This window comes from Actimicrobium sp. GrIS 1.19 (genome assembly GCF_035984655.1).
Taxonomy (GTDB): domain Bacteria; phylum Pseudomonadota; class Gammaproteobacteria; order Burkholderiales; family Burkholderiaceae_D; genus Actimicrobium.
Window position 1 is genome coordinate 57,672 of record NZ_JAXCHT010000007.1, and the last position, 56,485, is coordinate 114,156.

The following is a 56,485-nucleotide window of genomic DNA, read 5'->3' on the forward strand; positions in this document are numbered from 1 at the left end:
GCACGCCGAACACTAACTTCGGTTCGATTTTCACGTTCGGCCAGCAGGCTGCGTTCGTAGCCAATCATCGATGCCGCCTGCTCGCGGATGCGCTGCATGGCGCCATCGCCGCCGCCCCGCTCGACAAATGCCTTCGCCTCATCGGCGCTTCCCGTGTGGCGAATTTCCAGCAGGCGCGCGTTAAATGCCAGCGCTTCGCGCGCATGCGTCTGCAACGCGATGATGGAACGCTGCTGCACCGGATTGTCGGCGACCAGTGTGTCGAGGGCGGCAAATCGCTCCGGCAGGAGGCGGCGGGCCTCGTCGTAGGGGCGCAGAAATCCCGGGCGCTCGGTAATCACAAAGCCGCGCGCGGCACTCTGCGCATCCTTGAGCAGTGAGCCAACCTCTTCGATTCGGCTGATCACCTCGTTGGTATGCACCACCCACGCGGCGCGGCGCGCCAGATCGCTGATGCTGGCGAGAGAAACGGCGGCGATCAGAGCGAGCGCCAGCAATGCCGCGGCAATGCCGACAGCAGGAAGCGGCGAAGTGGAAGCGGGTTGCTTATTGGGTGACATCGAAGGAAGGTACTCCCGCTTTGAATGACGCTGAATATCTTGCAAGCAAGAATAATGTAACAGCTATCCACAGGGCGGGTTGTTACTCTCGGTAGCCCGCCAATACCTACCGATGACGCTCAGACAATGACCGGCTCCGCCTCCAGCGTCACGCCGAAACGTTGCCGCACATGCGACTCAATTTTTTGCGCCAGCGCCATGACGTCGGCGCCGCGCGCACCGCCGCGATTGACCAGTACCAGCGCCTGTTTTTCATAGACGCCGGCGGCGCCTAGGGTCTTGCCTTTCCAGCCGCACTGCTCGATGAGCCAGCCGGCGGCAAGCTTGCTGCTGCCATCCGGTTGATCGTGACTGACCAGGCCGGGATACGACGCCAGCAAGTCATCGCGCAGCGCACGCGACACCAGCGGGTTCTTGAAAAAACTGCCGGCATTGCCGATGACGGCGGGATCGGGCAACTTGCGTCGGCGGATCGCACTAACTGCCGCGCTGACCTGCTGCATGCTTGGCGCGGGCAAATGCGCCAGCTCGGCGGCCAGCTCGGCATAGCGCAGATTCGGGGTCCAGCGTCGTGGCAGCGCAAAGGTCACGTCGAGGATCATGGCGCGGCCGCGCAGTGCGCGCTTGAAGACACTGTCGCGGTAGCCGAACTCGCAGGCAGCCCGGTCCAGCGTGAACAGCGTGCCGTCGGTCAGATCAAACGCGGTCAGCGAATGAAAACAGGCACTCATCTCCACGCCATACGCGCCAATGTTCTGAATCGGCGCTGCGCCGACACTGCCCGGAATCAGCGACAGATTTTCGAGTCCGCCCAGACCATGCTGCAGCGTCCATTCCACCAGCGCCTGCCACCCGACCCCGGCGGCGGCACGCACCAGCGTCGTATTGTCATCCGCGTCGACAATCTCGATGCCACTGCTGCAGCTATGCAGCACCAATCCATGGAAGTCGCCCGTGAGCACGATATTGCTGCCGCCGCCCAGCATCAGCTGGGGCAGGCGCGACAACTGCGGGTCGTCCAGCATGGCCTGCAAATCGGCCGCCGATCGCACCGGAAGGTACGAATCGGCATGACTTTCAATCCCGAACGTATTGTGCAGGCGCAGGGAAAAATCGCGGGAAATTACGGAGGACAAAGGCATGCGCGCCAGTTTATCGCATCAAAGGTAGGCAACCATTTTTTTGTCCGTTAAAATCAGCCTCAGTTTAAAGAAATCCTGCACCCCCGCTGCACCCCCTTAAGGAATCGATCATGCCGTCGTTTGACGTAGTTTCAGAAGCAAACAGTGTCGAGGTCAAGAATGCCGTCGAACAGGCCAACAAGGAAATCTCGACGCGCTTTGATTTCAAGGGCAGCGACGCCCGGATAGAACAAAAGGAATTCGAACTCACCGCGTATGCCGATGCCGATTTCCAGCTCAGCCAGGTGCGTGACGTCCTGAACAACAAGCTCTCCAAGCGCAACGTCGACTTGCGTTTTCTTGATGTCGGCGAGATCAAGAAAATCGGCGGCGACAAGGTCAAGCAGGTCATCAAGATCAAGAACGGCATCGAAACCGAAGCCGCCAAAAAGATCGTCCGCGTGATCAAGGACAGCAAGATGAAAGTGCAGGCCAGCATCCAGGGCGACGCCGTGCGCATCACTGGCGCCAAGCGCGACGACCTGCAGGCAGCGATGGCCACGCTGCGCAAGGACATTGCCGACCTGCCGCTCGAATTCAACAACTTCCGCGACTAACGCCCGCTGTAGCTGCCCAGATGCCGCGCTACTCATTTCCAGCCCTGATCACGGCTGCGCCAGTCGTGCGTGCGGAAACGCGCAGCCGCGCATCACCGGCAACGCCTCACCAAGGCGATCAGACGCCGCTGGAAAAGCTGTTCCCACAGATTCTCAGCGCGATCCAGGCAATGTGGGGCTACCCCGAGCTGAACCTGTACTTCACCAAACTGACCATCGATGATCGCGGCGACCGCGCCGGGTTTCCGGCGGAAGTCTGGGAGGAACTGTATCTGCTGATGGCCTTGCATGTGGCAGCGTTCCCGGAGCAGCGCAAATGAAGGTCGCGCTGATCCTGCTGTGTGGCCTGAACGGTGTCGCGGCCCATGCCGGCAGCATCGGCGTGGTCGGCCTGTTTCCGGGCAAGGCAGTGCTGCTGGTCGATGCCGCTGCGCCCAAGACGTATGCGATTGGCGCAACGATTTCCGACGGCGTGAAACTGATCGGCGTCACCGAGACCGCAGCGCAGATCGACGATCACGGCAAGCGCCAGACGCTCGCCATCGGCACCCATTTCAGCCGTTCCGAGTCGGGCGGCGCCGCGAGCGTCACCTTGCAGGCCGACAGTCGCGGACACTTCATCACGGCAGGTCAGATCAACGGCGTCGGCGTGACCATGCTGGTCGACACCGGCGCCAGCATGATTTCGATGTCGACCCAGGAGGCGCGCCGGCTGGGCATCGATTTCAAGGGTGGCCAGCGCGGGTTTTCCAGCACCGCCAACGGTGTGGTGCCGGTGTATCAAGTCCGTCTCAACAGCGTACGGATCGGCGACATCGAGCTCAGCCAGGTCGACGCCATGGTCCATGAAAGCAACCTGCCCTTCCTGTTGTTGGGCATGTCGTTCCTGAACCGCACGCAGATGCAGCGCGATGGCGAGCGCATGGTGCTCACCAAGCGCTTCTGAATCCCGCCGTCAGGCGTCGGGATCTTTCAGGCGGCGTTGCTTGACCGCCTGCGCCAGGCCTTCCAGCACACCGATACTCTCTGCCCAACTGATACAGCCATCGGTCACCGATTGCCCATACACCAGCTCCTTGCCCGGAATCAGATCCTGGCGTCCCGCCACCAGATGCGATTCGATCATCAAGCCGACGATGCGGGTGTCGCCGCCAGCAATCTGGCGTGCAATGTCGGCGCACACCGGAATCTGGTTTTGTGGGTTTTTACTGCTGTTGGCATGCGAGGCATCAATCATCAGCCGTGCCGCCAGACCGGCGGCGGCGATGTCCTTGCAGGCGACATCGACGCTGGCAGCATCGTAGTTCGGCGTCTTGCCGCCGCGCAGAATGATGTGGCAGTCTTCATTGCCGTTGGTCGAGACGATGGCCGAATGGCCGCCTTTGGTCACCGACAGGAAATGATGCGGCTGCGACGCCGCCTTGATGGCATCGACGGCGATCTTGATATTGCCATCGGTGCCATTCTTGAATCCGACCGGGCACGACAGGCCGGATGCCAATTCGCGATGCACCTGCGATTCCGTGGTGCGCGCACCAATGGCGCCCCAGCTGATCAGGTCGGCGATGTACTGCGGGCTGATGACGTCGAGGAATTCGGTACCGGCCGGCAGGCCCATTTCGTTGATCTTCAACAGCAGTTCACGCGCCATGCGCAGGCCGTCGTTGATACGAAAGCTGTTGTCCATGTACGGGTCATTGATCATGCCCTTCCAGCCGACCGTGGTGCGCGGCTTCTCGAAGTACACCCGCATGACGATTTCCAGTTCCCCGGCAAACAGCGCGCGAGCATCCGCCAGCAATGCGGCGTATTCCAGCGCGGCCTTCGGGTCATGGATGGAGCACGGTCCGATGACGACCATCACACGATCATCCTGCCCGTGCAGGATGCGATGCAGGGCATTGCGCGAATCGGCGGCCACGGTCGCGGCATTGTCCGAGCAGGCGAACTCGCGGATCAGATGCGAGGGCGGCGTCAGTTCTTTCATTTCCCGGATGCGCAAATCATCGGTGCGGGGCATGGTGTTCTCCAGTCAAGATAATCAAGTAAAAGCGGAAATAAAAAAAACCGCCATTTCTGGCGGTTTTCAAGGAATCTGGTCGGGCTACGCTGATCTTGCTTTTACGTGAACCTGCCGCATTTCCACCGCCGTTGGGCTGGAATCGCTAAAGTAAAAGTAAAAGTAATCGTGGCGCTGTGGCATCGGAGGTCGAAGTCAGTGGTTCGTATTCAGTGGAAACGATAGTGCAGCATAACGCCGGCTTTGGCAAGCCTCGCCGGCGTATCCGTTGGCATTCCGACGAATCAGGCGGTTCCGCCCACCGTCACGCCATCGATGCGCAGGGTTGGCTGGCCGACGCCGACCGGAACGCTCTGCCCTTCCTTGCCACACACGCCGACGCCGGAATCGAGCCGCATGTCATTGCCAATCATCGAAACCCGGTTCAGGACTTCAGGACCGTTGCCGATCAGCGTCGCGCCCTTGACCGGGTACGTGACCTTGCCATCCTCGATCATGTAGGCTTCGCTGGCCGAGAACACGAACTTGCCGTTGGTGATGTCGACCTGACCACCGCCGAAATTGACCGCGTACAAACCATTCTTGACCGAGCCGATGATTTCGGCCGGATCACGGTCGCCGCCCAGCATGTAGGTATTGGTCATGCGCGGCATCGGCAGATGCGCAAACGACTCGCGCCGGGCATTGCCGGTGACCGGCATCTTCATCAGCCGGGCGTTCATGGTGTCCTGGATGTAGCCCTTCAGGATGCCGTCTTCGATCAGCGTGGTGCATTGCGAGGCGTTGCCTTCATCGTCCATGTTCATCGAGCCGCGCCGGTTGGCAATGGTGCCATCGTCAACCACAGTGACGCCCTTGGCCGCAACCCGTTCGCCGATCATGCCGGCAAAGGTGCTGGAACCCTTGCGATTGAAGTCGCCTTCCAGCCCGTGACCGATGGCCTCGTGCAGCAGGATGCCCGGCCAGCCCGGCCCGAGCACGACCGTCATCGGCCCGGCCGGGGCCGGGCGCGCTTCCAGATTGACCAGCGCACCTGCGACGGCATCGCTGGCATATTGCTCGATCAGCGCATCGGTGAAGTAGCCGTAACTGTAACGTCCACCGCCGCCCGACGAACCCGACTCACGCCGTCCGTTTTGTTCAGCGATCACCGTGATGGACATGCGCACCAGTGGCCGGATGTCGGCGGCCAGCACACCGTCGCTGCGCAGCACCAGCACCACATCGTATTCGGCCGCCAGGCTGGCGCGGACCTGCACGATGCGCGGGTCCTTGGCGCGCGCGATGCGTTCGACGCGTTCGAGCAGCTTGATCTTGTCGGTCGCGTCCATCGAAGTCAGCGGGTCATTCGGCAGGTACAGCGCGCGACCACCCGCGTGCTGGGTGTTGCCGGCGACTTTTACCTTGCCGGCCCCTTGCCGGCCGATGGTGCGGGTCGCGGCGGCGGCTTCGAGCAGGGCGCGTTCCGAGATTTCATCGGAATACGCAAACGCGGTCTTGTCACCGGAGACGGCGCGCACACCGACACCCTGGTCGATCGAGAAACTGCCGGTCTTGACGACGCCTTCTTCCAGGCTCCAGCTTTCGCTGCGGGTCAGCTGAAAATACAGATCGGCGTAGTCGACCTTGTGCGTGAACATCGTGCCGATGGCCTTGATTGCCTTGGCCTCATCGAGGCCGAATGGTGTCAACAGCACATCGCGGGCGACGGCGAGATTGGAAAAATCGGGTTCGAACAGTTTCATGATTGGGGTGCTTTGCAATGAGGTCCTGGGCGGGATTGTAGATCAGAGGCGGCGGTGGTGCAGTGCCGGCAGACTATCGCGGACGTTTTCAAGATGATGGGGTTCAGTGTGCCCGATTACAAGGCCCTCGCCTTCCGGCAACACATCGAGAATCTCGCCCCACGGATCGATCAGCATGCTGTGGCCCCAAGTGCGGCGTCCGTTCTGGTGCTGCCCGCCCTGCGCCGCAGCCAGCACGTAGCACTGGTTTTCGATGGCGCGTGCACGCAACAGGATCTCCCAGTGCGCGCGCCCGGTGGTCCAGGTGAATGCGGCCGGCACCACGATCAGCGCGCAATGGCCCATGGCGCGGTACAACTCCGGGAAGCGCAAGTCGTAGCAGACCGATAACCCGACACGGCCAAACGGCGCCTCGAAGGTCTTGATCTCGGCGCCGTGCGCAATGGTGCGCGCCTCATCGTAGGATTCATCGCCCTTGGTAAAACTGAACAAATGGATCTTGTCGTAGCGCGCCACGCGTTCACCGGCCGGATTGTAGACCAGCGTGGTGTTGCGGATCTTGCCGGTTTCGGTGGTTGCCATCGGCAGCGTGCCGCCGATGAGCCAGATGCCGTGCTGGCGTGCCATCGACGCCATGCAACTCTGGATGGGTCCGTCGTCGGATTGCTCGGCCAGCCCGACCTTGTCGCTTTCGTGCATGCCCATTACCGGCCAGTACTCGGGCAACAACACCAGCTGCGCGCCGCGCCCGGCGGCTTCGGCGACCAGGCGTTGCGCGCTGGCGCAGTTCTGTTCGACCGAGGCGGTCGACACCATTTGAATCGCTGCTACCGAAAAAGAAGTTGTCGTCATCGCATCATCCTGAAATGTCGGCCGCACCGGTCTGTGAGGCAGGCGGCTTGGGCGGCGTCGATGCCCGCGCCTTCTGGTCCAGCTTTTGCACCACCGGGTCTTTCCAGGGCCCGCTGATGTCGTATTCAAAGGTGAAGGCACGCATCAACGGGTCACGCAGGAATAACTGCGCCAGGAACGAACCCAGCCCGATCACCGGGTTGATTGCCAGCGCGTACACCACCGATGCTGTTCCGACATTGACCTCGGGCAGCACCACGACATGCAGCGCCTGGGTCTCGGCGGCGATGTCGACCGAGCCATCCAGCAGCACCGTGGCATTCACACTGCGCATCTTGAAATTGCTGGTCCTGGCGACGCCCTTGGCGATCATCGCGTTGGCGGTAATGCCATCAAACGCGAAGCCCTGCGAAAATACGTCCCGGAAGTCCAGTGTCAACCGGCGCGGCAACGATTGCAAGCTCAACACACCAAGTAATTTCGCCGCGCCCGGATCGACTTTCAGGAACTGCCCCGAGGCCAGGTCAAGTTGAATCCGCCCGGTCAGGCTGGGAATATCCAGCGAGAACGGCAAGCCGGCCCAGGTCAGGTCGCCATCCATCTTGCCTTTTCCGCCGCGCAGGACATTGGCAAAGCCGAAGCGCTCGAGCAACTTGCCGGCATCGGAAATATCCAGCGAATAGATCAGATTGGTGACGCTGTTGCCCTCCTTGCTGGAGAACTTCCCGGACGCCTTGAGCTCCACATCCGAATTGATGATCGACAATTTGCTGATGCGCCATTCGTTGCCGCCGCCGTTGACGCTGTTATTGGCCAGCAGCTCGACCCGGCCAAAGTTCTTGCCCTGCAGCTGGAAATTTTCGGCTACCAGGTCCAGCTCGGGAATCTGCGATGTGGCTTCCTTGGCTTCCAGCAAATCACTGACTTCGGCGGTCGCGGTGCGCGGGATTGTCAGTGCCGAGAGTCGTGCCGTCACCTTGCCCAGCCCCCGTCCTGGCGCTGCTTCCGCCCACGACAGGTAACCTGAGGCCTGTGTGGCATCAATGTTGGCTTGCCACAGGTCCTTCTGACGCGAGACCCCGACGACCACGTTATCGAGCTTCTTGCCGCCGATGATCAATTCGGTGGCACGTGCCGCCATGATGTCGGGCTCGATGAACTGGGTCAGGTCGACGCCGTCATCGAGCAATACCGCCGCACTGTCCCGGGTCTTTTCCGGTCCGGCCACGAAGGCTGTCAGCGAGCGCCATGCATCCAGATTGAGCGAACGCAGGCTGGCATTGATATGCACGCCGCTATCCGGTTCCGGGGCCGGCGCATTGACGCCAATGCCACCGCGCAGCAAGCGCCAGCGTGCGCCTTTGTCGGCCGCCTTGACCCGCAGATACTTGGCCGATACCGCGGTGCCCAGCGCCAGCCGGATGTCGTCGCGCAGCGAGGCATCGTCGGCAATCACGCTGTTGAGCTCAAAGCGCAACGGCAGGACATCGGTCGTCGCCTTGCGCAACGGCACGGGCAGGTCTAGCCCGAAGCCCTGCATGGTCGATTCGATCACCACGTCAGTGTGATGTTTGCGCACATTGATCGTGGTATTGAAGCGCGTCGCCCCCGACGCCCGCTGCAGAAAGCGCTGCATGGTGGCGGTCGGATACGTTTTGCGCAGTCCGTCCACCGACACACCGCCGTCAGCCTTGACGACGATGTTGCCGTCACGCTGCGAGCCACCCGACAAGGTTGCCGGGGCGCCGATGAAATTGGCCTTGATGGCATTGAGCGTGAATCCGCGTTCATTGAATTCGAGCTTGCCGGTGGTTTGGGTCAGCGGTGGAATCACGGCCAGCATCGTCACGTCGTTGTTCAGAAATTGCAGCACCCCGACCACTTTGGCGTCGATGATGTGCGCCAGCGGCAACTTGAGCTTCAAGCCGAGCCGGGCCGGACCACTGGCGCGGGTGTCCTCGGTAAAGTGCCCGATCCAGTCGAAAACAGGACTGACGTTGACATAGCGCACCATGTCTTGCAGCGTGCCGCTGGCTTCGCCGTCGATATCGAGTTGCGCGTCGTTCGACAGCAAATCGCCGATCACTGCCTTGACGTTGGTGAGCGCAACGTTCTGCGTCACGGCACTGTCGGCCCGCACTTCCAGGCGGGTGCGGTCGATCAGCAGCTGGCCCTTGATTTTCTCGGCCAGTGGCCACAATGGCAATTTGCTGTCCTTGGCGCTGAGCTCGGGCACATAGTTCAGCGTGCCGTTGTCGATCTTGCCCTTGACGGTAAATTCGCCCTTGGGCTTGTCGCCGGGCTTGTCGACCCGGAACGGGAAGTGCGCCAGGTCGCCCTTCAAATGCACCACCACGTCCTGCAATTGCCCCTGCAACAGCGCCCCGCTCAGCCAGTTGCGGGTATGGTCCGGCGTCTGCAACGGCAGCAATTGCGCGATGCGGTTGAGGTCCAGTCGCGCCACCCTGGCCGTCAGGTCGGTGTCGCCAGGTTGCTTGCCATCGCTGCCAAGCGACATGCCGTGATGACCGCTGAGTGTCAGCTGAACGCCCTCCTGCACGACATCGAGCCGGTCCAGTTGCAGCAGCACCTGGTCCTTCTTGGGGAAGCTCCAGCGCGAACGCATCGACAAGGCATCGAACGCCATCACCGGCTCGCTGAACAGACCCGGCACGCGCAGCTTGAGCGCAGTCGAGGCCAGATCGAGACTACCACCATGTTCGGAGGCGTCGATCGCACCGCTGAGGTTGTCAAAGCCCGGGATGGCCGGCACCGCCGCCTGCGCCGGCAAGGTCGCCGATTGGGGCGCCGCGGCGCGTTCGGCTTGTGGATTGAGGCTCAGGCCGACGAACTGCCCCTTGACCCGGTACGCTGAAATCGCCGGGTAGTCGCCCTGCCAGCTGGCGCTGAAATCCTTGAGCTGGCCGCGTGGTGCGAAGTCGGCCAGCAACTGCCGCTGCGATGCCGGCACCGGCAGCCGCTCGACCAGGCCGGCCAGTGCTTCGAGATCCAGCAGGCGCGCGCTGACCAGATACTTGCCGGGCGCGCTGCGCGTGGCTGCGGTGTAGGTCTCGCTGATCGTAGTCAGTGGCAGGTACAGGCCGTCACTGGAGCGCATCGAAAAATTGGTCAAGGCGATGGTGTGCCCGCGCGCGCCGAAGGTCGGCTTGCCATCGGTGACACGCGCGTCCAGCACTTCGCGCACCGACATGCGGCCGGTGACCGCGGTCAGGCTCAACGGCTGCAGATCCTTGGCCAGGCGGGTTTCCACCTGCGCCAGATTCAGGTCAGCGGTGAAATCGGCGACGCGGGCGCGATCGACGCTGAGCCACGCGCGCAGCGAGCCGGAGCCTTGCTGTACTTCGAACGGGTAATCGACCCAGGCCTTCCAGACCGCCAGGTCCGTATTGCGCAAATCGGCGTAGATCTCACCGGTCCACTGCGCCGGATCCGAGATGCGGCGGGCAAAGTGGGGATGATCGAAGGCGGCGCGCACATCGATCGGCCCGGCCAGTTCGACCGGTGGCAGCGCCTTGAGCGCGGCCTGGTGATGGTGCCAATCGTTGCGCAGCGTGAAGTCGACTGCCTGCAGGACCAGCTCCGGCGCACCGCGTTGCTGGTCGATCCAGTGCACCTGGCCGCCGCGAATGACGATCTCGCGCTGCGCCAGCACCCAGTCGGCACCCTTGCCGTCTTCGGGCCGGCCCGATTGCAGCGCGATCCCGCCAATCCGGATTTTCCCCTCCGGGTCGCGCACGATGTCGATGTCAGGCCGATCCAGCTCCAGGCGGCGCAGCCGCAGTTCGGCTGCCGGTACACTCCACCAGGAAAGCGTCGCATTGACCATCGGCAGGGTCAGCGCCGCGCCGCCACGCTGGTCATGAATGATGACATTGCCCAGCGAGAGCGTCGGGTACAGCCCCTGCCATACCGCGCCAATGGCACCGATCGTGACCGGCTGGCCCAGTGCACGGCTGGTGAGCTGTTCGACATTGCTCTTGTAGTGGTCGATATTGGGCAGCACCACGTAGCGCAGCAGCAGGAACGCCAGACAAAACAGAAAGTACACGGCCAACAGCAGCTTCCACAGCGCACCCAGCGTATGGAAGGTGGCCCGATTCAGGTAGCGATACCCGCCTCGCAACAGGTGCCGGCACAACGCCAGCCGGCGACCCACTGGCGCACCTGGCGCCTGATCGACCGCCATCAGAGTGCGAACCAGCGCGAACGCATCAGCCAGCTTCGCATAGAATGAATAACCCGGTCATCGAACATCTCACGTTGCCACATCATTAATAATTTTCCAGAAAAACGATTGCGCCAGGATGACGAACCCCGCTTTGACCACCCCATGTGCTTCCCGGTTCGCCTCGCGCTGGCGTGCCGCCAACGCCGATCGTGCCGCGCAACTGGCTGCATTGGACGGATTATCCCTCTGCCCCGCGCTGTTTGCGCGCTTATTGCAAAAAGAAACTGCACAAGGTTTGCCGTTGCCCCGCGCGATGCGCTGGTTGCGCAACCTGATCGTGGTGACGCTGGTCGAGCGCGATCTGGCCGGCAAGACCGATCTTGCCGGCGTCGTCGATACCATGAGCGCGTTTGCCGAATTCGCCATCTGCACCCATGTGCGCGCACTGACGGACGAACTGCAAGCCCTGCATGGGACACCAACAGGTGACGAAAGCGGCTTGCCGCAGCAGCTGATCGTCCTCGGGATGGGCAAGCTGGGCGGTGGCGAACTCAATGTCTCGTCGGACATCGACCTGATCTTCGTCTACCCGGAAGATGGCGATACCCGCACTGCCGGCCCCGGCCAGCGCAGCCTGTCGAATCATGAATTCTTTATCCGGCTGGGCCGTCGCCTGATCGGCGATCTGTCCGAGATCACGCAGGATGGCTTTACCTTCAGGGTTGACATGGCACTGCGGCCCAACGGCAATTCCGGTCCGCTGGCGGCCAGTCTCGGCATGGTCGAGGAATACCTGATGGTGCAGGGGCGTGACTGGGAACGCTATGCCTGGGTCAAGGCACGCGCAATCTGCGGCGACGCCGACGACATCGCGGCGCTCGACAAGATCGTCCTGCCGTTCGTGTATCGACGCTATCTGGACTACGGGTCGATCGATGCGTTGCGCAGCATGCATGGCCAGATCCGCGCGGAAGTCACGCGCCTTGAAGTGCGTCATCCCGAGCGCAGCAATAACGTCAAGCTGGGACGCGGCGGCATTCGCGAGATCGAATTTCTGGCGCAGGTATTTCAACTCATCCGCGGTGGCCGTGAGGCGGCATTGCGCGCCCGCTCGACGCGCGCCGTATTGCGCACGCTGGCAGAGAAGGAACTGCTGGAGCCGGCCATCGTGACGCAGCTGCTGGAGGCCTATACGTTCCTGCGCAATCTCGAACACCGGCTGCAGTATCTCGACGATGCGCAAACCCATACCCTGCCGGCCAATGCACCGGATTGCCTGCTGGTGGCGCAGATGATGGGGTTTGGCGATACCGGCAGTTTCATGCTGGCGCTGGCGCAGCAACGCGCGCTGGTCTCGGCGCAGTTCGATGCGATCTTCGCCGAACGCATCGGCGTCGGCGAATCTGGCACCGACCAGGCTGTCAATGCCGGCATCCACGATGTACTCGCCAGCGGCGACCGCGAGGACACCATCGCTCCGCATCTCGCGGCGCTCGGCTTTACCGATGCAAAGCACGCCGCACAACGTTTGCTGGCGAGCTGGCAATCAGCGCGACTGCAGGCGCTGCCTGAAATCAGCCGCAACCGCCTGATCAATTTGATCACGGCGGCATTGCCGCTGATCGTCGAGTGCGGTAGCACGCAACTGCCGACCCTGGAGCGCCTGCTCGATTTTCTGGAAACCGTGGCGCGGCGCGCCGCCTATCTGGCCCTGCTGACCGAGTTTCCGCACACCCTGCAGCGCGTCATCCGCATGATGAGCGCCAGCGATTGGGCCGCCAAATACCTGACCCGCCATCCGATCCTGCTCGATGAACTGCTCGACGACCGGAGCTTGCGCGCGCCACCGGACTGGCCGGCTTTCGCGCTGGAGTTGCAGCAGCAACTTGACGCCAGCGCCGGCGACACCGAACGGCAGATGGATGCGCTGCGCGAGATGCATCATGCGCAAACACTGCATCTGCTGGCACAGGATCTGGAAGGCGACCTGAGCGTCGAGCGGCTGGCCGATCATTTATCGACGCTGGCCGATATTCTGGTCGATGCGACCGTGCGTGCAGTCTGGCAGACGCTGCCCAATCGCCATCGCGAGACACCCCGTTTCGCCGTCATCGCGTATGGCAAGCTGGGCAGCAAGGAACTCGGTTATTCGTCCGATCTGGACGTCATTTTCCTGTATGACGATGACGACTCCGAGGCGCCGGCGCAGTACGCCAAGCTGGCGCAGCGCTTCATCACCTGGATGACCAGTCATACCTCGGCCGGCATCCTGTTCGACATTGACACGGCGTTGCGGCCGGACGGCGCCAGCGGCTTGCTGGTGTCGCCGATCGCCGCATTTGAAAAATACCAGACGCATTCGGCCTGGGTATGGGAGCACCAGGCCCTCACGCGCGCCCGATTCTGCGCCGGCGACAGCGCCATTGGCCAGCGCTTTGAAGCGCTGCGCGAACAGGTATTGCGCACGCCCCGCATCGCCCGCGAGTTACAGCACGATGTGCTGGCGATGCGCCAGAAGATGATCGCCGCGCAGCACGGCAAGGATGCGCTGTTCGATCTCAAGCAGCACAGTGGCGGCATGATCGACATCGAGTTCATCGTCCAGTATCTGATCCTGCTGCACGCGGCGGCGTATCCGCAGCTGACGGCCGATATCGGCAATATCTCGCTGCTGCGGCTGGCTGGCGAACTTGGCCTGATCGATCCGGCGTCCGCCGCCGCAGTGGCTGATGCCTACCGCCTGTATCGCAAGCTGCAGCACAGCGCACGACTGCGTGGCGACGAGCGGGCGCTGGTGCCGTTCGAACGGATTGCGGCCGAACATGCCGCCGTGCAGCACCTGTGGACCGAGGTGTTTGGCTAGCAGTGCCAGCCGCAAGGGGCAGCGCACCGGGACCGTTATTTGAAAATCAGATTGTTGACATAGCCATTGGTGTTGAATTGACCCTGGCTGACCAGCTTGACGCCGCCAATCGTCACATTGTCAAAGGTGATGTTGGTGAACGCGCTACCCGCCGCGCCCCACAATATCTCCGGCTCGCCCAGTACGCTGGGCGCCGCAATGGCGATATTCTGAAACAGCACGCCGGTCATGTCGCCGGCGCCCCGGGCCTGGCCACTGGCGTCGTACGGTGCGGCGCCCTTCATTGCGATGAAAAAGCTCTGCAATGTCGGTCGCTTGTCCTCGACACGGATATTGCGAAAGATCACACCATTGCCCGTTTGTCCGGAGCCCTCGCCACGCATGTTGAAGAGCCGGCCGTAGGCCGGACAATCTGAGGCGGCTCAGGTCGACCCGAGCCGCGTTCCGTTGCGCCGGAGCTTAATTGATCAGCGATGCGCCGAAGCGCTCGAAGCGCGGCTTGAAATAGCGCTCGGTGTCGAGTGAAAAGGCCACCCGCCCAACCCGCCCCGTGATCAGTTCGCGTTTGACGAAGCCGATGTAACGCGAATCGCGACTGTTGTCGCGGCTGTCGCCCAGCATCAGATATTGGCCCTGCGGCACCTGGATCGGCCCGAACGTGCGCAGCGTATCGCCGCGTTCCGGCATCAACATGATCGGCCGCTGACTGCCAAGGATCTGTTCGTTGAGCACCACTTGCCTGCCTGCATAGTCCGGGGTGACATGATGGCGGATTTCACCGTTGGCATCGGCGTAAGTAGCCGGCTGACCGTTGATGTATAGCACTTCGTCGCGCATTTCCACCGTATCACCGGGCAAACCGATCAGCCGCTTGACCAGTCGCAGTCCATCTTCCGGCGACGAGAAGGTGACGATGTCGCCGCGCTTCGGGTCCGCGATGCGGGTGACGATGATATCGGTGAACGGCACCTTCAGATCGTAGGCGATGCGGTCGGCGACGATGCGATCACCAATCATCAGGTTCGGATACATCGAGCCCGACGGGACGGTGTACCAGTCGGCAATCGCGCTACGCACCAGGATCATGCCGACCATGAAGACGACGAATCCCTTGTTTCCGGCAATGAGTTTCTTGATGAAGGCCATGATGTTGTCGAAATGGATAATGAACAGGCAGTCTATCTGTTCGGCAGACCGGCGCGGTAATAAAAACGACATCGCCTTTTGAAATTAATTCGACTATTATCGAACAATGGAAACCAAATCTGCTCTTGCGGCACTGTCCGCCCTCGCCCACGATTCCCGTCTCGCCGTGTTCCGCCTGCTGGTGCAGGCCGGTCCGGCCGGGCTGGCTGCCAACCGGATTGCCGAGAGCCTGGCCATTGCGCCATCATCCCTCTCCTTTCATCTGAAGGAATTAAGCCACGCGAATATGGTGAGCGCCACTCAGAACGGCCGCTCGATCATCTACGCGGCGCAATTTGCAACGATGAATCAGTTGCTGGCCTATCTGACAGAAAACTGCTGCGGCGGCAATGCCTGCGCACCGGTGCAATCGGTCCGGTGCGGCGACGCTGCATGACGCTGCGCCGAAAACTGGCGGCGGAGTTTCTCGGCACCGCGCTGCTGCTGGCAATCGTGGTCGGCTCCGGCATCATGGCCGAGCGCCTGGCGGGCGGCAACGTCGCCATTGCCCTGCTGGCCAATGCGCTGGCTACCGGCGCCGGATTATTCGCGTTGATCCTGCTGTTCGGGCCCGTCTCCGGCGCCCATTTCAATCCGGTCGTCACACTGGCGGCGCTGTTTTTCGGACAACTCGACCGGCGCACCGCGTTGCTGTTTGTCGGCGTACAAATCGCCGGCGCGTTTGCCGGCGTGGCGGCCGCGCACGGGATGTTTGACATGACCCTGTTCTCAGCCTCGCAACACATTCGCACCGGCTTGCCGCAGTGGTGGAGCGAAGCGGTTGCGACGTTTGGCCTGCTCGGCGTCATCATCGGCTGTTCCCGCATCCAACCCGAGCGCACGCCGGCGGCAGTCGCCTGCTACATCACGGCGGCCTACTGGTTCACCGCCTCGACCTCGTTCGCCAACCCGGCGGTGACGCTGGCGCGCGCCGCATCGGACAGTTTTGCCGGAATTCGTCCGCAAGACATCCCAGGTTTCATCGTCGCACAGCTGCTTGGCGCAGCCTGTGCCGCAGTGCTGTTCGGCTGGCTGTTCCAGCCGCAGTCAGAGGAGCTTTCATGACCATTACCATCTACCATAACCCGTCGTGCGGCACCTCGCGCAACACCCTGGCACTGATTCGCAACAGCGGTAGCGAGCCGCACATCATCGACTATTTGCAGCATCCTCCCAGCCGTGCAACCTTGCTGGCGATGATCAACGACGCGGGGCTCACGGTGCGCCAGGCCATCCGCGAAAAAGGCACGCCGTTTGCCGAGCTTGGACTCGCCGATCCGGCGCTGTCCGACGCGGCGCTGCTGGATGCGATGCTGGCCCATCCGGTGCTGATCAATCGTCCGTTTGTGGTCACGCCGCTTGGCGTGCGCTTGTGCCGCCCGTCCGAACTGGTGCTCGACATCCTGCCCGCGCCGCAGCAGGCTGCCTTCAGCAAGGAAGACGGCGAAGCGGTGGTCGACGCGCACGGCAACCGGATCGTCAAATGATTGAGGACCTGCCCAACATCAGCGCCCGGCACCTGGCGCAGCCGGCCCGTGATCAACTTGAGCCGGCAACGCAATCGACGCACCCGCCGCGCATTCTGCTGCTGTATGGCTCGTTGCGCGAACGCTCGTACAGCAAGCTGCTGACGCTGGAAGCCGAACGGCTGTTGCGGCACTTCGGCGCCGAAACCCGCGTCTTCGATCCGCACGGCTTGCCGATGGTCGACAGCGTTTCGCCCGACCATCCGAAAGTCCAGGAGTTGCGCGCCTTGTCGCTGTGGTCGGAGGGCCAGGTCTGGTGCAGTCCTGAGCGCCACGGCACCCTGACCGCCATCTTCAAGTCGCAGATCGACTGGTTACCGCTCGAGCTCGGCGCCATGCGGCCGACCCAGGGGCGCACGCTGGCGGTCATGCAGGTCAGCGGCGGATCGCAATCGTTCAACGCAGTCAATGCCCTGCGCGTACTGGGACGCTGGATGCGCATGGTGACGATTCCGAACCAATCGTCAGTCGCCAAGGCGTGGCAGGAATTCGATGAGGCCGGTCGCATGAAACCGTCGGCTTACTATGACCGGCTGACCGATGTGATGGAAGAACTGATCAAATTCACCTTGCTGGTGCGCGACCGGTCCGACTATCTGACCAGTCGCTACAGCGAGCGCAAGGCCGCCGCTGACGCGGGTGAAGCGGACCAGTGACCGGCACCCCACAGCGGTTTTGCCACAGCGCAAATTCGGCCTGATTTTTCTTGCGGCAAAAATTTTTTGAGGGTAACGTTTAGCTGCTGTAACGTTTTACAGGCTATCGATCAAAAACCACGCCGCTGTTTTTGATTGCCCCGTTTTATTCCGACATCGTCGCCCCTGCTCTGCGACCGCATGTCCACCTCGACGCCCCGCTCGCCGTCATTTCGCCCCTTGTCACCAGGATGCCGTCCGGTACCTGTTGCACCGAATTTCACTGCGAGGAACACCATGTCGATCACACCACTTACCGTTGTCAGTCTGCCCAGTGACGAACCCGAGGAGCTGCGCAAGTTGCTGTCACACATTCATGCGCAAATCATGCTCATCTGCGGCGAAGGGCTGGAAAATTTTTGCAACCATAGCGATGAAATCAAGAGCAATTATTTGTGGGCGATCGCCGATACCGCAGAACGCGCGCTGCGCCTGATCGACGACGACCCGGTAGCGACGCCATGAGCGCGCTGCCGGCGACCACATTGGGTGGCGCGCTGGTCGCATGGTTGCCACATCAAGCCATCGCGCCAGCATGGATCCATACCAAGGCACAGGTCCTGCGCCCCGCCGCCGCACCCGTACCGAGACCAGATCCGGTGCCGTAATGCCGCGCGGCACGCTGTTGCAGGATGGCCGACATCGCGCTAACCTGCAACAAACTCACGATGCAGCGGCGCACCGGAATTGGTCACGGTCGCCTTCTACACAGGCGCCCCATGGAGCACCCAACCGACATCCCGAACCGCATTCTGATCGTCGACGACGACCGCCTGACCACGACCTTGCTGGCGGCGGTGCTGAGCTCCGCCGGATACCCGGTGACGGAAGCACACTCCGGTGCGGAAGCGTTGGCATTGATCCTGAATCAGACCTTTGCACTGGCACTGCTGGACATCAACATGCCAGGCATGTCCGGCCTGGAACTGGGTCGCCATTTGCAGGCCGAGTCAACGGTGCCGTTTGTTTTCCTGTCCGGCAGCAAGGACGACGTCACGGTCAAGGAGGCGGTGGACTATGGGGCGATCGGGTTCCTGGTCAAGCCGATCGATGCCGAGAGCCTGATCCCGGCCATCGCTGCGGCGCTGGCGCGCGCCGAAGATCTGCGCCGACTGCGCCGCTCCGAGGCCAACCTGACCTCCGCGCTGGCTGCCGGTCGTGAAAACAGCATCGCAGTCGGCCTGCTGATGGCGCGCTATCACACCGATCGGGATACCGCCTTTGCCGTATTGCGCGATTACGCCCGCTCGCGTCGCCGCAAGCTCAACGAAGTCGCCAATGAATTGCTGCTGGCGGAAGAACTGGACGCCACCTTCAGGGCGTTGTTTGCCAGGCGGTCAAAGTAAATTTGGCTTTCTTCGGCCGGAACTCATGGTGCAAGACCAACCGCGTGGCGGCAATCAGCGGTGACAGGCCGAGCACCATTTGCGTCAATACGTGCCCGGGCAACACCCACAACGCGGTGCCCGGCGCATCGCGTCCAGTCGCGGCGGACAGCAACGGCGTCACCCAGTCGGCCTCCGGAGTCACGTCCAGCAAGACCTCGCCGTCGCCGGTGGTGTGCAGAAAAATATCGCCGCCCTCGGCCAGCCGAAAGCACACGCCTGGCGCGTGGACGGCCTGCTTGCCGATGGCCAGCTGCAAATCGCGATTCAGGTTGTCGATCCACGACTCGACGTCGAAGGTCGTGGCCAGCACGATCCAGGGCCGCTCACGCAGCGTGTCGCGCTCGCGCTCGTCGAACTCATCCATGGCGGACAATAACACTGCAAATGAACATGGGGCAATCCGTGGTGATACCAGCGAAATTCGCTCAGACACGCATTATCGGCCAAGCCGCGCGATTGCGGAAAAGCGCTCGCGATTGATTCTCGTCAAACAAAGGGCAAGGCCTTCGTCGATCGTCATGCTCCGGTAATGCGGCGGATTTACAATGGCCTCTCTCGCAACGCAAGGTTCGCGTTCGAGCTTGCACTGTCGTGAAAACGCAGGCACTACCGAAGCTGGCGGTCGGGAAATATACCAGCACCAATCTCGTCTCGTCGGCAGCACACAGCCGATGCGCCAAAAAAACGCCCCGAATTATCGGGGCGTTTTCATGTGCGACGCTGGCTTATTTTGCCGTCATCAATGCAACCGTGGTGTCGAGCATGCGGTTCGAGAAACCCCACTCGTTGTCATACCACGACGACACCTTGACCAGCCGACCCGAGACTTTGGTCAGGGTCGAATCGAAGTTGCTCGATGCCGGATTGTGGTTGAAGTCGATCGACACCAATGGCTCGGTCTGATAGGTCAGGATGTCTTTCAACGGACCGTCGGCAGCAGCGGCTTTCATGATCGCGTTGATTTCCTCGACGCTGGTGTCGCGTGCGGCGATGAACGACAGGTCAACGATCGACACATTGATGACCGGCACGCGAATCGCGTAACCATCGAGCTTGCCTTCCAGTTCCGGCATCACCAGGCCAACTGCGCTGGCAGCGCCTGTCTTGGTCGGGATCATGCTGTGGGTGGCGGAACGGGCGCGACGCAGGTCTTCGTGCATCACGTCGGTCAGCACCTGGTCGTTGGTGTAGGCATGCACGGTCGTCATCAGGCCGTTGACCAGACCAATCTGGTCGCTCAGCGGCTTGACCAGCGGCGCCAGGCAATTGGTGGTGCAGGACGCATTCGAAATCACCGTATCGGTCGCTTTCAGAACGCCGTGGTTGACGCCAAACACGATGGTCGCGTCGACGTCCTTGCCGCCCGGTGCGGAGATGATGACTTTCTTGGCGCCGCCCTTCATATGGGCCGAGGCCTTTTCCTTGGTGGCGAAGAAGCCGGTGCACTCCAGCACCACATCGACCTGCAATTCGCCCCACGGAATTTCAGCCGGATTGCGCTGCGCGAACACGCGGATGGTGTCGCCGTTGACGATCATGTTGTCGCCTTCGACCGTCACGGTACCGGGAAACTTGCCATGCGCGGTGTCGTAGCGGGTCAGATGCGCATTCGACTTGGCATCGCCAAGGTCATTGATCGCGACGATCTGGATGTCATTCTTCTTGCCGCCTTCGTAATGTGCGCGAAGGATATTGCGGCCGATGCGGCCGTAGCCATTGATTGCAACGCGGATAGTCATGCTGCTTCTCCTGAGAACGAAAAAAATCTTAGTGGGGCTTGAAGATGTTCAGGTCGCGCCAGCCATAACCGGCCTCGACCAGATCCATCCCGTCCCAATTGAACGACTGCTCGACCAGCAACTCGGCGCCGAGCTTTTCATAAAACTGCCGTGCGATCTTGTTGCGCGCGATGACCCAGGCAATCAGGCCGTGCGCGCCCTGCGCCTGATGCGCCGCGGCCACCATCCGGACCAGGCTGCGACCGATGCCGGCGCGCTGGATTTCAGGCTCAAGGTAGATCGCGGCCAGTTCGGCATTGAGGCCGAATTTTTCTTCATCGAGCATTTTGCCAGCCGCAAATCCGACCACATCGCCATCCAGTTCCGCGACAAACACGGACGTGGTGACCGATGCCGCCGTCAATACCCGACGCCACAGCACCATGCTGTCCTCGACCTCCATGCTGTCGAGATAGGTATCGGGAATGATGCCCCGATACGTCTTGCGCCAGCTGTCGATACGCACGATCGCGATGCCTTCCGCGTCATCCGGCGTGGCCGGGCGCAGGAAGATTGAATCGGTCGCGCTCAAGCCAGAACCCGTTCGACTGCCGCCACCACGTTGTCGACGGTGAAGCCGAAATGCTTGAACAGCACCGGTGCGGGCGCCGATTCGCCAAACGTATCGATACCAATCACGGCGCCATCCAGGCCGACATATTTGTGCCAGAAAGCGGTAACACCGGCTTCGACGGCAACACGCGGCAGACCTTTGGTCAGCACACTGCTCCTGTAGGCCGCATCCTGCCGGTCAAACACGTCCGTGCTTGGCATCGACACCACCCGCACCGCGATACCTTTGGCTGCCAGTGCGTCGGCGGCCTGCATGGCCAGATCGATCTCCGATCCGGTGGCAATCAGGATGGCCTTCGAGTCAGCGACGTCTTTCAGTACGTAACCACCGCGTGCAATGTCGGCCACCTGCTGCGCAGTGCGCTGCTGGAACGCCAGGTTCTGGCGCGAGAAAATCAGTGTGCTCGGACCATTCTGGCGCAGCACCGCCTGCTGCCATGCGACGGCGGATTCCACCGTGTCGCAGGGACGCCAGTTGTCCAGATGCGGGATCAGGCGCAGGCTCGATACATGCTCGACCGACTGATGGGTCGGCCCGTCTTCGCCCAGGCCAATCGAATCATGGGTGAACACGAAGATCGAGCGGATCTTCATCAGCGCTGCCATGCGCAAGGCATTGCGGCTGTAATCCGAGAACGTCAGGAAGGTCGCGCCAAACGGGATGAAGCCGCCATGCAGCGCAATCCCGTTCATCATTGCGCTCATGCCGAATTCACGCACGCCGTAGTTGATGTGATTGCCGGCCTGATCGGCACGCACGGCGACCGATTCCTTCCAGTTGGTCAGGTTCGACCCGGTCAGGTCGGCTGAGCCACCGAGGAATTCCGGCAGTACCGGCGCGAATGCCTGAATCGCATTCTGGCTGGCCTTGCGCGTGGCGATGGTTTCCTGCTTGTCGATGCAGGCGTCGATGTAGGCGCGCACGGTGGCATCGAAATTGCCCGGCAACTCGCCGTGCATGCGGCGCAGCAGTTCGCCGGCCAGCTGCGGAAAGCGCTCGCTGTAGGCGTTGAACAGCGTGGTCCATTCGGACTGACGGGCCGCGCCGGCCACCTTCGCATCCCAGGCCGAATAGACCTCGGCCGGCATCTCGAACGGTGCCGCAGTCCAGCCGATTGCCGCGCGCACTGCGGCGATTTCCTTGTCGCCGAGCGCCGCGCCGTGCACCTTGTCGGTGCCCTGCATGTTTGGCGAACCCTTGCCGATGATCGTCTTGCAGCAGATCAGCGTCGGTTTGTCCGCTGTCTTGGCAGCGGCGATGGCCGCGTCGACCGCGGCCACATCATGGCCGTCGACATCGGCAATGACGTTCCAGCCGTACGCGTCGAAACGCTTGGGCGTGTCATCGCCGAACCAGCCGGCCACATGGCCGTCGATCGAAATGCCATTGTCGTCATACAGCACGATCAGTTTGGACAGGCGCAGCACGCCCGCCAGCGAACAGGCTTCGTGCGAAATGCCTTCCATCAGGCAGCCATCGCCGACGAATGCGTAGGTGTAATGATCGACCACGTCAAAGCCGGTCTGATTGAATTCTGCCGCCAGCAGCTTCTCGGCCAGCGCCATGCCGACTGCATTGGTCAGTCCCTGGCCGAGCGGACCGGTGGTGGTCTCGACGCCGGGCGTGACGTCGACTTCAGGATGCCCAGGTGTCTTCGAATGCATCTGGCGGAAGGCGCGCAGATCGTCCATCGACAAGGCGTAGCCGGTCAGGTGCAAGAGCGCGTAATGCAGCATCGAGCCATGGCCGTTCGACAGCACGAAGCGGTCGCGGTTGATCCATTTCGGGTCCGCCGGATTGTGGCTGTAGTGTTTGGACCAAAGTGCCGTCGCGATATCGGCCATGCCCATTGGCATGCCGGGGTGGCCGGAGTTGGCTTTTTGTACTGCATCCATTGCCAGCGCGCGGATCGCGTTGGCCATATTGGTAGTCGTTTGCAAGGAAGTCATCGTTGGCGGCTTGAGATGGGACAGAGAATGTTGACCGGAAGCATCGGGTGATTGCGCGCAGTGCGCGTGGCACCCGGGGAGCCGCATTTTACCAGACCGCGTCCACAAGACGGCGTCTGCCGACAAAACACACTGCGCTGTTCGTGTCGCGCAAGTTGGTGCAAACTCTGCCAACGACGCGCCAACCAAAGCCAACATGCCACGATTTTATTGCCCGCTGCCGCTCGCCATCGGCGACCACATGACCTTGCCGGACGAGGTTGCCCATCACATTCAGGTGCTGCGGCTGCAAGCCGGCACGCCGGTCACCCTGTTCGATGGCAACGGCGGCGAATACACCGCGACCATCACGCTGCTGGAAAAAAAGCGCGTTTCCGTCGAGGTCAAGGCCTTTGCCCCCCGTTCGGTCGAACTGCCGTATGCCATTACCCTGGCCCAGGCATTGCCGGAAGCGGCGAAGATGGACTGGATCATCGAAAAGGCCGTCGAACTCGGTATTGCCGGCATCCAGCCGCTGGCCGCCCAACGTTGCGTCGTGCGGCTGTCGGCCGAGCGCGCGGAAAAACGGCAACAGCATTGGCAGGGCATCATCATTGCCGCGTCCGAACAAAGCGGACGCAACCGGCTGGCCCATCTGGCGCCGCTCAACGACTTCCAGCGCTGGATCGGGCAGCAGGACATGCATCGGCGCATCCTGCTCACCCCGCGCGCCGGGCAGACGCTGGCCGATTGGGCCAGGCACCAGCCGCCGCAATCCGTGACGCTGATGGTCGGGCCGGAAGGCGGCTTCAGCAATGACGAGGAATCGCTGGCGCTGGCCCATGGCGCGCTGGCGCTGTCGATGGGGCCGCGCGTGCTGCGCACCGAAACCGCCGCGCTGGCGGCACTGGCGACGCTCAGCACATGCTGGGGCGAAGCCTGAGCCGCCGCGACAAGGCGCGGGATGGGGCCGAATGCATCTATAATCAAAGGCTTTGCGACAGTTTCCCCCAATCGATCCTATGAAGGTATTTCGCGGTCTTCCCAATGCTGCCTCGCGCGCACCGTGCGCCCTGACCATCGGCAATTTTGACGGCGTGCATCGCGGCCACCAGACCCTGCTGGCACGCGTCACTTCAGCCGCAAAACAACTTGGCCTCGACTCGGCCGTGATGACGTTCGAACCCCATCCACGCGAGTACTTTGCGAGCCGGATGGGCGACCCGTCGAAAGCGCCCAGCCGCATCGCCAATCTGCGCGACAAGCTGCGCTCGCTGGCCGAGGCCGGGGTCGACCGCGTCGTCGTCGAGCACTTCAATGCGCATTTCGCCGCGCTGTCGCCGCAGCAGTTCGTCGAACAGGTGCTGGTCGAGGGACTGCATGTCAAATGGCTGATGATCGGCGAAGATTTCTGCTTCGGCGCGCGCCGTGCCGGCACGGCGGCGCTGCTGATCGAGGCCGGCCGGCAGCATGGTTTCACCGTCGAGGTCCTGCCCAATGTGCTCAACGCCGGCGCACGGATTTCCTCGTCCGGCGTGCGGGCAGCCCTGCAGCAGGGCGACTTCGCGCATGCCCGGCAGATGCTGGGACACCCCTATTCAATTTCAGGCCATGTCATCCACGGTAAAAAGCTCGGCCGCACGCTCGGCTTTCCGACCCTGAACCTGGCAGTCGCGCACAAGCATCCTGCCTTGAGCGGCATCTACATCGTGCAGGTGCATGGCCTGGCCGCGCAGCCGTTGCCGGCAGTCGCCAGCATCGGCGTGCGCCCGACGGTCGAAGACAGCGGCCGCGTGCTGCTCGAAACCCATGTCTTCGACTTCAACGAAAACTGCTACGGCAAGGTGATCCAGGTCGAATTCCTGGAAAAACTGCGCGACGAAGAAAAATATGTCGACCTGCCCACGCTGACTGCCGCGATTGCCCGCGACGCGGAAAACGCGCGCAGCTACTTTCGCCAGAAGGGCGACGTCGCCCTGTCCGCCACCGACCGAATTTGACGCCCTGATCCCGCCGTTCGACGCGCCGCCATTTTTTCGCTATTCGCATCCCTTTTCAAAGAAATCCCATGTCCGATAACAAGCCCAGCAAACCGTCCGGCAAAGCGCCGGGCAAATACCCGGTCAACATGACCGAAACCCCGTTTCCGATGCGCGGCGACCTCGCCAAGCGCGAGCCGCAATGGATCAAGGCGTGGCAGGAAAAGAAGCTGTACCAACGCATTCGTAAAGCCGCCAAGGGGCGCCCGCTGTTCGTGCTGCACGATGGCCCGCCCTACGCCAACGGCGACATCCATATCGGCCACGCGGTCAACAAGGTGCTCAAGGACATCGTCGTCAAGACCCGTAATCTGGCCGGCTTCGACGCGCCGTACGTGCCGGGCTGGGATTGCCACGGCATGCCCATTGAAATCCAGATCGAGAAGCAGTTCGGCAAGAGCCTGCCAACGGCCGAGGTGCTGCAGAAATCGCGCGCCTACGCCAGCGTGCAGATCGAGCGGCAGAAGCTCGACTTCATCCGCCTCGGCGTGCTGGGCGAATGGGACAATCCGTACACCACGATGAATTTCCAGAACGAGGCCGACGAGCTGCGCGCGCTCGGCACGATCCTGAAAAAGGGTTACGTGTACCGCGGCCTGAAGCCGGTCAACTGGTGTTTCGATTGTGGTTCGGCACTGGCGGAAGCCGAAGTCGAATACGAAAACAAGCGCGACCCGGCCATCGATGTCGGCTTTGCATTCGCGCAGCCCGAAAAAATCGCCGCGGCATTCGGCCTGGCCACACTGCCGACCGACCAGGGTTATTGCGTCATCTGGACCACCACGCCGTGGACCATCCCGGCCAACCAGGCAATGAATGTGCATCCCGAGTTCGACTACGCGCTGGTGCAGACCGAGCGCAATGGCGCGCCGCTGCTGCTGATCCTGGCTGCCGATCTGGTCGAAGCCTGCCTGCTGCGCTATGGCCTGTCCGGAACAGTCATCGCCACTTGCAAGGGCGCGGCGCTGTCGCTGATCGCCTTCAGGCATCCGCTGGCCGACACCGATCCCGGCTACGACCGCCTGTCGCCGATCTACCTGGCCGAGTACGTGTCGCTCGAAACCGGCACCGGCATCGTGCATTCGTCGCCGGCCTATGGCGTGGACGACTTTTTATCCTGCCGCGCCCATGGCATGCGCGACGATGACATGCTCAATCCGGTCATGGGCGATGGCCGCTACGCATCGTGGCTGCCGTTCTTTGGCGGCATGACGATCTGGGAAGCCTCCAAGCCGATCTGCACCAAGCTCGATGAAGCCGGTGCGCTGTTCAAGCTGGTCATGATCGATCACAGCTACATGCATTGCTGGCGCCACAAGACGCCGATCATCTATCGCGCCACGTCGCAATGGTTCGCCGGCATGGATCGCACGCCGGTCGACGGCAGCGCCACGTTGCGCACAACCGCGCTGGCGGGCATCGAAGCGACCACGTTCTATCCGGCCTGGGGCAAGGCACGCCTGCACGGCATGATCGCCAACCGGCCTGACTGGACCCTGTCACGCCAGCGCCAATGGGGTGTGCCGATGGCGTTCTTCGTGCACAAGGAAAGCGGCGAGCTGCATCCGCGCACACCCGAACTGCTGGAGCAGATCGCGTTGCGCGTCGAGCAATCCGGCATCGAGGCCTGGCAGGCGCTGGACCCGAGAGACCTGCTCGGCGACGAAGCCGAGCACTACCTGAAGAACAAGGACACGCTGGATGTCTGGTTCGATTCCGGCAGCACCCATCAAACGGTGCTGCGCGGCTCGCATGCGGCGCAATCGCACTTCCCGGCCGACCTGTATCTGGAAGGTTCCGACCAGCATCGCGGCTGGTTTCATTCGTCGTTGCTGACCTCGTCGATGCTCAATGGCTGCGCGCCGTACAAGACGCTGCTGACGCACGGCTTCGTGGTCGATGGCGACGGCAAGAAAATGTCGAAATCGGTCGGCAATGTGATGGCGCCGCAAAAAGTGGTGGATACGCTGGGCGCTGACATTCTGCGCCTGTGGATTGGTTCGACCGACTATTCGGGCGAACTGTCGATCTCCGACGAAATCCTCAAGCGCGTCACCGAAAGCTATCGACGCATCCGCAACACGTTGCGCTTCCTGCTCGCCAATACGTCCGATTTCACGGCGATCACCGATGCCGTGCCGGTCGCCGACATGCTCGAGATCGACCGCTATGCCGTCGCCCGCATCGCGCAACTTCAGGATGAAATCCTGGCGCATTACGCGATCTATGAATTCCACCCGGTCACCTCGAAACTGCAGATGTACTGTTCCGAAGATCTCGGCGGGTTCTATCTCGATGTGCTCAAGGACCGGCTCTACACGGCGGGCGTGCATTCCCATGCGCGACGCTCGGCGCAGTCGGCCATCTGGCACATCACGCAGGCGCTGTTGCGCCTGATGGCGCCGATTCTGTCGTTCACCGCTGAAGAAGCCTGGGCCGCCTTCGCCGACCCGGTGGCATTCAGCGCCAGCGATGAAACCATCTTCACCCATACCGCCTACCTGTTGCCAGCGGTGGCCGACGCCGACGCCTTGCTGGCGCGCTACGCGGCATTGCGCGAAATCCGCACCGAGGTCTCCAAGCAACTGGAAGAAGTGCGCATCGCCGGCGCGATCGGGTCATCGCTGCAAGCCGAAGTCACGCTCAGCGCCAGCGGCGACAAGTTTGATCTGCTGGCCAGCCTCGGCGACGATTTGCGCTTTGTGCTGATCACCTCACAGGCCAGCGTCAGCAAGGCCGCCACCGCAAATGACGAAGCCATCGTGGTCACGCCATCAAGCGCGCCAAAATGTGACCGCTGCTGGCACTATCGTGCTGACGTCGGTCATGATGCAGCGCATCCGGAACTGTGTGGCCGTTGCACCGCCAACCTGTTCGGCGCCGGCGAACCACGCAGCTTTGCCTGAACCCACACCTGTCAACCCAACTCAATTCATACATGGCCACCAAAAATCGCTTTTCTACCAAACCCAGCAGCGGCATCGGTCCTTGGCTGGGGATTGCCTCCATCGTCATCCTGATCGATCAGCTGACCAAGATCACGGTCGCCAAATTGCTCACCCATGGAGAAACCCGCCCGATCACCTCGTTTTTCGATCTGGTGCTGGCGCATAACAAGGGCGCCGCGTTCAGTTTCCTGGCGGCGGAATCCGGCTGGCAGCGTTACTTTTTTACCGGCCTCGGGATTGCGGCGGCGCTGTTCATCATTTATCTGCTGAAAAAAAATGCCGGACAGCGCTTGTTCTGCTGGGCGCTGGCGCTGATTCTCGGTGGCGCCATCGGCAATGTGATCGATCGCATCCTGTATGGTTACGTGATTGACTTTCTGGACGTGCACGTGGCGGGCTGGCATTGGCCGGCGTTCAACGTCGCAGACAGCGCAATTTGCGTCGGCGCCGTCATGTTCGTTCTCGATGAACTGCGTCGCGTCAACAAATAGGGAGCTGCGCCATGCTTGATCTCGCGGGGAAACGCATCGTACTTGGGCTTACCGGCGGCATCGCCTGCTACAAGGCCGCTGAACTGACACGCGGATTGATCAAGGCTGGCGCCAGCGTGCAGGTGGTGATGACGGATGCCGCAACCCACTTCATCACGCCGGTGACCATGCAGGCGCTGTCAGGCCAGCCGGTCCATACCGATCAATGGGATGCGCGCATCGCCAACAACATGGCGCATATTGACCTGACCCGCACGGCCGATGCGATTCTGATCGCGCCCTGCTCGGCCGATTTCATGGCAACGCTGGCGCGCGGCGGCTGCACCGACCTGCTGTCGACAATGTGCCTGGCGCGGCCGTCGATGCTGCCATTGATGGTCGCTCCGGCGATGAACGTCGAAATGTGGCAAAACCCGGCGACCCAGCGCAACGTGCGTCAACTGAAGGACGACGGCATCATGGTGCTCGGTCCGGATGCCGGCGAACAGGCGTGCGGTGAAACCGGGATGGGCCGCATGCTCGAAGCCGTGCAATTGGTCGAGGAAATGGTGGCCGCGTTTCAGCCAAAATCGCTGCGCGGAAAACAGGTAATGATCACCGCAGGTCCCACCTTCGAGCCGATCGATCCGGTGCGCGGCATCACCAACCTGTCGTCCGGAAAAATGGGCTACGCGCTGGCGCGTGCTGCGCGCGAAGCCGGCGCCGATGTCACGCTGGTATCCGGACCGACCGCGCTGGCCACACCCGCCGGTGTACAGCGCATTAACGTGCAAACCGCGCAGCAGATGTTTGATGTGGTCATGTCGCGCGTGACCGGGCAGGACGTGTTCATTGCGGTGGCCGCCGTGGCGGACTGGCGGGTTGTCAACGCCAGCGAGCAGAAGCTGAAAAAATCCGCCGAGGGCGGGCTGCCCGCGCTGGTTTTCGCCGCCAATCCCGACATCCTGGCGACGGTTGCCGCCTTGCCGCAAGCGCCCTACTGTGTCGGCTTTGCCGCCGAGTCGGAGCAGCTGCTCAAATACGGCAAGGCCAAGCGGGCCGCAAAAAACATCCCGCTGTTGATCGGCAATATCGGTCACCACACCTTCGGCATGGACGAGAACGAACTGGTGCTGTTCGATGCGGACGGTCAGATCCAGTTTCCGCACGCGCACAAGCAAACCCTGGCGCGCCAGCTGATCACCGCCATCAGCGAGCGACTCGCTCCTGCTTCCTGACCTTTCACCGCGAACCTGCACATGACTCCCAAAACCATCGATATCAAGATCCTCGACCCGCGCATGCAGGAGCAGTTGCCCGTTTATGCCACCGCTGGCAGCGCCGGCCTGGACCTGCGCGCCTGTCTCGACGCACCGCTGACAATCCAGCCGGGCGAGACACATCTGATCCCGACCGGACTGGCGATCCACATTGGCGACCCCGGTTACGCGGCCATGATCCTGCCGCGCAGCGGGCTGGGTCACAAGCACGGCATTGTGCTGGGGAACTTGGTTGGCTTGATTGACTCGGACTATCAGGGACAATTGATGGTGTCGACATGGAACCGCGGTCAAACCGAATTCACACTCAATCCGATGGAACGACTTGCCCAGCTCGTCATCGTGCCGGTGATGCAGGTTGCCTTCCGCGTCGTTGACGATTTTGCGGGCAGCGAGCGCGGCGATGGCGGTTTTGGCAGCACCGGAAAACAATAAGGAAAATCCATGCAAGGTGTCGTTAAACGAAACAAACAACCGGTTCGGTCGCTTCTGGCGGTCAGCATGCTGGCCATGGTATTTGCCGGTTGCGCGACCCAGTCGCCAGCACCTGACAAGCAGTCGGAATCCACGTCGGCAGCAGACGCCGTCACCCCGGTCGTTACTGCCCCCAGTCCTGAAGACGAGGTATTGCGCCAACTGGTGACGTTGCAGGACAGACTGGACCGCGTTGCGGCGCCTTTGCTGGTCAACAATCCGGAGCTCTGCAAAGGCAATGCACGCCGCTTGCTCGGGTTCACTGCCAAGACCAAATATTCGTACTCCGCCGAGCTGACCGTCGCCGCACAAAAACTGTTTCAACTGGATGAGCGGCTGAAGGTCACCGGCGTCCTGCCGGGCAGCGGCGCAGCGCGGGTTGGCGTTACGCCCGGCGACGGACTCGTCGCGGTGGATGACAAACCGCTGCCACAGGGACCCAATGCGGAACGTCTGGCAGCGGCGATCTTGGCGCCGATGGTGAACGGCCGCAACAAGGTCAACCTGACCGTTCTGCGCAACGGCAAAACCGTCGTGCTCGATGTGCCGTTGACATTGGCGTGTGCATTCCGCGTCGAACTGGGCAACAACGATACGGTCAACGCCTACGATGATGGCCATCGCGTGCTGATCACGCGCGGCATGCTGAAGTTCGTCAAATCCGACGCCGAACTGAGCTATGTACTTGCACGCGAACTGGCCCACAATGCGCTCGCCCATCCGGTCCGCTTGCGCAGCGTCGCGACCAACGCCGGCGTCATCGACAACCTGATCAGGATCAAGCCTGATCTGGCAACGATGACCGGGACCGCTGGCATCAAGCCGTACTCCCAGGAAATCGACGCTGCCGCGGACATGACCGCCCTGTACATGATTGCGCGTGCCGGCTATCCGATCGACGGCGTCAACGGATTCTGGCAACGCCTGGCGACGCAATATCCCGCGTCGGTGCTCAATGGCTATACCGCGCTGCATCCGTCGACCGCATTCCGTATCGCTGCAATCGACCGAACCGTGGCTGAGATCAAGTCCAAGCAAACCAACGGAAAAACGCTGCTGCCATAATCATTTGCGCAAAAAAAAAGCCCGGGTCCTTCGCAGGAACCGGGCTTTTTTGCGTCACCGTCGTCTATTCGACTTCGAGTGTCTCTTGCGGCGAGCTTGGCGGGGCACTGTCGCCCTCGGTGAAATCGAGCTTGATCTGGTCTTTCTCGTCCAGATCAACCATCACCTTGCCGCCATTGACGAGCTTGCCGAACAACAGCTCGTCAGCCAGCGCCTTGCGGATCATGTCCTGGATCAGGCGCGCCATCGGACGTGCACCCATCAGCGGGTCAAAGCCTTTTTTGCCGAGGAACTTGCGCAGATTCTCGGTGAAGATCGCTTCGACCTTCTTCTCGTGCAGCTGCTCTTCCAGCTGCATCAGGAACTTGTCGACCACGCGCAGAATGATTTCTTCGTTGAGTGCGCCAAAGCTGATGATCGAGTCGATCCGGTTGCGGAATTCAGGCGTAAACATCCGCTTGATATCGGCCATCTCGTCGCCGGCTTCCTTCTTGTCGGTGAACCCGATCGAACGCTTCTGCAGACTTTCCGCGCCGGCGTTGGTCGTCATGATGATGATCACATTGCGGAAATCCGCCTTGCGGCCATTGTTGTCGGTCAGCGTGCCGTGGTCCATCACCTGCAGCAGGATATTGAAGATGTCCGGATGGGCCTTTTCAATCTCGTCAAGCAGCAGCACTGCATGCGGCTTCTTGGTGATCGCTTCGGTCAGCAAGCCGCCCTGATCGAATCCAACATAGCCCGGCGGCGCGCCAATCAACCGGCTCACTGCATGACGCTCCATGTACTCCGACATATCGAAGCGGATCAGCTCGATCCCGAGGGTAAACGCCAATTGCTTGGCCACTTCGGTCTTGCCGACACCCGTCGGTCCGGAGAACAGGAACGAGCCAATCGGCTTGTCGGTCTTGCCGAGACCGGCGCGCGCCATCTTGATGGCCGAGGCCAACGCTTCGATTGCCGGCTCCTGCCCGAACACGACGTTCTTCAGATCGCGTTCGATCGTCTGCAGCTTGCTGCGATCGTCCTGATTGACCGATTGCGGTGGAATGCGCGCGATCTTCGCAATGATGTCTTCGATCTCGGCCTTGCCAATGGTCTTCTTCTGCTTCGACTTCGGCAGGATGCGTTGCGCCGCGCCAGCCTCGTCGATCACGTCAATCGCCTTGTCCGGCAAATGACGGTCATTGATGAAGCGCGCCGCCAGTTCGGCAGCAGTGGTCAGCGCAGAGGCCGAATACTTGATGCCATGATGTTCTTCGAAGCGCGATTTCAGGCCGCGCAGAATCTGAACGGTTTGCTCGACGGTCGGCTCGTTGACATCGACTTTCTGAAACCGGCGTGACAGGGCATGGTCTTTTTCAAACACACCGCGGTACTCGGTATACGTCGTGGCGCCGATGCATTTCAACTGACCGCTCGACAACGCAGGCTTGAGCAGATTCGAGGCATCCAGCGTCCCGCCGGAAGCCGCGCCGGCGCCGATGATGGTATGGATTTCATCGATGAACAGGATGCCGTTCGGGCTGTCCTTGAGCTGTTTGAGCACCGCTTTCAGACGCTGTTCGAAATCGCCCCGGTACTTGGTCCCGGCCAGCAGCGCGCCCATGTCGAGCGAATACACGACCGCATCCTGCAGGATTTCCGGCACGTCCTTTTGCGTAATGCGCCATGCCAGGCCCTCGGCAATCGCCGTCTTGCCGACGCCGGCTTCACCAACCAGCAGCGGATTGTTCTTGCGACGACGGCACAGGGTTTGCACCACACGCTCGAGCTCGGCTTCGCGACCGATCAGTGGATCGATCTTGCCTTCGGCGGCCAGCTTGTTGAGGTTCTGCGTAAACTGGTCTAGCGGACTTTCCTTTTGCTGACCTTCCATCGGGGCTTCTTCGCCGCCCTCCGGTGCCTTTTGCGGATCGGCCTGCTGATCCTTACGCACACCGTGCGAGATGAAGTTTACGACGTCCAGACGCGTGACGCCCTGCTGGTGCAGGTAGTACACCGCATGCGAATCCTTTTCGCCGAAGATCGCCACCAGCACGTTCGCGCCGGTGACTTCCTTCTTACCGTTCGAGGCGGACTGCACATGCATGATCGCGCGCTGAATCACCCGCTGGAATCCCAGCGTGGGTTGCGTATCGACCTCGCTGGCACCAGGCACGGTCGGCGTGTTGTCGGTGATGAAGTTGGTCAGCGTCTTGCGCAGATCTTCAACGTTCACCGCGCAGGCACGCAATACCTCTGCCGCGGACGGGTTATCCACCAGTGCCAGCAGCAAATGCTCAACCGTGATGAACTCGTGGCGCGCTTGCCGTGCTTCAACAAACGCCATATGTAGACTGACTTCCAGTTCCTGCGCAATCATGCTTCCTCCATCACGCATTGCAGGGGGTGCCCTGCTTTTCTCGCGTGGGTTAAAACCAGCTCAACTTTTGTGGACGCAATATCCTTGGGGTACACGCCGCACATCCCTTTGCCATCTCGATGCACCATCAGCATGATCTGTGTGGCGGTCTCGCGATCCTTATTGAAATACTCCTGGATGATGGCCACGACAAATTCCATCGGGGTGTAATCATCATTGAGCAAATACACGTGATACATCGGTGGCGGCTTGAGCTTTTGCTCTTGCCGAACCAGTACGGTACCGTTTTCATGCTTGGTTGCCATGCGTCTGTCTAAATTCCTTCAACTTCTACTGCATTGTGATTCCGAAAACGGAGTGGCGACTGCCCTGCTTTGATATTACGCGCTTTCACGGTAGGACGCAGGTGGCGCTCTCACCTAAAAATTCAAGAGTGTTTTATTACCGCAACTAAAGTTAGCATCACGAATGCACCGTCCAATCCCGGTTTGTGCCCGGGCGCAAACCATATTCAAACATGCCGTCCGGGAGGGGGAAAAATCTTGACTTCTTTATTTTTTCCGAGAACAATGAACTTTATTGACGGATCAATCTGTTGAAGAACCGTCAATATGAAGAGAGCAAGTTTTAAGAGGGGGCAGCATTACGCCAGGCTTCTTGCTTTTACGGCTCGTGTGATTATGCATACTAGAGAGACGCTTTTATGGCAACAGGTACAGTCAAGTGGTTTAACGACTCCAAGGGCTTCGGATTCATCACTCCGGATGACGGCGGCGAAGATTTGTTCGCACATTTTTCCGCTATCCAGATGAATGGTTTCAAGACCCTGAAAGAAGGTCAAAAAGTACAGTTCGAAGTCACGCAGGGCCCTAAAGGCAAGCAAGCTTCAAACATTCAGGCTCCGTAATTTTCGGATCAGGAAGCACACGGAAAAACCCCGCACTGCGGGGTTTTTTTTATGAGTGTGCTTGCCCCCGCCGTTTCTCAATCCCACTCACGCGACATCCTTCGTGCCATGAATCTCAGGCAAAGAATCATTTTGTTCGCCGTCGTCCCGCTGATCATGGCGCTGGGGGCGATTGCTGCCGCCGTCTGGCATCAGGCGGCGCTGCTCGCACAACAACAACGCAGCTCCATCGAATCGGCCTATCTCAGCAGCAAGGAAGCCGAGCTGCGTCACTACGTCACGCTGGCGACGCGCTCGATCGAGGCCATCTACAACTCGGGGAGACAGGACACTGCGGCGCGTGACGAAGCAAAACGAATTCTGGCCAAGCTGGATTATGGCGACGATGGCTATTTCTTTGTGTATGACATGGACGGCACCAATCTGGTCCACCCGCGCCAGCCAGAATTGGTAGGCCGCAATTTGTGGGAACTGCGTGACATCGAGGGCACCCCGACCATCCAGCGCCTGCTTTCGCGCGCCCGCCATGGCGGTGGGATCGAGCGCTATTTGTGGGAAAAACCGTCGACGCACAAGGTCGTCCCCAAACTCGGCTACGTCGTCAGCCTGCCGCGCTGGGGCTGGATGATGGGCACCGGCATCTATCTTGATGATGTCGATGCGGCCGTCAACAAGGTGGACGTGCAAATTTCACGCAACATTCGCAACACCATGCTGTGGATCTCCGCCATCGCGGTTGCCGGCGTGTTGCTGATCGCGCTGTCGGCTGTGGTATTCAATTTCACCGAGTACCGGGTTGCCGACGCCAAGCTGAAGGTACTGGCGCAGCGCGTGGTGCATTCGCAAGAGCAGGAGCGGGCGCGACTGTCGCGCGACCTGCATGATGGCATCAGCCAATGGCTGGTGTCGATCAAGTTACAGGTCGAATCCGGCATTGCCAAGCTGGCGGCGGCACCGGCACAGGCCGAGTCCGCGCGTCGCTCGTTCGATAACGCGGCGCGTCAACTCAATGACGTGCTTGGCGAAGTACGACGCATCTCGCATGATCTGCGGCCGGCGCTGCTTGACGATCTTGGCCTGGCGGCTGCACTGGAGCACCTGACCCGCGAATTTTCCAATCACGCGCACTTGCCAGTGGAGTTTATCGAAGAAGGCGATTTTGAGAAGCTGTCGGAAGCGCGCAAGACAGTCCTGTTTCGTATCGCCCAGGAAGCACTGACGAACATCAAGCGACATGCGCGGGCCTCCCGTGTAAACTTGCGCCTGGTTGGCACTTCCGAAAAGATCCAGATGTTTATTTCAGATGATGGCTGCGGCTTCGACCTGGCGCGAATTGCCGAAAGTCCCAAGCGCGGCATCGGGTTGCGCAACATGCAAGAGCGCATCGATGCCGTTGGCGGGACATTGCAACTGTCGTCGTCTGCGGATGGCACCGGCCTCATTGCTACCGTACCGCATGGTTGATATCCAATGAGCAAACCAGCAACCGTGCGCATCCTGCTTGTCGACGACCATCCGCTGGTGCGTGACGGCTTGCGTGCGCGGCTGGAAACCATCCCCCATTTCGAGATAACGGCAGAAGCCAGCGGCGCGCCAGATGCACTGCACCACGCAGCGAATCAGCCATTTGATCTTGCCTTGATGGACATCAATCTTGCCGGCATGAATGGCATCGAGCTCACCGCCCAGCTTCGTCGCAAGTACCCGTCGATTGCCGTGCTGATGCTGAGCATGCACGACAAGCCCGAGTACGTCATGCAGGCCATCGAGGCTGGCGCGCGTGGTTATGTGCTCAAGGACGCACCTGCCATCGACATCATTGCGGCGATCGACGCGGTCATGTCAGGCGAGGTCTACTTCAGCGCCGCCGTGGCGCGTCACATGGAATCTGAATCCCAGCAGATGTCGATACTGACGCCGCGCGAAAATGGCGTTCTGCTGTCCATCGCAACCGGAAAATCGAACAAGCACATTGCGCGGGAGCTGAACCTGAGTGTTCGTACCGTGGAAACCCATCGGCTCAACATCAAGCGCAAGCTTAGCATCGAAGGTCAGGCAGATTTGATTCGCTACGCCATTGCGCACCGCCAGTTGAAGTGAACGCGCAATGAAAAAAGCCAGTCGCTTGCGGGACTGGCTTTGCATTGCGCCGACATTGCCGGCGCGGCGAATTGCAATTACATGTTTTCGATCATCACGTCGCCGAAACCGGAACACGATACCTGGGTAGCGCCTTCCATCAGGCGCGCGAAATCGTACGTGACCTTCTTGGAGGCGATCGAATTTTGCATCGACGAGATGATCAGGTCGGCTGCCTCGAGCCAGCCCATGTGACGCAGCATCATCTCGGCCGACAGGATCAGCGAGCCCGGATTCACATAGTCCTTGCCGGCATACTTCGGTGCGGTGCCATGCGTGGCTTCGAACATCGCGATCGAATCCGACAGGTTGGCGCCCGGAGCAATCCCGATACCACCCACTTGTGCGGCCAGTGCATCGGAGATGTAATCGCCGTTCAGGTTCAACGTGGCGATCACGCTGTATTCGGCCGGGCGCAGCAGGATCTGCTGCAGGAACGCATCGGCAATCGAATCCTTGACCATGATCTCGCGACCGGTCTTCGGATTCTTGAATTTGCACCATGGGCCACCGTCGATGAGCTCCGCACCGAATTCTTTTTGCGCCAGCGCATAGGCCCAGTCACGGAAGCCGCCTTCGGTGTACTTCATGATGTTGCCCTTGTGGACAATCGTCACTGAAGGCTTGTCATTGTCGATGGCGTACTGGATTGCCTTGCGCACCAGGCGCTCGGTGCCTTCGCGCGACACCGGCTTGATGCCGATGCCCGACGTTTCCGGAAAGCGGATTTTCTTGACGCCCATTTCATTGATCAGGAACGCGATCAGCTTCTTCGCGCCCTCGGAGCCTTCCTGCCACTCGATGCCGGCGTAGATGTCTTCCGAGTTCTCGCGGAAGATCACCATGTCGGTTTTTTCCGGCTCCCGCACTGGCGATGGCACGCCCTTGAAATAACGCACCGGACGCAAGCACACATACAGGTCGAGTTCCTGGCGCAGCGCCACGTTCAGCGAACGAATGCCGCCGCCAACCGGGGTGGTCAATGGTCCCTTGATCGAAACGACGAAATCCTTCAAGGCGTGGAGGGTTTCTTCCGGCAGCCAGACATCCGGGCCATACACGCGGGTCGATTTTTCACCAGCGAAAATTTCCATCCAGCTGATCTTGCGCTCGCCGCCATAGGCTTTTGCCACCGCTGCATCGATGACCTTGATCATGACCGGGCTGATATCAATTCCGGTGCCATCGCCTTCGATGTAAGGCACGATCGGATTGTTTGGTACATTCAACGAAAAATCGGCATTGACAGTGATTTTTTTGCCTTCAGCAGGCACTTTGATATGTTGATACATCGATGTCTCCAATACGGGGCGAAAGAAGGTGAAACCAGATTGCGCAGCAGGGCAGCGCAAAATTCAAGTCTTATATAAGACATAAGACAACGTTTCGTATTATGCACGCATATTTTACTGGATGCCACGGCTTTCCGACACCGAGAATGTTCGGCGCCGGGCTGGAAGGGCGGCTAGAATCGCCGCGAGACTCCTTTTCATGACCACGATTGCGCCAGATGGCCCTCATTCTTTTCAATAAGCCCTATCTTGTATTGTGTCAGTTCTCGCCGCAGGACGGACGCGAATCGCTGGCCGATTACCTCGACATGCCCGGCATTTATCCGGCCGGACGTCTCGATGCCGACAGCGAGGGACTGATGTTGTTGACCGACGATGGAAAATTGCAGCACGCGATCAGCCACCCTGACCGCAAGCAAGCCAAGACCTATCTGGCACAAGTCGAGGGCATTCCGGATAGCGCCGCACTGAATCGTTTGCGGGCCGGCGTCGATCTCGGCGATTTCATCACGCAGCCCTGCCGCGCAAGCGAAGTCGCCGCGCCCCAATGGCTGTGGCCACGCGATCCACCGATCCGGGAACGCGCCGCCACGCCCACCCGCTGGCTGGCGCTGACCATTACGGAAGGGAAAAATCGTCAGGTACGCCGCATGACGGCCGCAGTTGGCTTGCCGACGCTGCGCCTGATTCGCGTTGCGATTGGCCCGTTTTCACTGGAGAGCCACCCGCTGCTGCCAGGCGAAGCCCGGCCGGTGGAGGCGACGGCATTTCGGGAGAACCGGTAGTCCTCTCAGAACGGCAGGAACTTCATGTCGAAGACCCGCTCAACCAGCCATCCTGCTGCCAGAATGGCAATCAGGATTGACCCGCCAAGCAGGATCGCGCGTCGATACAAGGTCGTCCGGCGCAAATAGAACGCCAGCGGCAGGAACACGGCGACAATGGCCATCTGCCCGGTCTCCACCCCAAGGTTGAATCCCACCAGCGCGAGCACCAGGGCGCTTTTCGGCAAGCCGAGATCGGTCAGTACGCTGGCGAATCCAAAGCCATGGATCAACCCGAACAGAAATGCCATCACCCAGCGCCGCTCGCGGAACAGCGGATAGATATTGTTGAGCGCGGCGACCACGACCGAAGCGGCAATGGTCGACTCGACCCAGCGCGACGGCAGGCTGATGACACCCAGCGTCGCGAGCGTGAGCGTGATCGAATGCGCCAGCGTGAACGCCGTGACAATTTTCAATACGGACCATAGCGCCGGTTTGAAGGCATCGACCGCCTGCCAGGTTTGCTCGCGCCGCACCACCACCGCCGGCAGCAGCAGCGCCAGCAAAAAGAGAATGTGGTCGAAACCAATCCAGATATGCCAGACGCCTTCACGGCCGTAATCGACAAATTGTCGAATCCGGCTCGGTTGCGTGAGCTTGAATTGCTGGGTGGCTTTGTCCGGGCTGAAAATTGCGGTGCTTGACTGGCCCTGATACATCAGCTGCAGCAAGCCCTTGTGCTGCGGGTCGATATCGAAGAACAGTGCGTAACGCGCCTGCAGTTCGCTGACCGTGTCGGCACAGAGGGCCCGAAAGCGCAGGACCACATAGGCACCATCGGTATGGTCGTCGATCAGGTGCTCGGTCACCGCGGCTGGGCAGGATTTTCCGCCAGCTTGCAGTTGCAGGCGCGCCATCGCATAGGCATCGATCTCGCTCTGCCTTGCCCGCACTTCACCCCACGTGATCGCGGCGTCGCCGTTGGCATCGAGTCCGATCGCAAAGTCCAGATCCCGCAGCGCGATATCCCACTGGCCGGTCACCGATTGGCCTTCCACGACAAGATTGAGGTAGCTGTCACTTGGCTTGTGGGCGTGCGCCGCAACGCAGGCGCAAAGAAGCAAGCAGCAAAGGATCAGGTGCTTCATGCTGCACCCCCGCGCAGTTGCCGGGCCAGGCCGAGCAATTTGCGGTCTTCGATCCCGCTTTCTTTCAGCCACGCCAGCACGGGTGCTGCCGCCGCAGGTTGCCGGGCTGCCAGCGCGGCTTCGAGCACAATGCGGGCATCGCGCGGCTCGCGCTGGACCTTCCAGTTTTCCAGCGCCAGGCGCAACGCTTTGCCCGGATCATTCTCGACCGCCAGCGCAAAGCGGGCCTCCTCCTGCTGATGGACGGTATCGCCACGCAATTGCGCCGCCGCATAGCGCGCCGCCAGCGTCTCCTCGCGCATCCGCGCCGTCGGCAATTTCAACGCGCGCTCGGCAAACACCAGGCGCAGCAACAAGACGTCGGAACGGGTCCGGTCTTTCAGTAGTGCGACCACCTCGGCCGGACGTTGGTGGTCCAGCAACAGATCGGCGTAGGCCGCCAGCAGAAAGGTATCTTGAATATTGAGCGCAACGGCGCTCTTGAAGTGCTGCTCGGCGAGATCGATCTTGTCCAGCCGCTGCGCCAGTTCGGCCAGGCGGATCAGAACCCAGAGACGCTCGTCCGGCCGGGCTTCGGGATGGCGCGCCAGGGCGGCAGTGAGGGTCGCGTAGGCGCTCGCCGCCTTGCCAGTCAGGCCATCCACCATGGCTTCGCAGCCGGTCGCGATGACTTCATCGGTCAAGGTTCGTAACGCGACACAATCGATTCGCACCAAGGCATAGCGCGCCTGCACCATATCGATGGTGGCGCGCAGCGCACGTGCCTGGGCGTGCTCCGGATGCCGCGCGAGGATATTGTCGAGATCGCTCATCGCACCCACGAAGTTGTGGTTGAACTGGGCCAGCGAGGCGCGCATGACGTGAATGTCCAATGGCGGTTCCGGCATGTCCCACCACGGCGCCAGGGCCGCCTGCGCATAGCCGATATAGCGCGGATCACCCTCCTCGGCGACCAGGCCGTAATACCGCTGTGCCAGTTTGAGGGCAGCCGCTTCGTCCTTCGGATTGCTGCGCAGCGCGGCGCGAAGTACCGACATCTCGCGGGCAATCGGATCGTTTGGCCGAAATGGCAACCGTTCGAGAACGATTGCATCGGAAGCAGGAACCCGTGGGAGCGCCAGCGCAACCGGCGCGACGGACAATGACAACAAACCTGCAAGAAGCAGCGCACGACAACAAGGCATCGCAAGGTCCAAAGGAAGGGTTCAGCGCAAACGTCGCCGACGACAGCAATCGAAAAGAGCAGAAATGATAACTGGCGTTTGGCGATCCCGCCGAAGTTAATCCGGCGACGCGCGAGGCAAGCTTCCCGGTGCCGGAGCAGGAACGGATGGCGGGAAAGTCGCCACCGTGCAATTTCTTTACAAACCCTGTCAACGAACCGGGGAACACACCGTTACTTACATGATTCATTCGAATCGCCGACTATTAACGTATCAATGTGAGGAACAATAAAATGAAAAACCTGATCGCTGCTTTGGTTGCTGGCCTGTTCGCTGTTTCATCGTTCGCTGCCAGCCACACTGCTGCGCCAGCTGCTCCAGCTGCACCTGCCGCCGCCGCTGCACCTGCTGCCGCACCAGCTGCTGGTGCAATGGCAGATGCGCCAAAAGCCAAAAAAGCAAAAAAAGCCAAGAAAGCCAAAAAAGCAGTGAAAGAAGAAGCGCCAATGGCACCAGCAGCCAAGTAATTTGCTGTTAAGCTGTAGCGCAGAGGCAGGATTATCCTGCCTTTTTTTATGCCCGAATGCTTTTCAACTCTACTTGATGAATCTGACTTTACCCATGAACCCATCCCGTTTTACATTGCGCACATTGGTGCTGGCTGCGGCTCTTTTGATGTCGCCGTTTTCCCAGGCCCAGCAAGCCGCCCAATTCAAGGTCACCTCCCTGTCGGCTGGCATTCATTTGATCAAGGCAGAGGTTGCAGCGACCGAAGCAGAGCGCGAACAAGGATTGATGTTCCGCGAAAAAATGGGCCCGAATGAAGGCATGATCTTTTTGTTTGGCGCGCCGGCCGGTGTCTGCATGTGGATGAAGAACACGTTGCTGCCGCTGTCGGTTGCCTTCCTCGACGACAATGGAAAAATTGTCAACATCGAAGACATGAAGCCGCAAACCACGGATTCGCATTGCGCACTCAAGCCGATCCGCTACGCGCTGGAAATGAATCTGGGCTGGTTCAAGCAGAAGAACATCAAGCCTGGGATGGTTATCGACGGCCTGCCGCGCGACCGCTAAGCAGCACCATGTCGACTTTTAGCGTCGACATGACTCTCGATTCTCCGGACCACAAAAAACCCGCCTGACACAATCAGACGGGTTTGATTTTTTCACCCACACCTGCGACCTCAGTCGCAGAAACACCCTGCCGGCAAATTAAGCCAAGGCTTTCAGAGCGGCTGCCATGCGGCTTTTGTGCCGTGCTGCCTTGTTCTTGTGGATGATTTTCTTGTCGGCGATACGATCGATGGTTGAGATCGAAGTCTGGAACACTTGCGTTGCTACCGCTTTGTCGCCGCCTTCGATGGCTTTGCGAATGGCCTTGATGGCCGTGCGCAAGGTCGAACGCTGGCTCGAATTATGGGCGTTTTGCTTGACAGCTTGACGGGCGCGCTTGCGCGCTTGTGCGGTATTTGCCATGAATGATATTTCCTAAATCGTAGTCAAATTGCGTTCTCAAGGACGCAGGTGTGGGACAGAATTCTGTGAAGTCGCGTAGTGTATCGGCTTTTGCCAAAAAGGGCAAACAGATTCCCTTCCGTCAAGCCGCGCCATCTTATCGGCAACAGCACCCGCGCCGACAACTGCGCGGTGGCGCGAGGAATCGTGCGGCTATAATGCGCCTCCATGAACTTGCACAAAACGCTTGCCACGATCTTCGGCATGACCATGCTGTCCCGGATTACCGGCCTGATACGCGACGTATTGATTACCCGCGCATTCGGCGCCTCAGGCTACACCGACGCGTTCTTTGTCGCCTTCCGGATTCCCAATTTGCTGCGCCGCCTGTTTGCCGAGGGGGCGTTTGCCCAGGCATTTGTGCCGATTCTCGGGGAATATCGCAATCAGCGCGGTGAGACCGAAATCCGGCAACTGGTGGATCACGTCGGCACACTGTTGATCTGGGCCCTGCTGCTGACCTGCGTGGTCGGCGTGGTGGCGGCGCCACTGATCGTCTATCTGATGGCCACCGGCCTGAAAGCCAATCCGGCGGTGTTCAATACCACGGTGAACATGACCCGCATCATGTTTCCATATATTGGATTCATGTCGTTTGTCGCGCTGGCCGGCGGTATTCTCAACACCTGGCGGGAGTTTCGCATTCCCGCGTTCACGCCGGTGCTGCTCAATTTGTCCTTTATTGCCGCGTCGCTGCTGCTGGCGCCATGGTTGCCGCAACCAATCTACGCGCTGGCGATTGCGGTATTTTGCGGCGGACTGCTGCAGATGGCCATCCAGGTGCCGGCTCTGATCAAGATCGGGATGCTGCCGCACTTTCAGCTCAATCCGCGCTTTGCGCTGGCGGACCCTGGCGTGCGCCGGGTGCTGCGGCAGATGGCGCCGGCGACGTTTGCCGTGTCGGTCGCGCAGATCAGCCTGGTCGTCAACACCAATATTGCATCGCATCTGGAGGCCGGCAGCGTGTCCTGGCTGTCGTTTGCCGATCGGCTGATGGAGTTCCCTACCGCCCTGCTCGGCGTCGCGCTGGGGACCGTGCTGCTGCCGAGCCTGTCGAAAGCGCATGCCGATGGCGACCCACTGGAATATTCAGCGTTACTGGACTGGGGCTTGCGGCTGACGTTCCTGCTCGCGCTGCCGGCGGCGGTCGGTCTGGCGACGCTGTCCGAACCCTTGACCGCAACGCTGTTTCACTACGGTAAATTCGACGCACGCGCGGTGATGATGACCTCGCACGCACTGATCGCGTATGGGGTCGGCCTGATCGGACTGATCGTGGTCAAGATTCTTGCCCCGGGCTTTTATGCCAAACAGGACATCCGCACGCCGGTCAAGATCGCGGTGATTGTTCTGGTCGCCACGCAGTTGATGAATCTGGTGTTCGTGCCAAGGCTGGCATTGGCCGGGCTGGCCCTGTCAATCGGCCTGGGCGCCTGCCTGAATGCAGTGTTCCTGTATTGGGGATTGCGCCACCGTGGTATCTACGTGGCAAAGAAGGGCTGGGGCCTGTTCATGATCAAACTCACCGGCGCCCTGTTCCTGATGGGTGGCACGGCGCTGCTGGCGGCGGAACAATTTGACTGGATCGCGCTACAGGCCCATGCTGGCCTGCGCATTGGCGCGCTTTTCCTGGTGGTCGCGCTGTGTGCATTGGTGTATTTCGGGTCACTGGTGGCGATGGGGTTCCGACCGGGCGATTTCAAACGCAGCGCGACATGATCAAACCACTCGATTACTTTGCCGCCCTGGTCCAGCAAGAGGACAGTATCCCGCTGTTTGAAGCTGCCGTCGCACTCGCACAGGATGTCGAGCCGCAACTGGATTTGAGTGCGGTGCAAGCCGACGTCGACACGCTGGCCGCGCGCTTGCGCAGACGCCTGCCGGCCGACACGGCGCAAGTGCAAAAGCTGCGCATGCTGAATCATTATTTTTATCGCGAGCTCGGCTTCGGCAGCAACCTCAACAATTACTACGATCCGGAAAACAGCTACCTGCACCGGGTGCTGAAAACCCGCCACGGCATCCCGATCTCGCTGGCGCTGATTTACATCGAAATCGCGCAACAGATCGGGCTGGAGGTCAAAGGCATTTCGTTTCCCGGTCACTTCCTGATGAAGATGTCAGCGCCCAGCGGCGAGATCATCCTCGATCCGGTGAATGGATCAAGCTTGTCGCGCGAAGAACTGGAGGAGCGGCTGGAGCCATTTGTGGAACAGATTCGCAAGGCGGGAATCCCGTTGGCCGATTACCTGCAACCGGCGCCGCCGCGCGATATCCTGGTACGCATGCTGCGCAATCTGAAAACCCTGTTCATCGAACGTGAGCGCTGGCAGCGTTTGCTGGGCGTGCAGGAGCGCCTGCTCATCCTGCTGCCCGGCGATTTGGCGGAACGACGTGATCGCGGGCTGGCCTACGCCAATCTCGACTGCCCGAAGACCGCATTGCAGGATATCGAAGCCTATCTGGCGCAACGCCCGGATGCGGCCGATGCCGAGGTCCTGCGGCAGCGGCTGCCGCGCTTGCGCGACGCCAACCGCCGTCTCAACTAGATCGTCTGGCTCAGGCTTTGCCGCGGGCTTCGATCAATTCCCACTTTTCCAGCGCATCGAGCAACTCCGCGTCGAGCTTGGCAAAACGCTGATTGAGCCGTTGCAGCTCTTCCGGCTTCTGCTTGTACAGCTCCGGATCGGCCAATTGCGCCGAGACGATCTTCTGTTCCGATTCGAGCTGCGCAATCAGCAGCGGCAGCGCGTCAAGTTCGCGCTGCTCCTTGTAGCTCAATTTCTTTTGCTTCGGTGCGGCGGAAACCGGCTCGGCGGCTTTGGCTTCGGGCTTGACGCCTTTGCTCGAACCGGCTGACAGCGGCACGCGTCGCACCCGCTCCCAGTCGGTGTAGCCGCCGATGTATTCGCGCCACATGCCATCGCCCTCGGCCACGATCACCTGGGTCACGACATTGTCGAGGAAGGTGCGGTCATGGCTGACCAGGAATACCGTGCCGGTATATTCTTCCAGCAGTTCTTCGAGCAGTTCCAGCGTGTCGATATCGAGATCGTTGGTCGGCTCATCGAGCACCAGTACGTTGGCCGGCTTGGCAAACAGGCGCGCCAGCAGCAGCCGGTTGCGCTCGCCGCCCGACAGGGATTTCACCGGCGAACGGGCGCGCTCGGGCGCAAACAGGAAGTCGTTCAGATACGTCATCACATGCTTGCGCTGGCCGTTGATTTCGACCCAGTCGCTGCCCGGCGCGATGGTGTCAGCCAGGCTGTCATCCTCGTTCAATTGCGCGCGCATCTGGTCGAAGTACGCCACCTGCAGCTTGGTGCCCTGGCGGATGGTGCCGGAGTCAGGCTGCTCTTCGCCGAGAATCATTTTCAGCAAGGTGGTCTTGCCGGCGCCGTTCAAACCAATCAAACCCACCTTGTCGCCGCGCAGCAGCGTCGCGCTGAAATCGCGCACGATGACCTTCTCGCCATAGGACTTGTTGACGTTGTCGAGTTCGGCGACGATCTTGCCGGAGCGCTCCCCTGCCGACACATCAAGGCGTACCTGACCCTGCTGGTCGCGGCGCACACTGCGCGTCATGCGCAGGGCTTCGAGACGGCGCACCCGGCCTTCGTCGCGGGTACGGCGCGCCTGCACGCCCTTGCGGATCCAGACTTCTTCCTGCGCCAGGAATTTGTCGAACTTGGCGTTCTCGACTTCTTCGATCTCGAGCTGCTCGGCCTTGCGAATCTGGTAGGCGCTGAAATTGCCCGGAAATGACAGGATGCGGCCGCGATCGAGTTCGACGATGCGGGTGGCGACATTGTCGAGAAAACTCCGGTCATGGGTAATGAACAACACGCTGCCCTTGTAATCCCGCAGCAGTCCTTCCAGCCACAAGATCGAGGTGAAATCCAGGTGGTTGGTCGGCTCATCGAGCAGCAGTACGTCAGGCGTGCTGACCAGCGCGCAGGCCAGTGCGACCCGCTTCTGCATCCCGCCCGACAAGGTGCCCATCAACATGGTGGCATCGAGATTGAGGCGATCGAGCGTGGTCTCGACCTTGTTGTTCAGATTCCAGGCGTCGCCGGCATCGAGCTTGACCTGGATCTCATGCATGCGCTCCATCAGCGCCTCATCATCGTCGCCGCCGAACTGGCCGGTCAGCACATCGTATTCCTTGAGCAGCGCCTGCATTTCGCCCATGCCCGAGGCAACCGCATCGAACACCGAGATCGACTTGTCGAACTGCGGCTCCTGGTCGACGTAGGTGATCTTGACGCCCTGCTGCATCACCAGCAAACCGTCGTCCAGCTTCGACATGCCTGCCAGGACTTTCAGCAATGATGACTTGCCGGTGCCGTTACGGCCGATCAGGCCGACCCGCTCGGTGGTTTCCAGCGAAAATTCTGCACGGTCGAGCAAGGGAACGTGGCCGAATGCAAGTTGTGCATTGGATAAGGAGATGACTGCCATAAATGCCTGAAGTGGTAGGGTGACTGCGCGAGGCGCGATGCCGGTGAATCGATTGAGAGACGCAACAAGACCCGCATTGTACCGATTCCCGGCGCGCGACCCCGTCTGATTGTTGCAATGCAGTGCAGGTCGCGAAAATAAAGCCGCCGAGTATGCGAAAATGCGGGCTTCACGCCCCCGTAGCTCAGTGGATAGAGCGATCCCCTCCTGAATCAAATTGGGCATCGGTGTCCGAAAGGACCCGCATGAATGGAGTCAAATTCGGTGAACCCTGACAGGTCATGCTGTTGGCAACGCCGAGCCAAGCCCGCAACAGCGGGAAGGTGTAGAGACTAGACGGCTCCCGCCTGTAGCGCCCTGGCGCAATGGCGAAGGCATAGTCCAGACTGCAAACGGCACAGCCGGTGGCGAAAGCCATAGCGGGATGAAGGGATAGGTCACACGTTCGATCCGTGTCGGGGGCACCACCGGATCTGCCAGCGCGCATCATGCGCGACTGGCTTCATATGCCGCGGTCCGGCTTGGCCGACGCGGCCGTCGTTATATTTTTCCTGCCGCAGGCGCAGCGACAAAGTCCGGAATCGTCTCGATTTTCCCCAGCACGAACACAAACGAGATGATGCCGATCACCAGAATCACCCCGGCGACAAAGAACGCATTCGCAAACGAATTAGTGGCGCCGACAATGAAGCCGGTCACGATCGGTGCGGCCGCGCCCATCAGATTGTTGGCGAAATTCATGATGCCGCCGATGGTGCCGACCCCGCCCTTCGGTGCGATCAGCGAGGGCAAGGACCAGCCGACCGGCGCCGCCGATGCCAGGCCGCCGAGCGCGATCGAAATCCAGAAGATTGCCCAGACCGGGTCGGTGGTCTGGGTCGCGCCGAATACCGCCAGACCAAACAGCATGCCAACCACCAGCACGGTCTTTCTGACTTTCGAATCGTCGCGACCACGTGAAATCAAATGGTCGATCAGCCAGCCACCGACGAACAGATCCGTGGCCGTGGCCACCGCCCAGGGGATGGCCGAGTAGCCCGCAGATTTGAGAATACTCATGTGCATGGTTTGCACCAGATAGCCAGGCAACCAGGTCAGGAACAGGTAGAACGAGTACCCGTAGGCGCAGAACCCGATGGTCAGGCCCCATACCTTCACGTTACGCAGCAGGTAACCCAGCATCCCCATCGGACTGGCGCCGGACGGGCCCTCGACGGTCGCACCGCCGTCGCGGATGTAGCTGTACTCGGCCGGGCTGAGCCGGGTGTCCTGGCTTGGGTCACGGTACACAATGAAGAAGGCGATGAAATATAGAAAGCTCAGCGCCGCAGTCATCGCGAAACCCCAGCGCCAGCCCAGCATTACCACCGAAAAGGCGACCAGCGGCACACCGATCACATTCGAGAATTTGGCAGCGGCATCGAAAATAGCGGTTGCCAGCCCACGTTCATTGCGCGGAAACCAGTAGCCAGTCGCCTTGGAACTGACCGGAAACCCCGGCGCTTCGGCAATGCCGAGCAGCACCCGCGCCGCAAAGATGCCGGCAAACCCGCTGGCAAAGGCGGTGATCGTCGCCGCACAACCCCAGCAGAATGCCCCCCAGCGACCGACCCGGGTAACGCCGAAGCGGTCGAGAATCACGCCCGCCGGAATTTGCAACAAGGCATAGGACCAGAAAAACGCGCTGAACAACAGACCCAGTTCGACCGGACCAAGATTGAAGGCGTCCTTGATCTGGGGCGCGGCAACTGACAGGCTGATCCGATCGATGTAGTTGATCAATACGCCAATGCCGAGCAGGCTGCCGATACCCCAACGCCGGTTGGGAATTTTGTTTCCTGCGACTGATGCCATTGCTGTCTCCTGATTATTTTATGGTGGTGCGACTGGGGTGCTGCCTCGTCATGGCTGTGAACCGACCTTGAAGTGGCTGAGGATGCATTCGACGATCTGTTCCGGCGCCAGCGCGATGTCGACGCGCAGCCCTCGCTCATCCGCCATCAAGGGTTCCAGATCGCGAAACTGGCTGTCGAGCAACGCCACTGGCATGAAATGGCCGGAGCGACTTTGCATGCGCGCCGCGATCAGCGCACGACTGCCATCGAGATGAATGAAAATCAGCGCGGGATCGCCCTGGCGCAGGACGTCGCGGTAACGCCGCTTCAGCGACGAGCATGACAACACCAGCCCTCTTTCGGCCTGGCGGGCGACAGCGATGCGCTGTTGCAGGCATTTCAGCCAGGCTTCGCGGTCCGTATCGTCGAGCGGGGTCCCGGCGGCCATTTTTGTAATGTTGGCGGGCGGATGGTCGCTGTCGCCTTCGGCATAAGGCACGCCCAGACGGCCCGCCAGACGCGCACCGATCTCGCTCTTGCCGCAGCCGCTCACTCCCATCACCACCCAGCGTTGCGGAGGTTGCGGTGAAATGACTGCTGGCTGGCGCATGGCTGGACGAGGAGTTGGCTGGGTCATGTTCAATGGATAGAATGATTTTATGTTAGCGCTAACATCTGCCCGCATTTTAAGCCCATCGACCCGTTTGTAAAGCACTTTCAATGCGGCGACGCAACAGCCCGCTACCTCGCTATTACTTTGCTATTCCCGCGCGATTGACGATATCGCTGCCTGACAGACACGAGCGTGCCGAAAGAACCTATAGTCCTACCGTTGCCGACTTAGCGTGAAACGCCCCATATGACCATTCGCAAGCCCCGCCCGAGCCAATCCGAACGGGCCACGCTGGCCGACATTGCCTTTCGCGTCGGGGTCAGCAGCATTACCGTCTCGCGCGCGATCCACTCGCCGCAACTGGTATCGCTCGCGTTACGCCACAGGATTCAGGCGCTGATCGACGAGACCGGCTATGTCCCCAACCGTGCCGCCCGGGCGCTGGCACGGGCGCGCTCGGACAACGTCGTGGTGCTGATTCCGTCGCTGTCGAATACCGTCTTCACCGATGTGCTGGCGGGTGTGCGCGACGTGCTGCACGCACAGGGATACCGGACACTGATCGGCGACACGCGCTATTCCCCGGACGAGGAAGAAAATCTGTTTCGCGCCTACCAGGAGCATGCGCCCGACGGTGTCTTGCTGACTGGCTTTGACCAGACTCCGACACTGCAATCCATCTTGAAAAAGAGTGCCCTTCCGGTGGTGCACATGATGGAGCTCACCGAATCCGGTGCCTTCTGCGCAGGATCCGACCAGCGCGACGCCGGCTTCGCAATGGCCTCCCATCTGCTGGAGCGCGGGTATCGCCGCATCGGATTTCTGGGCGCCCAGCTCGATCCGCGCGTAATGCAGCGCCTGCAGGGATATCGCGATGCCTTGCGTGGCGCCGGCTTGCCCTATGAACGCGGCGAAATTCTCGATCCGACGCCGTCGTCGATCGGGCTCGGTGTCGGCATGCTTGGCCGTTTGCTGCTGCAAGCCCCTGACTGCGACGCGGTTTTTTGCTGCAATGATGATCTGGCGCTGGGGGTGCTGTTTGAAGCGCAACGACGCAACTTGCAGGTGCCGGGGCAACTTGCGGTGGCCGGCTTCAACGATCTGGCCGCGGCGGAGTGGGTCAGTCCGTCCCTGACCACCATTGCAACCCCACGCTATGAGATCGGCCATGCCGCGGCAACCATGCTGTTGCGACAAATGCAGGGCGAGGCGCCTGCCAATGCCAGCATCAACCTTGGCTATGCCTTGAAGGTCAGGGAAAGCACGTGAGGAACATGTCGGTCGGGATGTCATCAATAGGCTGTGCGCGCGCAACGCCCCACACACCGACACTGGCTATGATCAACCCCTGCATGCTTGCGCTGATGCTCCCCTCACCTCCGGCTCACGGTCATCATGGAAATTGAACTCAAGTTGCTGCTGGACCCCGACGACGTGCCCGCGCTGCGTGGTCATCCGCTGCTTGCCGCCTGCGCCAGCACCGCGCCATCGACCCACAAATTGCAGGCAACCTATTTCGACACCGCAGACCTTGCCGTGCGTGCCAGCGGCGCGAGCCTGCGCGTGCGGCGCATCGACGGCCATTGGGTGCAAACTTTCAAGGGGGGCGATGTTGTCTCCAGCGGTTTGCACAGCCGTGAGGAATGGGAATCGACGGTGACTTCGGCGCAGCCAGATCTGGCTGCACTACGTCAGCTGGTCGATCGAAAATCGCCATGGCGAAAATTGCTGCAGGCGCCCCAACTCGACGGGGCGTTGCGCCCGGTGTTCACCACCCGCATTGCGCGAACCAAATGGGACCTGGTCCTGCCCGAAGGCGACGAGGTCGAATGCGTGCTCGATCAGGGTCACCTCGAACACGATGGCGACACGGTGCCGATCAGTGAGATCGAGCTGGAGCTCAAATCCGGTGATCCGGCGCATTTGTTTGACTTTGCCCTCGCGCTGCAACATGACATCCCGCTGCAGGTGGGCAATCGTAGCAAGTCCGAACGCGGCTACGCGATGCTCGATCCATTGACTGCCCCGGCAGCCGTGCCCGCCGCTGCACTTGATTTATCCCGACCGATGGGTGTCATGCAAGCGTTTCGCGCCATCGTTGGCAATTGCCTGACGCAGATTCAATCGAATGCGCCAGGCGTCGTGGCAATGCAGGACGTCGAGAGCCTGCACCAGATGCGGGTTGGCTTGCGCCGATTGAATTCGGCGCTTGGCCTGTTCAACAGTCTGCGCCCACTGCCGGATGGTATCCAGCAAGAGCTCGACTGGCTTGGCACGCAGTTGGGGCCGGGCCGGGACTGGGACGTACTGGTGGAATCGACGCTCCCCGATGTGATCAGCGCGGTGCCCGACGCGGCGCTCGGCGAGGTCGCGACCGCGGCACAGAATGAGGCCAGACTGAAGCATCGGGACGCAGCGGCGGCAGTCGACTCGCAACGCTATCATCGGCTGTTATTGCAACTGGCGCGATGGATGCAGGACAGCGACATGGATGATCCTGATCGTGGCCAGTCGCAACAACTCCAGGCGTTCGCACGACGTGTGCTGAAAAAGAACCAGCGCCGGCTGGCGCGCCGCGGCAATCAGGTCCGCGGAACCGATGTGCGGGCCAGCCATCGGCTCAGGATTGCCGTTAAAAAAATGCGCTATGCGGTGGAGTTCTTTCAATCGCTGTATCCGGCCCGGCGTCTGCGCCAGTATCGGGGTCGGCTGACAGATTTGCAGGAGCAGCTCGGTTGGTACAACGATGTCACGGTGGCCGACAAACTGCTGGAACAGCTGCAACGGCGCCGACCGGTGCTGGCCAGCAGCATCGGCTTCACGCGCGGCTACCTGCATGCGCGCAGTCGCGATCAGTACAAGAATATTCGCAAGCGCGCCAGGAAATTGGCCGAAACCAAGCCCGATTTGTAACAGCCCGTGATTTGCCGGCGCAACGTGCGCCAGCGCACCGAGTGCGGTCCTGCCGCAGCCTAAGCTGCGACACATCAACAGGAGAAATCATGAAAATCACTTCAACTCTGGCCGCATCTGCACTGATCGCTTCAACCTTACTCGCTGGTTGCGCTACGCCTTATCAGCAACAACCGAATGTGCAATCGTATCCCGCTGCCAATACGCAGGGTTACAACACACAATACGGCGTGATCGATTCAATCCAGTCGACACGTGCGCCCAACAACTCCGGCCCTGGCATGGGCGCGGTTGTCGGTGGTGTCGTCGGTGGCCTGCTGGGTAACCAGGTCGGCGGCGGCAGCGGTCGCGCTGTAGCCACCGCTGCGGGCGTGGTCGGTGGTGCAGTGGTCGGTAATAACCTGGAAAAAAACAACCAGGCGCCAGGCCGCGAGCTGTATCAAATCGGCGTGCGTCTCGACAATGGTTCGTTTGAAACCATCAATGAAGAAAACATCGGCGACTTGCGTGTCGGTAATCGCGTACGCATCGAAAACGGCCGCGTCTACCGTTACTGATCACTCGGCGTCGGGCTGCAGGGCTGGCATCGCCAGCCTGAATGCGTCACGCTCGACGCAGGCTTGATTGATGCGCAGCAGCGTTGGCATTGCCGACATATCGCAGTTGAAGCGCTGCGCATTCCACAACTGTGGCACCAGACAGCAATCGGCCAACGTTGGCGTATCGCCAAAACAGAACTGCCCGACCCGTGGGTCGCGCGCAAGACTGACCTCCAGCGCTGCCAACCCCTGTTCACACCAATGCCTGTACCAGGCATTTTTTTCGTCTTCGGTGTGATGCAGGTCGCGCACCAGATAACGCAAGACCCGCAGATTGTTGACGGGATGGATGTCGCACGCAATCGCCAACGCAATGCCACGCACCCAGGCGCGATCGGCCGCTCCGGTGGGCAGTAACGGTGGTGTCGGGTACGCTTCATCCAGGTATTCGATGATCGCCAGTGACTGCGTCAGCAGCAGTGGCGGCGCCTGACTGTCGTCCACCAGGGCCGGGACCAGTCCGTCCGGATTGAGCGCCCTGTATGCCGGCGTCAGTTGCTGCCCGCCGTCCCGCACCAGATTCACGCCGACCGACTCGTACTGCAAGCCTTTCAGGTTCAACGCAATCCGCACCCGGAACGATGCCGAACTGCGAAAGTACTCATGCAGTTTCATTCCCGCCCCCCGTCCACGATGCGCAATTGCAGTGCGCCCAACCCATCGATGCTGCCCACCAGCACATCGCCGCACACCACTGCCCCAACGCCCTCGGGCGTGCCGGTAAAGATCAGATCACCCGGCTGCAGCGCAAACAACGTCGACAATTGCGCAATGGTCTCGTCAACCGACCAGATCATCTGATCGAGGGTGCTGTGCTGACGCACCTGGCCATTGACGCCAAGACTGATCGCACCGGTCGGAACCGTCCGATGCAGCGGACCAATCGGCGCCGAATGATCGAAACCTTTCGCGGTGCTCCAGGGACGCCCATGTTTCTTTGACTCGGCCTGCAGATCGCGACGGGTCATGTCCAGACCGATGGCGTAGCCCCAGATATGTGACGCCGCGTCAGCCACCGCGATATCGCGGCCGCCTTTGCCAATCGCAACCACCAGTTCGATTTCATGATGCAGATCGCGGGTAGCCGAGGGATACGGCATGGTGCCGACACTCCCCTGCGCGACCGGCACCACGGCATCGGCCGGCTTGGTGAAAAAGAACGGCGCCTCGCGCCCGGTGCCGCCCATTTCCCTTGCATGCGCGGCGTAATTGCGCCCGACGCAATAAATCCGGTGCACCGGAAACAGGTCGGCCGACCCGGCGACGGTCAAAGCGGGTTGGGGTAAGGGAGGAAATACAAAAGACATCGCGACTCCTTGTGAATGTTGTTGAGTATGCCATCCCGCGCAAAAAAAATCGCCGCGCAGGCAAGCCGGCGCGGCGATGGTGCAAGACATGGCCAACTGGTCAGCCTTCGCCCAGATACGCTTCCTTGACGCGCGGATCATTGAGCATTTCGGAGGCCACGCCGGTCATCGTGATCAAGCCGGAATCCATCACATAGCCGCGATGGGCCGCCTGCAAGGCGAGCTTGGCGTTCTGCTCGACCAGCAAGATCGTCACACCCTGCGCCGAAACATTGCGCACGACTTCAAAGATCTTCTCAACCATGATCGGCGACAGTCCCATCGATGGCTCATCAAGCAGCAACAGCTTGGGATGGCTCATCAGCGCCCGCGCCATGGCGAGCATCTGCTGCTCGCCGCCGGACAGGGTGCCGGCCATCTGGGCGGAACGTTCTTTCAGGCGCGGAAAAATCCCGAACCATTTGTCGATATCGGCAGCGATGCCGGCCTTGTCATTGCGGGTGTAGGCGCCCATCTGCAAGTTCTCGAAAATCGACATGCGGGTAAACACCCCGCGGCCCTCCGGCACCATGGCCAGATTGCGCTTGACCAGATCGAACGAGCCGATTCCCTTGATTGCCTGACCCGCATAGTCGATATGTCCCTCGACACGGCAGTTCGGCAAGGTGCCGGTGATCGCCTTGAGGGTGGTGGTCTTGCCAGCGCCATTGGCGCCGATGAGCGTGATCAATTCGCCCTGATTGACTTCGAGGTCGATCCCCTTGACGGCCTGAATGCCGCCGTAGGCCACTTTCAGGCCCGTGATCTTGAGAATGTTTGCTGACACGTTGACACCGCTTTCATTGGCTGACATTAGTGCGACCCTCCCAGATAGGCCTCAATCACGGCAGGATTCTTCTGGACGTCGGAGGGCACGCCTTCCGCAATCGGCTTGCCGTAATCGAGCACCGTGATGCGATCGCACAATCCCATGACCAGCTTGACGTCATGCTCGATCAGCAAAATGGTTTTGCCTTCACTCTTGATCTTCACCAGCAGTTCGCGCAGGGCCAGTTTTTCGGTCGCGTTCATGCCGGCAGCAGGCTCATCCAGCGCCAGCAACTGCGGATCGGTGGCCAGCGCGCGGGCAATTTCGAGACGACGTTGGTCGCCGTAGGAAAGATGCCGCGCCGTGCGCTCGGCAAAGCGGGCGATGCCAACGAAATCCAGCAATTCCATGGCGCGCTTGCGAATATTGGCTTCTTCTTCGCGCGCCGCCTTGTAGCGCAAGACGGCGCCCAGCACGCCCTGATGGGTACGCACGTGGCGCCCGACCATGACGTTTTCGAGTGCGGTCATTTCACCAAACAGGCGAATGTTCTGGAAGGTGCGCGCAATGCCGGCCTTGGCGACTTCATACGGGGCCGACGGCGAATACGGCTTGCCGGCCAGCTCAAACGTGCCGCTGTCGGCCTGGTACAAGCCGGTGATGACGTTGAAGAAGGTGGTCTTGCCGGCGCCATTCGGCCCGATCAGACCGTAAATCTGCCCCTTGGTAATCTTCATGTTGACATCGGACAGCGCCTGCAGGCCGCCGAAACGCTTCGCCACACCGGCGATATTGAGGATGATTTGTTCGCTCATGATTGTCCTTATGCCGCCACGATGCCGGTAGCCTGATTGCGGCTGTCACTGTCGCCGTCGGGACGGTCCTCGTGTTTCGGTGCGGGCCACAATCCGGCCGGTCGGCTCAGCATGATGACCACCATCGCCAGGCCGTACAGCAACTGGCGCAGCACTTCAGCATCGACCCAGACATGGCCGAACAGCGCCATCTGCACCGGCTCGACGGTATGGCGCAGCACCTCCGGCAATGCCGCCAGGATGATGCCGCCGAGGACGACGCCGGGAATATGGCCCATGCCGCCCAGCACCACCATCGCCAGCACCGCAATCGACTCGGTCAGCGAGAACGATTCCGGCGAGACAAAGCCCTGAAATGCAGCGAACATCGAGCCGGCCACGCCGCCAAAGGACGCGCCCATGGCAAACGCCAGCAGCTTGATGTTGCGGGTATTGATGCCCATCGCCTTGGCGGCAATTTCATCTTCGCGGATCGCTACCCATGCACGCCCCAGGCGCGAGTTCTGCAACCGGATCGA

At 60.8% G+C, this 56,485-nt stretch carries 55 protein-coding genes (2 of these 55 only partly in view); 29 read left to right on the forward strand and 26 right to left on the reverse strand.

Going from position 1 to position 56,485, the window contains the following annotated elements; translation table 11 throughout:
* Together RCH09_RS07285 and murB are read right to left on the reverse strand one after the other, a co-directional pair.
* On the reverse strand, window positions 1–560 hold the 5' portion of the coding sequence (locus RCH09_RS07285) for a sensor histidine kinase (RefSeq protein ID WP_326940398.1). 850 nt of this gene lie to the left of the window's left edge; the window shows 560 of its 1,410 coding nt (coding positions 1–560); the start codon lies at window positions 558–560; its stop codon lies beyond the left edge, outside the window.
* A gap of 119 nt (window positions 561–679) precedes the next feature.
* Window positions 680–1,702: a UDP-N-acetylmuramate dehydrogenase gene (murB, locus tag RCH09_RS07290; protein ID WP_326940399.1), complete on the reverse strand. Its 1,023-nt coding sequence runs from the start codon at window positions 1,700–1,702 to the stop codon at window positions 680–682.
* Between the two features lie 110 nt (window positions 1,703–1,812).
* Here murB and RCH09_RS07295 point away from each other — a divergent pair, with 110 nt between their 5' ends.
* From RCH09_RS07295 to RCH09_RS07305, 3 genes are read left to right on the forward strand one after another with little or no spacing between them, the layout of a single operon-like run.
* The gene (locus tag RCH09_RS07295) at window positions 1,813–2,298 is read left to right on the forward strand and encodes a YajQ family cyclic di-GMP-binding protein (protein WP_326940400.1); all 486 of its coding nucleotides are present in this window, start codon (window positions 1,813–1,815) and stop codon (window positions 2,296–2,298) included.
* A 20-nt stretch (window positions 2,299–2,318) separates the two neighbouring features.
* Window positions 2,319–2,618 carry a hypothetical protein gene (locus RCH09_RS07300; protein WP_326940401.1) on the forward strand — a complete coding sequence of 100 codons (300 nt, stop codon included), beginning with the start codon at window positions 2,319–2,321 and terminating at the stop codon, window positions 2,616–2,618.
* Window positions 2,615–3,244: a retropepsin-like aspartic protease family protein gene (locus tag RCH09_RS07305; RefSeq protein WP_326940402.1), complete on the forward strand. Its 630-nt coding sequence runs from the start codon at window positions 2,615–2,617 to the stop codon at window positions 3,242–3,244. The genes RCH09_RS07300 and RCH09_RS07305 overlap by 4 nt, the downstream gene beginning before the upstream one ends.
* A gap of 9 nt (window positions 3,245–3,253) precedes the next feature.
* Here the strand turns inward: RCH09_RS07305 and aroG are convergent, their stop codons facing one another.
* The 4 genes from aroG to RCH09_RS07325 all read right to left on the reverse strand — a co-directional run bounded on the left by aroG (window position 3,254) and on the right by RCH09_RS07325 (window position 11,122).
* The gene (gene aroG / locus RCH09_RS07310) at window positions 3,254–4,318 is read right to left on the reverse strand and encodes a 3-deoxy-7-phosphoheptulonate synthase AroG (RefSeq protein WP_326940403.1); all 1,065 of its coding nucleotides are present in this window, start codon (window positions 4,316–4,318) and stop codon (window positions 3,254–3,256) included.
* Window positions 4,319–4,602: 284 nt separating this feature from the next.
* Window positions 4,603–6,063: a metalloprotease TldD gene (gene tldD, locus RCH09_RS07315; protein ID WP_326940404.1), complete on the reverse strand. Its 1,461-nt coding sequence runs from the start codon at window positions 6,061–6,063 to the stop codon at window positions 4,603–4,605.
* A 42-nt stretch (window positions 6,064–6,105) separates the two neighbouring features.
* Window positions 6,106–6,915 (reverse strand): carbon-nitrogen hydrolase family protein, encoded by an 810-nt coding sequence (locus RCH09_RS07320; RefSeq protein WP_326940405.1) that lies wholly within the window; start codon window positions 6,913–6,915, stop codon window positions 6,106–6,108.
* A gap of 4 nt (window positions 6,916–6,919) precedes the next feature.
* Complete coding sequence (locus RCH09_RS07325) at window positions 6,920–11,122, reverse strand: YhdP family protein (RefSeq protein WP_326940406.1); 4,203 nt, start codon at window positions 11,120–11,122, stop codon at window positions 6,920–6,922.
* Between the two features lie 118 nt (window positions 11,123–11,240).
* On the opposite strand from RCH09_RS07325, the gene glnE reads away from it, so the two are divergent.
* Complete coding sequence (glnE, locus tag RCH09_RS07330; protein WP_326940407.1) at window positions 11,241–13,967, forward strand: bifunctional [glutamate--ammonia ligase]-adenylyl-L-tyrosine phosphorylase/[glutamate--ammonia-ligase] adenylyltransferase; 2,727 nt, start codon at window positions 11,241–11,243, stop codon at window positions 13,965–13,967.
* A 35-nt stretch (window positions 13,968–14,002) separates the two neighbouring features.
* Here the strand turns inward: glnE and RCH09_RS07335 are convergent, their stop codons facing one another.
* Both RCH09_RS07335 and lepB read right to left on the reverse strand, forming a co-directional pair.
* On the reverse strand, window positions 14,003–14,350 hold the full coding sequence (locus RCH09_RS07335; RefSeq protein ID WP_326940408.1) for a hypothetical protein: 348 nt from the start codon (window positions 14,348–14,350) through the stop codon (window positions 14,003–14,005).
* A gap of 76 nt (window positions 14,351–14,426) precedes the next feature.
* Window positions 14,427–15,113 carry a signal peptidase I gene (gene lepB, locus RCH09_RS07340; RefSeq protein WP_326940409.1) on the reverse strand — a complete coding sequence of 229 codons (687 nt, stop codon included), beginning with the start codon at window positions 15,111–15,113 and terminating at the stop codon, window positions 14,427–14,429.
* Window positions 15,114–15,219: 106 nt separating this feature from the next.
* Here lepB and RCH09_RS07345 point away from each other — a divergent pair, with 106 nt between their 5' ends.
* The 7 genes from RCH09_RS07345 (at window position 15,220) to RCH09_RS07375 (ending at window position 18,719) form a co-directional block, all read left to right on the forward strand.
* Window positions 15,220–15,549 carry an ArsR/SmtB family transcription factor gene (locus RCH09_RS07345; RefSeq protein ID WP_326940410.1) on the forward strand — a complete coding sequence of 110 codons (330 nt, stop codon included), beginning with the start codon at window positions 15,220–15,222 and terminating at the stop codon, window positions 15,547–15,549.
* Window positions 15,546–16,217 carry an MIP/aquaporin family protein gene (locus tag RCH09_RS07350; RefSeq protein ID WP_326940411.1) on the forward strand — a complete coding sequence of 224 codons (672 nt, stop codon included), beginning with the start codon at window positions 15,546–15,548 and terminating at the stop codon, window positions 16,215–16,217. The genes RCH09_RS07345 and RCH09_RS07350 overlap by 4 nt, the downstream gene beginning before the upstream one ends.
* Complete coding sequence (gene arsC / locus RCH09_RS07355; protein WP_326940412.1) at window positions 16,214–16,639, forward strand: arsenate reductase (glutaredoxin); 426 nt, start codon at window positions 16,214–16,216, stop codon at window positions 16,637–16,639. Before RCH09_RS07350 ends, arsC begins: the two co-directional genes overlap by 4 nt.
* Window positions 16,636–17,334, forward strand: coding sequence for an arsenical resistance protein ArsH (gene arsH, locus RCH09_RS07360; protein WP_326940413.1), 699 nt, complete (start codon window positions 16,636–16,638; stop codon window positions 17,332–17,334). The genes arsC and arsH overlap by 4 nt, the downstream gene beginning before the upstream one ends.
* A gap of 276 nt (window positions 17,335–17,610) precedes the next feature.
* Window positions 17,611–17,838 carry a hypothetical protein gene (locus tag RCH09_RS07365; protein ID WP_326940414.1) on the forward strand — a complete coding sequence of 76 codons (228 nt, stop codon included), beginning with the start codon at window positions 17,611–17,613 and terminating at the stop codon, window positions 17,836–17,838.
* Window positions 17,835–17,981, forward strand: coding sequence for a hypothetical protein (locus RCH09_RS07370; protein ID WP_326940415.1), 147 nt, complete (start codon window positions 17,835–17,837; stop codon window positions 17,979–17,981). The genes RCH09_RS07365 and RCH09_RS07370 overlap by 4 nt, the downstream gene beginning before the upstream one ends.
* Window positions 17,982–18,092: 111 nt before the next feature.
* Complete coding sequence (locus RCH09_RS07375) at window positions 18,093–18,719, forward strand: ANTAR domain-containing response regulator (protein ID WP_326940416.1); 627 nt, start codon at window positions 18,093–18,095, stop codon at window positions 18,717–18,719.
* Here RCH09_RS07375 and RCH09_RS07380 read toward each other — a convergent pair.
* The 4 genes from RCH09_RS07380 to tkt all read right to left on the reverse strand — a co-directional run bounded on the left by RCH09_RS07380 (window position 18,688) and on the right by tkt (window position 23,062).
* Window positions 18,688–19,140, reverse strand: a complete 453-nt coding sequence (locus RCH09_RS07380; protein WP_326940417.1) for a hypothetical protein — start codon at window positions 19,138–19,140, stop codon at window positions 18,688–18,690. The two genes, RCH09_RS07375 and RCH09_RS07380, sit on opposite strands and share 32 nt — an antisense overlap.
* A gap of 346 nt (window positions 19,141–19,486) precedes the next feature.
* Window positions 19,487–20,500, reverse strand: a complete 1,014-nt coding sequence (gene gap / locus RCH09_RS07385; RefSeq protein ID WP_326940418.1) for a type I glyceraldehyde-3-phosphate dehydrogenase — start codon at window positions 20,498–20,500, stop codon at window positions 19,487–19,489.
* A gap of 28 nt (window positions 20,501–20,528) precedes the next feature.
* Window positions 20,529–21,071, reverse strand: a complete 543-nt coding sequence (locus RCH09_RS07390; protein ID WP_326940419.1) for a GNAT family N-acetyltransferase — start codon at window positions 21,069–21,071, stop codon at window positions 20,529–20,531.
* Entirely contained in the window at window positions 21,068–23,062 is a 1,995-nt protein-coding gene (gene tkt / locus RCH09_RS07395) for a transketolase (RefSeq protein ID WP_326940420.1), read from the reverse strand. The genes RCH09_RS07390 and tkt overlap by 4 nt, the downstream gene beginning before the upstream one ends.
* Window positions 23,063–23,258: 196 nt before the next feature.
* Between tkt and RCH09_RS07400 the strand changes: the two genes are divergently transcribed.
* The 7 genes from RCH09_RS07400 (at window position 23,259) to RCH09_RS07430 (ending at window position 31,317) form a co-directional block, all read left to right on the forward strand.
* Window positions 23,259–23,984, forward strand: a complete 726-nt coding sequence (locus RCH09_RS07400; RefSeq protein ID WP_326940421.1) for a 16S rRNA (uracil(1498)-N(3))-methyltransferase — start codon at window positions 23,259–23,261, stop codon at window positions 23,982–23,984.
* A 79-nt stretch (window positions 23,985–24,063) separates the two neighbouring features.
* Complete coding sequence (locus tag RCH09_RS07405; RefSeq protein WP_326940422.1) at window positions 24,064–25,041, forward strand: bifunctional riboflavin kinase/FAD synthetase; 978 nt, start codon at window positions 24,064–24,066, stop codon at window positions 25,039–25,041.
* Window positions 25,042–25,109: 68 nt separating this feature from the next.
* Window positions 25,110–27,986, forward strand: a complete 2,877-nt coding sequence (gene ileS / locus RCH09_RS07410; protein WP_326940423.1) for an isoleucine--tRNA ligase — start codon at window positions 25,110–25,112, stop codon at window positions 27,984–27,986.
* Window positions 27,987–28,018: 32 nt separating this feature from the next.
* Entirely contained in the window at window positions 28,019–28,519 is a 501-nt protein-coding gene (gene lspA, locus RCH09_RS07415) for a signal peptidase II (protein WP_326940424.1), read from the forward strand.
* Window positions 28,520–28,530: 11 nt separating this feature from the next.
* Complete coding sequence (coaBC, locus tag RCH09_RS07420; protein ID WP_326940425.1) at window positions 28,531–29,736, forward strand: bifunctional phosphopantothenoylcysteine decarboxylase/phosphopantothenate--cysteine ligase CoaBC; 1,206 nt, start codon at window positions 28,531–28,533, stop codon at window positions 29,734–29,736.
* Between the two features lie 21 nt (window positions 29,737–29,757).
* Window positions 29,758–30,213 carry a dUTP diphosphatase gene (gene dut / locus RCH09_RS07425; RefSeq protein ID WP_326940426.1) on the forward strand — a complete coding sequence of 152 codons (456 nt, stop codon included), beginning with the start codon at window positions 29,758–29,760 and terminating at the stop codon, window positions 30,211–30,213.
* 66 nt (window positions 30,214–30,279) lie between these two features.
* Entirely contained in the window at window positions 30,280–31,317 is a 1,038-nt protein-coding gene (locus tag RCH09_RS07430) for a M48 family metallopeptidase (RefSeq protein WP_326940427.1), read from the forward strand.
* Between the two features lie 64 nt (window positions 31,318–31,381).
* On the opposite strand, the gene clpA is transcribed toward RCH09_RS07430, so the two are convergent.
* Entirely contained in the window at window positions 31,382–33,682 is a 2,301-nt protein-coding gene (clpA, locus tag RCH09_RS07435) for an ATP-dependent Clp protease ATP-binding subunit ClpA (RefSeq protein WP_326940428.1), read from the reverse strand.
* Window positions 33,679–33,987, reverse strand: coding sequence for an ATP-dependent Clp protease adapter ClpS (gene clpS, locus RCH09_RS07440; protein WP_326940429.1), 309 nt, complete (start codon window positions 33,985–33,987; stop codon window positions 33,679–33,681). Before clpS ends, clpA begins: the two co-directional genes overlap by 4 nt.
* A 398-nt stretch (window positions 33,988–34,385) precedes the next feature.
* On the opposite strand from clpS, the gene cspE reads away from it, so the two are divergent.
* From cspE to RCH09_RS07455, 3 genes are all read left to right on the forward strand, one after another.
* Window positions 34,386–34,589, forward strand: coding sequence for a transcription antiterminator/RNA stability regulator CspE (gene cspE / locus RCH09_RS07445; protein WP_009665919.1), 204 nt, complete (start codon window positions 34,386–34,388; stop codon window positions 34,587–34,589).
* Window positions 34,590–34,697: 108 nt separating this feature from the next.
* Window positions 34,698–36,053 carry a cache domain-containing protein gene (locus tag RCH09_RS07450; RefSeq protein ID WP_326940430.1) on the forward strand — a complete coding sequence of 452 codons (1,356 nt, stop codon included), beginning with the start codon at window positions 34,698–34,700 and terminating at the stop codon, window positions 36,051–36,053.
* A 6-nt stretch (window positions 36,054–36,059) separates the two neighbouring features.
* Window positions 36,060–36,689: a response regulator transcription factor gene (locus RCH09_RS07455; RefSeq protein ID WP_326940431.1), complete on the forward strand. Its 630-nt coding sequence runs from the start codon at window positions 36,060–36,062 to the stop codon at window positions 36,687–36,689.
* A 77-nt stretch (window positions 36,690–36,766) separates the two neighbouring features.
* Here the strand turns inward: RCH09_RS07455 and icd are convergent, their stop codons facing one another.
* Window positions 36,767–38,020 carry an NADP-dependent isocitrate dehydrogenase gene (gene icd, locus RCH09_RS07460; protein WP_326940432.1) on the reverse strand — a complete coding sequence of 418 codons (1,254 nt, stop codon included), beginning with the start codon at window positions 38,018–38,020 and terminating at the stop codon, window positions 36,767–36,769.
* 218 nt (window positions 38,021–38,238) lie between these two features.
* On the opposite strand from icd, the gene RCH09_RS07465 reads away from it, so the two are divergent.
* Window positions 38,239–38,805 (forward strand): pseudouridine synthase, encoded by a 567-nt coding sequence (locus tag RCH09_RS07465; protein WP_326940433.1) that lies wholly within the window; start codon window positions 38,239–38,241, stop codon window positions 38,803–38,805.
* 5 nt (window positions 38,806–38,810) lie between these two features.
* Here the strand turns inward: RCH09_RS07465 and RCH09_RS07470 are convergent, their stop codons facing one another.
* Both RCH09_RS07470 and RCH09_RS07475 read right to left on the reverse strand, forming a co-directional pair.
* On the reverse strand, window positions 38,811–39,935 hold the full coding sequence (locus tag RCH09_RS07470; protein WP_326940434.1) for a HupE/UreJ family protein: 1,125 nt from the start codon (window positions 39,933–39,935) through the stop codon (window positions 38,811–38,813).
* Window positions 39,932–41,083, reverse strand: coding sequence for a hypothetical protein (locus tag RCH09_RS07475; protein WP_326940435.1), 1,152 nt, complete (start codon window positions 41,081–41,083; stop codon window positions 39,932–39,934). The genes RCH09_RS07470 and RCH09_RS07475 overlap by 4 nt, the downstream gene beginning before the upstream one ends.
* Window positions 41,084–41,391: 308 nt before the next feature.
* Between RCH09_RS07475 and RCH09_RS07480 the strand changes: the two genes are divergently transcribed.
* Together RCH09_RS07480 and RCH09_RS07485 are read left to right on the forward strand one after the other, a co-directional pair.
* Complete coding sequence (locus RCH09_RS07480) at window positions 41,392–41,625, forward strand: hypothetical protein (protein WP_326940436.1); 234 nt, start codon at window positions 41,392–41,394, stop codon at window positions 41,623–41,625.
* Between the two features lie 94 nt (window positions 41,626–41,719).
* A complete protein-coding gene (locus RCH09_RS07485) occupies window positions 41,720–42,175 on the forward strand; it encodes a DUF192 domain-containing protein (RefSeq protein ID WP_442785014.1) in 456 nt (151 codons plus the stop codon).
* A 138-nt stretch (window positions 42,176–42,313) separates the two neighbouring features.
* Here the strand turns inward: RCH09_RS07485 and rpsT are convergent, their stop codons facing one another.
* Window positions 42,314–42,577, reverse strand: a complete 264-nt coding sequence (gene rpsT, locus RCH09_RS07490; protein WP_326940437.1) for a 30S ribosomal protein S20 — start codon at window positions 42,575–42,577, stop codon at window positions 42,314–42,316.
* A 207-nt stretch (window positions 42,578–42,784) separates the two neighbouring features.
* Here rpsT and murJ point away from each other — a divergent pair, with 207 nt between their 5' ends.
* The gene (murJ, locus tag RCH09_RS07495; protein ID WP_326940438.1) at window positions 42,785–44,335 is read left to right on the forward strand and encodes a murein biosynthesis integral membrane protein MurJ; all 1,551 of its coding nucleotides are present in this window, start codon (window positions 42,785–42,787) and stop codon (window positions 44,333–44,335) included.
* On the forward strand, window positions 44,332–45,165 hold the full coding sequence (locus RCH09_RS07500) for a SirB1 family protein (RefSeq protein WP_326940439.1): 834 nt from the start codon (window positions 44,332–44,334) through the stop codon (window positions 45,163–45,165). Before murJ ends, RCH09_RS07500 begins: the two co-directional genes overlap by 4 nt.
* A 10-nt stretch (window positions 45,166–45,175) precedes the next feature.
* Here the strand turns inward: RCH09_RS07500 and RCH09_RS07505 are convergent, their stop codons facing one another.
* The 3 genes from RCH09_RS07505 to RCH09_RS07515 form a co-directional block, all read right to left on the reverse strand.
* The gene (locus RCH09_RS07505) at window positions 45,176–47,077 is read right to left on the reverse strand and encodes an ATP-binding cassette domain-containing protein (RefSeq protein WP_326940440.1); all 1,902 of its coding nucleotides are present in this window, start codon (window positions 47,075–47,077) and stop codon (window positions 45,176–45,178) included.
* Window positions 47,078–47,617: 540 nt separating this feature from the next.
* Window positions 47,618–48,931 (reverse strand): MFS transporter, encoded by a 1,314-nt coding sequence (locus RCH09_RS07510; RefSeq protein ID WP_326940441.1) that lies wholly within the window; start codon window positions 48,929–48,931, stop codon window positions 47,618–47,620.
* 48 nt (window positions 48,932–48,979) lie between these two features.
* Window positions 48,980–49,471: a gluconokinase gene (locus RCH09_RS07515; RefSeq protein ID WP_326940483.1), complete on the reverse strand. Its 492-nt coding sequence runs from the start codon at window positions 49,469–49,471 to the stop codon at window positions 48,980–48,982.
* A gap of 300 nt (window positions 49,472–49,771) precedes the next feature.
* Here RCH09_RS07515 and RCH09_RS07520 point away from each other — a divergent pair, with 300 nt between their 5' ends.
* The 3 genes from RCH09_RS07520 to RCH09_RS07530 all read left to right on the forward strand — a co-directional run bounded on the left by RCH09_RS07520 (window position 49,772) and on the right by RCH09_RS07530 (window position 52,995).
* The gene (locus RCH09_RS07520; protein ID WP_326940442.1) at window positions 49,772–50,794 is read left to right on the forward strand and encodes a LacI family DNA-binding transcriptional regulator; all 1,023 of its coding nucleotides are present in this window, start codon (window positions 49,772–49,774) and stop codon (window positions 50,792–50,794) included.
* Window positions 50,795–50,920: 126 nt separating this feature from the next.
* Entirely contained in the window at window positions 50,921–52,438 is a 1,518-nt protein-coding gene (locus RCH09_RS07525; protein WP_326940443.1) for a CYTH and CHAD domain-containing protein, read from the forward strand.
* A gap of 89 nt (window positions 52,439–52,527) precedes the next feature.
* Window positions 52,528–52,995: a glycine zipper 2TM domain-containing protein gene (locus tag RCH09_RS07530; RefSeq protein ID WP_326940444.1), complete on the forward strand. Its 468-nt coding sequence runs from the start codon at window positions 52,528–52,530 to the stop codon at window positions 52,993–52,995.
* Here the strand turns inward: RCH09_RS07530 and maiA are convergent, their stop codons facing one another.
* The 5 genes from maiA to RCH09_RS07555 form a co-directional block, all read right to left on the reverse strand.
* Window positions 52,996–53,652 carry a maleylacetoacetate isomerase gene (maiA, locus tag RCH09_RS07535; protein WP_326940445.1) on the reverse strand — a complete coding sequence of 219 codons (657 nt, stop codon included), beginning with the start codon at window positions 53,650–53,652 and terminating at the stop codon, window positions 52,996–52,998.
* A complete protein-coding gene (locus tag RCH09_RS07540; protein WP_326940446.1) occupies window positions 53,649–54,344 on the reverse strand; it encodes a fumarylacetoacetate hydrolase family protein in 696 nt (231 codons plus the stop codon). Before RCH09_RS07540 ends, maiA begins: the two co-directional genes overlap by 4 nt.
* A gap of 100 nt (window positions 54,345–54,444) precedes the next feature.
* The gene (locus RCH09_RS07545; protein WP_326940484.1) at window positions 54,445–55,170 is read right to left on the reverse strand and encodes an ABC transporter ATP-binding protein; all 726 of its coding nucleotides are present in this window, start codon (window positions 55,168–55,170) and stop codon (window positions 54,445–54,447) included.
* 26 nt (window positions 55,171–55,196) lie between these two features.
* Window positions 55,197–55,967 carry an ABC transporter ATP-binding protein gene (locus tag RCH09_RS07550; protein ID WP_326940447.1) on the reverse strand — a complete coding sequence of 257 codons (771 nt, stop codon included), beginning with the start codon at window positions 55,965–55,967 and terminating at the stop codon, window positions 55,197–55,199.
* 8 nt (window positions 55,968–55,975) lie between these two features.
* Window positions 55,976–56,485 carry the 3' portion of an ABC transporter permease subunit gene (locus tag RCH09_RS07555; protein WP_326940448.1) on the reverse strand. Its footprint extends 705 nt past the window's final position, so 510 of the gene's 1,215 nt are visible here — the last part of the coding sequence; its start codon lies beyond the right edge, outside the window; its stop codon occupies window positions 55,976–55,978.

Bases quoted from the DNA above. Each gene is read 5' to 3' on its own strand.
- murB (WP_326940399.1), bottom strand. From the start codon at position 1,702: ATGCCTTTGTCCTCCGTAATTTCCCGCGATTTTTCCCTGCGCCTGCAC.
- RCH09_RS07295 (WP_326940400.1), top strand. From the start codon at position 1,813: ATGCCGTCGTTTGACGTAGTTTCAGAAGCAAACAGTGTCGAGGTCAAG.
- RCH09_RS07300 (WP_326940401.1), top strand. From the start codon at position 2,319: ATGCCGCGCTACTCATTTCCAGCCCTGATCACGGCTGCGCCAGTCGTG.
- RCH09_RS07305 (WP_326940402.1), top strand. From the start codon at position 2,615: ATGAAGGTCGCGCTGATCCTGCTGTGTGGCCTGAACGGTGTCGCGGCC.
- aroG (WP_326940403.1), bottom strand. From the start codon at position 4,318: ATGCCCCGCACCGATGATTTGCGCATCCGGGAAATGAAAGAACTGACG.
- tldD (WP_326940404.1), bottom strand. From the start codon at position 6,063: ATGAAACTGTTCGAACCCGATTTTTCCAATCTCGCCGTCGCCCGCGAT.
- RCH09_RS07320 (WP_326940405.1), bottom strand. From the start codon at position 6,915: ATGACGACAACTTCTTTTTCGGTAGCAGCGATTCAAATGGTGTCGACC.
- RCH09_RS07325 (WP_326940406.1), bottom strand. From the start codon at position 11,122: ATGGCGGTCGATCAGGCGCCAGGTGCGCCAGTGGGTCGCCGGCTGGCG.
- glnE (WP_326940407.1), top strand. From the start codon at position 11,241: ATGACGAACCCCGCTTTGACCACCCCATGTGCTTCCCGGTTCGCCTCG.
- RCH09_RS07335 (WP_326940408.1), bottom strand. From the start codon at position 14,350: ATGCGTGGCGAGGGCTCCGGACAAACGGGCAATGGTGTGATCTTTCGC.
- lepB (WP_326940409.1), bottom strand. From the start codon at position 15,113: ATGGCCTTCATCAAGAAACTCATTGCCGGAAACAAGGGATTCGTCGTC.
- RCH09_RS07345 (WP_326940410.1), top strand. From the start codon at position 15,220: ATGGAAACCAAATCTGCTCTTGCGGCACTGTCCGCCCTCGCCCACGAT.
- RCH09_RS07350 (WP_326940411.1), top strand. From the start codon at position 15,546: ATGACGCTGCGCCGAAAACTGGCGGCGGAGTTTCTCGGCACCGCGCTG.
- arsC (WP_326940412.1), top strand. From the start codon at position 16,214: ATGACCATTACCATCTACCATAACCCGTCGTGCGGCACCTCGCGCAAC.
- arsH (WP_326940413.1), top strand. From the start codon at position 16,636: ATGATTGAGGACCTGCCCAACATCAGCGCCCGGCACCTGGCGCAGCCG.
- RCH09_RS07365 (WP_326940414.1), top strand. From the start codon at position 17,611: ATGTCGATCACACCACTTACCGTTGTCAGTCTGCCCAGTGACGAACCC.
- RCH09_RS07370 (WP_326940415.1), top strand. From the start codon at position 17,835: ATGAGCGCGCTGCCGGCGACCACATTGGGTGGCGCGCTGGTCGCATGG.
- RCH09_RS07375 (WP_326940416.1), top strand. From the start codon at position 18,093: ATGGAGCACCCAACCGACATCCCGAACCGCATTCTGATCGTCGACGAC.
- gap (WP_326940418.1), bottom strand. From the start codon at position 20,500: ATGACTATCCGCGTTGCAATCAATGGCTACGGCCGCATCGGCCGCAAT.
- tkt (WP_326940420.1), bottom strand. From the start codon at position 23,062: ATGACTTCCTTGCAAACGACTACCAATATGGCCAACGCGATCCGCGCG.
- RCH09_RS07400 (WP_326940421.1), top strand. From the start codon at position 23,259: ATGCCACGATTTTATTGCCCGCTGCCGCTCGCCATCGGCGACCACATG.
- RCH09_RS07405 (WP_326940422.1), top strand. From the start codon at position 24,064: ATGAAGGTATTTCGCGGTCTTCCCAATGCTGCCTCGCGCGCACCGTGC.
- ileS (WP_326940423.1), top strand. From the start codon at position 25,110: ATGTCCGATAACAAGCCCAGCAAACCGTCCGGCAAAGCGCCGGGCAAA.
- lspA (WP_326940424.1), top strand. From the start codon at position 28,019: ATGGCCACCAAAAATCGCTTTTCTACCAAACCCAGCAGCGGCATCGGT.
- coaBC (WP_326940425.1), top strand. From the start codon at position 28,531: ATGCTTGATCTCGCGGGGAAACGCATCGTACTTGGGCTTACCGGCGGC.
- dut (WP_326940426.1), top strand. From the start codon at position 29,758: ATGACTCCCAAAACCATCGATATCAAGATCCTCGACCCGCGCATGCAG.
- RCH09_RS07430 (WP_326940427.1), top strand. From the start codon at position 30,280: ATGCTGGCCATGGTATTTGCCGGTTGCGCGACCCAGTCGCCAGCACCT.
- clpA (WP_326940428.1), bottom strand. From the start codon at position 33,682: ATGATTGCGCAGGAACTGGAAGTCAGTCTACATATGGCGTTTGTTGAA.
- clpS (WP_326940429.1), bottom strand. From the start codon at position 33,987: ATGGCAACCAAGCATGAAAACGGTACCGTACTGGTTCGGCAAGAGCAA.
- cspE (WP_009665919.1), top strand. From the start codon at position 34,386: ATGGCAACAGGTACAGTCAAGTGGTTTAACGACTCCAAGGGCTTCGGA.
- RCH09_RS07450 (WP_326940430.1), top strand. From the start codon at position 34,698: ATGAATCTCAGGCAAAGAATCATTTTGTTCGCCGTCGTCCCGCTGATC.
- RCH09_RS07455 (WP_326940431.1), top strand. From the start codon at position 36,060: ATGAGCAAACCAGCAACCGTGCGCATCCTGCTTGTCGACGACCATCCG.
- icd (WP_326940432.1), bottom strand. From the start codon at position 38,020: ATGTATCAACATATCAAAGTGCCTGCTGAAGGCAAAAAAATCACTGTC.
- RCH09_RS07465 (WP_326940433.1), top strand. From the start codon at position 38,239: ATGGCCCTCATTCTTTTCAATAAGCCCTATCTTGTATTGTGTCAGTTC.
- RCH09_RS07470 (WP_326940434.1), bottom strand. From the start codon at position 39,935: ATGAAGCACCTGATCCTTTGCTGCTTGCTTCTTTGCGCCTGCGTTGCG.
- RCH09_RS07480 (WP_326940436.1), top strand. From the start codon at position 41,392: ATGAAAAACCTGATCGCTGCTTTGGTTGCTGGCCTGTTCGCTGTTTCA.
- RCH09_RS07485 (WP_442785014.1), top strand. From the start codon at position 41,720: ATGAACCCATCCCGTTTTACATTGCGCACATTGGTGCTGGCTGCGGCT.
- rpsT (WP_326940437.1), bottom strand. From the start codon at position 42,577: ATGGCAAATACCGCACAAGCGCGCAAGCGCGCCCGTCAAGCTGTCAAG.
- murJ (WP_326940438.1), top strand. From the start codon at position 42,785: ATGAACTTGCACAAAACGCTTGCCACGATCTTCGGCATGACCATGCTG.
- RCH09_RS07500 (WP_326940439.1), top strand. From the start codon at position 44,332: ATGATCAAACCACTCGATTACTTTGCCGCCCTGGTCCAGCAAGAGGAC.
- RCH09_RS07505 (WP_326940440.1), bottom strand. From the start codon at position 47,077: ATGGCAGTCATCTCCTTATCCAATGCACAACTTGCATTCGGCCACGTT.
- RCH09_RS07510 (WP_326940441.1), bottom strand. From the start codon at position 48,931: ATGGCATCAGTCGCAGGAAACAAAATTCCCAACCGGCGTTGGGGTATC.
- RCH09_RS07515 (WP_326940483.1), bottom strand. From the start codon at position 49,471: ATGGGAGTGAGCGGCTGCGGCAAGAGCGAGATCGGTGCGCGTCTGGCG.
- RCH09_RS07520 (WP_326940442.1), top strand. From the start codon at position 49,772: ATGACCATTCGCAAGCCCCGCCCGAGCCAATCCGAACGGGCCACGCTG.
- RCH09_RS07525 (WP_326940443.1), top strand. From the start codon at position 50,921: ATGGAAATTGAACTCAAGTTGCTGCTGGACCCCGACGACGTGCCCGCG.
- RCH09_RS07530 (WP_326940444.1), top strand. From the start codon at position 52,528: ATGAAAATCACTTCAACTCTGGCCGCATCTGCACTGATCGCTTCAACC.
- maiA (WP_326940445.1), bottom strand. From the start codon at position 53,652: ATGAAACTGCATGAGTACTTTCGCAGTTCGGCATCGTTCCGGGTGCGG.
- RCH09_RS07540 (WP_326940446.1), bottom strand. From the start codon at position 54,344: ATGTCTTTTGTATTTCCTCCCTTACCCCAACCCGCTTTGACCGTCGCC.
- RCH09_RS07550 (WP_326940447.1), bottom strand. From the start codon at position 55,967: ATGAGCGAACAAATCATCCTCAATATCGCCGGTGTGGCGAAGCGTTTC.